The following is a 57,671-nucleotide window of genomic DNA, read 5'->3' as shown; positions in this document are numbered from 1 at the left end:
CCGGGTTCAACCGCTGGCTCGTGCCGCCGGCGGCCCTGGCGATCCACCTCTGCATCGGCATGGCCTACGGCTTCTCGGTGTTCTGGCTGCCGCTCTCGCGCGCCCTCGGCATCACCGCGTCGAAGGCCTGCCCGGACATGTCGCTGGCGACCGCGCTGGTGACCACCACCTGCGATTGGCGGGTGGCCGATCTCGGCTGGATGTACACCCTGTTCTTCGTCTTCCTCGGGGCCTCGGCCGCGGTGTTCGGCGGCTGGCTCGAGCGGGCGGGGCCGCGCAAGGCCGGCATCGCCGCGGCTTTGTGCTGGTGCGGCGGCATGGCGATCTCGGCGCTGGGCATCGTCACCCATCAGCTCTGGATGATGTGGCTCGGCTCGGGCGTGATCGGCGGCATCGGCCTCGGGCTCGGCTACATCTCGCCGGTCTCGACCTTGATCAAGTGGTTCCCGGACCGGCGCGGCATGGCCACCGGCATGGCGATCATGGGGTTCGGCGGCGGCGCGCTGATCGGCTCGCCGCTGGCGGCGATACTGATGGACGCGTTCAAGTCGCCGACCTCGGTCGGCGTGTGGCAGACCTTCCTGGTGATGGCCGCCGGCTACTTCGTGTTCATGATGGCCGGCGCGCTCGGCTACCGCGTGCCGCCGGCCGGCTGGAAGCCCGAGGGCTGGAGCCCGGCGCCGGCCAAGGCGGGGATGATCACCAACGGCCAGGTCCACCTCGACGACGCGCACAAGACCGCGCAGTTCTGGCTGATCTGGGCGGTGCTGTGCCTCAACGTCTCGGCCGGGATCGGCGTCATCGGCATCGCCTCGCCGATGCTGCAGGAGATCTTCGGCGGCCGCCTCGTCGGCGCGCCGGACGTGGGCTTTTCCGCCCTCGAGGCCGGCCAGAAGGCGCAGGTCGCCGCGATCGCGGCGGGCTTCGTCGGGCTGCTGTCGCTGTTCAACATCGGCGGCCGCTTCTTCTGGGCCTCGATGTCGGACAAGCTCGGGCGCAAGACCACCTACGCGATCTTCTTCGCGCTCGGCATCGCGCTCTATGCCGGCGCGCCGTCCTTCGCCGCCGCCGGCTCGCAGGCGCTGTTCGTGCTCGCATTCTGCGTCATCCTGTCGATGTACGGCGGCGGCTTCGCCACGGTGCCGGCCTATCTCGCCGACATCTTCGGCACGCAGTTCGTCGGCGCGATCCACGGGCGGCTGCTCACCGCGTGGTCGACGGCCGGCATCGTCGGGCCGGTGGTGGTCAACTACATCCGCCAGGCGCAGGTCGATGCCGGCGTCGCCGGCTCGCGCCTCTATGACGGCACCATGTACATCCTCGCCGGCATGCTGGCGCTCGGCTTCGTCGCCAACCTGCTGGTGCGCCCGCTCAAGGCCAAGTGGTTCATGTCGGACGCCGACGTGGCGGCGCTGAACAGCCGGGGCGCGGCGGGGACGATCCCCTCGGGCTCCTTCGGCATCGGCCGCGGCGGCTTCGGCCTGGCGGCGCTCGCCGCCTGGGCCGTCGTCGGCATCCCGATCGCCTGGGGCGTGTGGACGACGCTCGCCAAGGCGCTGATCCTGTTCCGCTGAGCGGGCGCGGCCGGCCGAATGGGTATAGCCTTCCCGGCACGCCGCCGGGGAGGGTGCCATGATCGACAAGCTCGACTTCCTGCTCGCGCTCTCGCGGGAGCAGCATTTCGGGCGCGCCGCCGAGACCTGCGGCGTCACCCAGCAGACCCTGTCGGCGGGGGTGAAGCAGCTCGAGAACCGCTTCGGGGTGCAGCTGGTGCGACGCGGCTCGCGCTTCCAGGGCTTCACTCCGGAGGGCGAGCGCGTGCTCGAATGGGGCCGGCGCATCGTCGCCGACAGCCGCGCCATGCACGAGGACGTGGCGGGCCTGCGCCGCGGCCTCACCGGGCACCTGCGCATCGCCGCGATCCCGACCGCGCTGCCGATGGTGGCCAACCTCACCACGCCCTACCGCGAGAAGCACCCCGACGTGCGGCTGACGGTGGAATCGACCACCTCGGCCGACATCTTCTCGTTGATCGAGAACCTGGAGGCCGATGCCGGCCTGACCTACCTCGACAACGAGCCGCTCGGCCGGGTGATCTCGGTGCCGCTCTACCGCGAGCGCTACCGGCTGCTGACCGCGGAAGGCGGCGCCTTCGACGCGCGCGCCTCGGTGACCTGGGCCGAGATCGGCCGCCTGCCGCTGTGCCTGCTCACGCCGAACATGCAGAACCGGCGCATCATCGACCAGCAGATCCGCGACGCGGGCGGCGAGCCCTCGGCCTCGCTCGAATCGAACTCGATGATCGTGCTGATGACCCATGTCCGCACGCTCAAGTGGGCGAGCGTGATGCCGGCGATCCTCGCCGACGCCCTCGGGCCGATGGTCGGCGTGCGCGCGATCCCGATCGTCGCGCCGGAGCTGGAGCACACGATCGGCCTGGTGGCGCCGCGGCGCGAGCCCTCCACCCCGATGATCACGGCGCTGGTCGCCATCGCGCGGACATTGGCGAAGACGCTCGACGCGCCGGACCTGTAGGAGCGCCGCACCGGCGTGCACGAAAAAGGCCGCCTCGGTCGGGGGCGGCCTCGTCGTCCGATCCGGGCTGCCGGACCGAAACGCTTACTTGATCTTCGACTCTTTGAAGTCGACGTGCTTGCGCACGACCGGGTCGTACTTGCGCTGCGTCAGCTTCTCGGTCTGCGTGCGGGAGTTCTTCTTGGTGACGTAGAAGTAGCCCGTGTCGGCGGTGGAGACGAGCTTGATCTTGACGGTGACGGCCTTGGCCATGGCGGGCGCTCCTGGGGCTTCGCGGCATTCCGCAAGCGCGAAACGCAAAAGGGCCGGGCGTGGCCGGCCGAATACCGGCGGGTGAATGCCCGATCGGGCCGGGGCCGTCAAGGTGGGGACCCGCTCGGGCGCCCCGCGGCCTGGGCCCTACAGCACCGTGCGCTCGCGCCGGCCGCGGCGCTCGGCGTGGAACGGGATCGGGCGGTAGGGCGCGAAGTCGACCGCGACCTGGGCTTCCAGCTCGTCGAGGATCATGCCGGTGATGGTCGGCAGGTCGAGCTTGCGCGCGGCGGCGAAGGTGAACCACGCGAGCTCGGTGAGTTCCGACGCCTCCGAGACCCGGCCCGGCTCCTCGGCGGCGATGGCACGGCGGTCGACCGTGAAGAAGCGGGTGTCGAAGCGGCGCACGCGCTTCGGCGGCGTGATCGCGCGGGCGACGAAGTGCAGCGCCTCGAGGTCCGGCAGCACGCCGTGGGCGGCGAAGGCCTCCCAGCCGGCCGGCACCTCCTCCGGCGGCCCGTATTCGCGGGTGCCGACGAGCAGGCCGGTCTCCTCGAAGGTCTCGCGGATGGCGGCGAGCGCCAGCGCGCGGCCGAGATGGTGGGGCGGGCGCACCACCTGCCGTGTCAGCGCGGCCTCGGCGTAGTCGGGCAGCGCGCCGGCCACCGGCATGCGCCTGTCGCTCGCCTCGATCCGCCCGCCGGGAAACACGAACTTGCCCGGCATGAAGGCGAGGCCGGCGTTGCGCCGCCCCATCAGCACCTTCGGCGCGCGGGTGCGGCGGTCGAGCACGATCAGCGTCGCGGCGTCGCGCGGGCGCAAGGCCGCGGACGGTTTCGGTTTAGGGCCGGAGGGGGGACGCGCCGTCGAGGCCGGGTCGGTCAAGGTGCGCGTCCTCCGGCCCCGCGTCGGGCTTAGCTCCCGGTAGCGTGGCGAAGCCGTGCATGCCAAGCGCGTATTGCAGCCCGACCACCGCGCCCTTCACCGGCTGGAGCAGCCCGAGCGCCAGCGCCAGCGTCACTACCGGCCAGACGCTGAGCGAGACCCAGAGCGGCACGTCGTAGTTCAGCTCCGATTCGAGGATCAGGTAGCCGATCACGTGGGCGACCACGAAGATCACCAGGTAGGGCGGCAGGTCGTCGGCGCGGTGATGGTGCAGCTCGAGCCCGCACGCGTCGCATTCGGGCCGGACCTTGAGGTAGCGCCCGAAGATTCGGCCCTCCCCGCAATGCGGGCAGCGGCCGACGAAGCCCCGCGCCATCGAGCGGACCAGGCCGGTACGGGTGGGGGGCTCGCGCATCATGCCGTCACCATACACCCTGCCGCCTCATCGGCGCGAGCCGCGGTGACGCGTGCCCGCGTTGCGGATGCCGGCGGGGCGGCCGCTCGGGGCGGCCTTGAAGGCGCGGCCGCCGGGCGCCTGGGTGCCGGAGGCCTTGGTTCCCGCCCGGGTGCGCCCTTCCGACAAAAGCTCGAAGCGCAGCGCGCCGGCGACGGGGGCGGCCTCGACAAGCTTCACCTCGACCTTGTCGCCCAGCCGGAAGGTCTCGCCGGTGCGCTCGCCGACCAGCGCGTGGCGGCCCTCCTCGTGGCGGAAGTAGTCGGCGCCCAGCGTCGAGATCGGCACGAAGCCGTCCGCGCCGGTATCGGCCAGCTTGATGAACAGCCCGGCCCGCGTCACGCCGGCGATCTGGCCGTGGAAGGTCGCGCCGACCCTGTCGGCGAGGTGGTGGGCGATCAGCCGGTCGATGGTCTCGCGCTCGGCCGCCATGGCCCGGCGCTCGGCCGCCGAGATCTGCTCACCGACCTGCGCGAGGTCGGCGGCCGTCACGTCCGGCGAGAGCCCGTCCGAGCCCATGCGCCCGGCAGCGATCAAGGCCCGGTGGACGATGAGGTCGGCGTAGCGCCGGATCGGCGAGGTGAAGTGGGCGTAGCGGCGCAGGTTCAGCCCGAAATGCCCGAGATTCTCCGAGCCGTAGACGGCCTGGGCCTGGCTGCGCAGCACCACCTCGTTGATGAACAGCGCGTGCTCGGTCTCGGCCACCGCCGCGAGGATGCGGTTGAACAGGGCCGGCCGGAGCGCGCCCTCCTTCGGCAGCTTGACGCCGCACGAGGCGAGCACCTCGCCGAGCGCGCGCATCTTCTCGATCGCCGGCTCGTCGTGCACCCGGTAGATCAGCGCCTGGCGCGCACCCTCGAGCGTCTCGGCCGCCGCGACGTTGGCCTGGATCATGAACTCCTCGATCAGCCGGTGCGCGTCGAGGCGCTCCGGCACGATCACCCGGTCGACCGCGCCGTCCGGGGTCAGCAGCACCTTGCGCTCCGGCAGGTCGAGCGCCAGCGGGCCGCGCCGGTCGCGCGCCTCGCGGAGCGCCGCGTAGGCGGCCCAGAGCGGGCGGAGCGCCGTGTCGAGCAGCGCATTCGCGGCGTCGTCGCCGTGCCCGTCGATGGCGGCCTGCGCCTGGGCGTAGGAGAGCTTGGCGCGCGAGCGCATCATCACCCGGTGGAACGTGTGCTTGCGCTTCGTCCCGTCGGCGGCGACCACCATCCGCACCGCCAGCGCCGGGCGGTCCTCGCCCTCGCGGAGCGAGCACAGGTCGTTGGAGATGCGCTCGGGCAGCATCGGCACGACCCGGTCGGGGAAGTAGACCGAGTTGCCGCGCTCCAGCGCCTCGCGGTCGAGGGCCGAGCCGGGGCGGACGTAGGCCGCGACGTCGGCGATCGCCACGGTGACGACGAAGCCGCCGGGGTTGCCGGCGTCGTCGTCGGCCTCCGCCATCACCGCGTCGTCGTGGTCCTTGGCGTCGGGCGGATCGATGGTCAGCAGCGGGCGGTCGCGCCAATCCTCGCGGCCCTTCATCGTGGCGGGCTTGGCCGCGTCGGCCTCGGCCAGCGTCGCCTCCGCGAACACGTGCGGGATGTGATGGAGGTGCAGCGCGATCAGGCTCACCGCCTTCTCGGAGCCGAGCGAGCCGAGGCGCTCGCGCACCCGGCCGCGCGGCAGCCCGAAGCGGGTCTCGCGCTCCAGCGTGACGCTGACGAGGTCGCCCTCGCGGGCCTCGCCCTCCTCGCCGGGCGGGATCAGGATCTCGCGGCCCTGCGAGCGCTTCTCCACCGGCACGATGCGGCCACCTTGGGCGCCCTCGCGGAACACGCCGATGATCTCGGCCTTGTTCTTGCCGATCACCTTGACGACGCGGCCGGTGTAGCGCCCGTCGGCGCCGTCGGGCTCGACCCTGAGCAGGGCGCGGTCGCCGATGCCGGCGGTCAGGCCCCGCGGCTTGCGGCCGCCGCGCGGCGCGTGGAGCACGATGGTCGGCGGCTTGCCCGTCCCGTCGCCCGTCCCATCGCCCTTGCCGGCATCCCACTCGGCGGGAAACGCCAGGAAGTCGCCGTTGCGGTCGCGCGAGCGGATGTCGGCCAGCACCACCGGCGGCAGGCGCCCGGCCTTCGACAGGCCGCCGCGCCCGCGGGCGATGTCGCCGTCCTCCTCGATCTCCTTGAGGATGCGCTTCAAGCCGATCTTGTCGGCGCCCTTGATGCCGAAGGCCTGCGCGATCTCGCGCTTGCCGACCGTGTCGGTCGCCTGCGCGATGAAGGCGACGATCTGCTCGCGCGAGGGGAGGGACGGCTCCCCCGCCTGGGTGTTGATGCGTTTGGCCAAAGGCTGTTCAGCTCGCTCGCGCCGCGCGCGGCGACGGTTCTGTTCGGGGATCGCGATCGAGGACCGCGCGTCTGTTCCCCAACATGGTGCTGCGCCCGATCCGGAGCAACATCGGCGCCGCCGGCCCTCGACAGGCGTCGGTCGCCGGTCTCCGCCCGGAGAGCATTTTCAAGCGGGGTGGATCCGGGCCCGCATGAAGACGATACGACCTCACGACAGGACAGAGCATCGTCCGCGATCCCTGGATCACGGACGATGCTCTAGCCGGTGGAGGCCGACTTGCGGATCGTCTCGACGGCGGCGTCCACGTCGAAGCCCGGCGCGATCAGGTCCTCGAGGGCGAACGGCGCGGCCCGCGGCAGGGTCAGGTTCACCTGGCCCTCGGCCGGCTGGAGCTCCGGCGCCTCGGCCGCCTTGATCGCCAGGGTCCAGGCGCCGTCGATGCGCAGCGATGCCGCCTCCGGCGGGTCGGCCGCCAGCGCCGCGAGCTTCTCCCGCGCCGCGTCGCGGCAGGCGAGGCTCGTCCGGTCGTCGGAGATCAGCGCCGCCTTGATCAGCTCGGCCAGGGCGTCCCGGACCCGTTCCACGCTCTCGTTCATGCCCAGCTCTCGTTGATGCCACGCCCGTCCTGCGACCCGCGGTCCCCGGCGCGTGGCAATCGCGGTGCCACTCGGCGCTCAGTACGGCGTGCCCTTCTGCCGCTGGGCCTTCAGCGCCTCGGCGTACCAGGCCAGCTCGTCGAGGAACTTGCTGGCGGCCTTGGTCAGCCACGGCTCGGCGGCCGTGCCCGCCTCGTCCAGCGCCTTGCCGACCCGCGGCACCGGCAGCAGCGAGGGGATGCTCGGCATGCCGAGCTCGGCCAGCATCGCCCGGAGCTGCATCGCCGCGCGCACGCCGCCGTACTGCCCGGCCGAGTAGCAGCAGATTGCCGAGGGCCGCCAGTAATACTCCTCCAGGAAGTGGTCGAGGGTGTTCGACAGGGCCGGCGGCACCGAATGGTTGTACTCGGCCGAGACCACGGCGAAGGCGTCGGCCCGGCGGTAGAGCGCCGCCAGCGCCTCGAGCTTCGGCGGCGCCTCGCCCTTCGGGTGCTCCTTGTACATCCGGTCGAGCAGCGGCAGCTGCAGCTCGGCGGGGTCGACCAGCGGCGCCTCCCAGCCGCGCCGCTCCAGCTCGGCGATCAGGAATCGCGCGACGCGAAGACCCTGCCGGTCGGAGCGGACGGAGCCGAGGATCACCGGGCAGACGAGGGCCATGGGACGGTCTCCTGCAGGGGGCCTGAACGACGCGCCGATCGCGCTGCCCGTCAGGATAGCACGCGCAGGCCGTGGGGCGTCGCGATCTCGGCGCGGTAGCCGAACGCCCCGGCCCGGACCGCCGGCGCGTCCGCGAGCCGAAGCGTCCGGTACAGGGCGGCGATCCGGTCGGGATCGGGGTGCGTGAGGGTGAGGCCGGCGAGCCGGCAGCCGAGATCGGGCATCGCGCCGGCCGGGTGCGGGCCTTCGCCCCACGTCATCGGGCAGGGTAGGGCGCCGTCCTCGGGCCAGGCGCCGTCGCGGCGGACGGCGAAGTGCCAGCGCAGGGCGCCGCGGCTGACAGCGAGCGCATCGCCGAACAGGCCGGGATGGCGCCCGAGCAGGCCGTCGAGGTCGCCGGTGCGGGCGACCCAGCCGCGCAGGCGCCGGCCGGCCTCCCAGTCGGCCCGCACGCGGGCGCCGTCGTCGAGGCCGAACCAGCGCGGGCGGCCGGGCGGCGCGGCCGCCGCGTCCACCGCGATCACCTCGAGGAAGGTCGCCGGGCCGAGGCGCAGCAGATGGTTGCGGGTCGCCAGCTCGCGGTGGCGCCCGCCCTCGGGCATGTCGACGCCGAGGCCGTCGCGGACATGAGCCACGCCCGCGGCGAGATCCGGTGCGACGATGACAAGGTGGTCGAGGGTGAGCATGGATCGATCCGCTGATTCGAACGATCAGGGTCCCAAAGCGACCGGCAACGCATTCCGAGGGGGCGTGATTGACCGTGACGACGATCGATCCCACCCCTGATCATAGAACCACAAACCGGGGGATTCCAAAGGGATCATCCCTTTGGCGGGGGCTCGGGGCCGAGCCCCGAGGATCATGCAGGGCCCTGGCCTGCACCCGCGAAAGATCTCGGGCCTTTCGAAACCCGGACGGGTCCGGGGAAGGATCCGTTCTTCACCGTCGGACGATCACCATGCTTCCATGGCACGCTTCAGGCCTCGGCGACCTGCCGTGACTTCTACCGCATCCCTGTCATCGACAGCCTTCGCCGGTTCCGAGCTGCCCTGCCGGCTTCCGAGGCGGGCGTTACAATCTGTCCCGCACCCGTTTGAGAAAACCTCTCAGCTCGGCGCCGTCGTGAAACACGATATCGGCGGACGAGGACCACCACAGTTTCCGCAAGTCTTCATCTGAAAATTCGTCTGCGGTGATCGAGCTGAGATATTCCCTCAGTCTTGCGGTTCTTCCGCATCCTTCAAAGGCGATAAGACGGTACGGATCATTTCCTCTTCGCTCGACGCGTCATCGAGAAGATCTTGATAGAATTGCAGGCTGAAATCACAAAATTCCGCAGATAGCTTCATTTCGGCTGCCTTCTGCAGGGGGAAATGCGGCCCGGATAAGAAATCCGCGCGGGGAAGTCGGGTCATGTCTCGACTCGACGCCGACACCACGTCTGTCGCGCATATAAATAACGCTGTCGTCCGTGTGATTTGCGAAGTGTATTGATGCTATCATCGAGATACGGCAACTCAGACCTTCTTCCAGTATGAACATGAAATCTGCAATAGAGGGCAGGTCATGCGGGATATGGAGATTTCATAGGAGGGATCGCGCATCGCAAGGATGAATTCGGGCCAGATATCAGAGCCGATCTCGTAATCTTTTCAGCAGCTCACGCAGCCCAGCGCTATCACGAAACACGGTGTCTGCGGACGACGACCACCAGATTTCTTGCAGATCCCTATCGTCTACATGATCCCGCGTTATCTCGTCGAGATACGAACGCAGGCGCGCGCGTTGTTGCGGATTCGAGAATGGAGACAAGACCGAATCGATTAATTTCGCTTCTGTTTCAACGTCGTCCAATATGCCCGAATAAAATTGAAGTGATAATTTTTCGAATTCCGGTGGCAGCTGCATGTCGATCCCCGTCACTCCGTGGATATGCGGCTCGGACGCAAGAGCCACGCGCCGAATTCAGGTCATGGATCAAGTAAAAACCAGCACTGCGATTATATTTGATATACAAGCTACCTTGATTGCAGCAGCTCGGCATCCGAGGCGTCGTCGCGCGTGATCCCGTCGAGGAAGTCCTGCAGGCGGATCCGCTCCTGGCCGGTGAACGGATCGAGCACGATGTCACAGACCTCGTCTTCCGGGTCGTGTCGAGGTCCTGGTAGAAATCCAGGCCGAGCCGATGGAATTCCGACGTGGGTTCGAGGCGCGGCTTCGCCATGGCGTCTTCCCTCTTCCCTCTGCGGCGTCCGGACCCGATCCCTCGGATTCTCTGGTCAGAGCCGGTCGCGGGCGCCGGCCAGGAAGGCGCGGAGATCCTGCACGGTGGGGAAGTAGATGTCGGCGTCCGTCTCATTCCACAGCCGTTCCAACGTCGCGTCGGACGCCTCGCGGACGGCCCGGTCGATGAACTGCCGCAGGCGGACGCGTTCCTCGCCACGAAAACGTCTGAGACCGAAATCGTACATCTCCTCGAGCGTCGGCGCGATGCGATCGATGTCCTGGATGTACCAGCGGGCAAAGGTCAGGAATTCCGGGGCGGCCTGCATGTCGATCTCAGTCGTTGCGCGGATAGGCGGTATGGATGCGGTACCCGCGGGGACTGCCCGGATCGTGAACGATGAACATTCCGACATCGTAGGTCGTGCGCAGATACGGCTCGAGCTGCCCCGCCGTGTAGGCTTCCGGCCCGGTTCTCTATCCGAAACGGGATGTCATGAAGGCATCGTCCCTTCTACCGGTTGCGACGTCATCGACCTCCGCAGCATTCTGCTCCAGTGTTCGATCGACAAAGTCGTTCGCAGTCTCCACCGGCTCGAAAGAGCCATCGCGCTTCAGGCCGTAACTGATGACCGGGAACGTCCTTCTGCTGGCCAGGACGCGACCCATCATCTCCGCATCCGTCTTGCCGACATGCTCGCGAAGCGTATGCCCGCCGCGCGCCTCTTCCTCGGAGAGCAAGACCCTGTACCGGCGGTCGGCATCGTCCGAGACGTGGAAGATCCGCGCATCGTCGGCGAAATCATGCCCGTCGCCCGTATCGCCATCCGTCCATTGGCCCCCGCTCGGGTTCCCGGCCGGCACGCGGGGTTGGTCGGCGTGATACGCACGCAGCGACAGGCGCAACCGCAGGAAGGCGACCTCCACGCGGTACGCGGCGATCAGCCATCTCGCCCGCAAAAGGCCCGTCGCGCCTGACGCCATGGACTGCACCCCTCGGATCTTCCTATATTCCTACACAGGAATATAGTCAGAAAAGCGAGGCTCTCCGCGGTTCTCAAACGCGAAGCGCCGGAGCCTCGAGGAGGCTCCGGCGCTTCGTCGTGGGCGATGGGAGCGGGCGTCGCGCCCGCCCCGGCCTCAGAGCGAGTAGTACATCGTGAACTCGACCGGGTGCGGGGTCATCTCGTAGCGCATGACCTCCTCCATCTTCAGGGCGATGAACGAGTCGATCTGGTCGTCGGTGAAGACGTCGCCGGCCTTGAGGAAGGCGCGGTCGCGGTCGAGGTTCTGCAGCGCCTCGCGCAACGAGCCGCAGACGGTGGGGATCTTCTTCAGCTCGCGCGGGGGCAGGTCGTAGAGATCCTTGTCCATGGCCGCGCCTGGATCGATCTTGTTGAGGATGCCGTCGAGCCCGGCCATCAGCAGCGCCGAGAAGGCGAGGTAGGGGTTGGCCATCGGATCGGGGAAGCGGACCTCGACGCGCTTGGCCTTCGGGCTCTTCGTCCACGGGATGCGGCAGGAGGCCGAGCGGTTGCGCGCCGAGTAGGCGAGCAGCACGGGGGCCTCGTAGCCCGGCACCAGGCGCTTGTAGGAGTTGGTCGACGGGTTGGTGAAGGCGTTCAGCGCCTTGGCGTGCTTGATGATGCCGCCGATGTACCACAGGCATTCCTGGGAGAGGCCGGCGTACTTGTCGCCGGCGAAGATCGGCTTGCCGTCCTTCCAGATCGACTGGTGCACGTGCATGCCCGAGCCGTTGTCGCCGAAGACCGGCTTCGGCATGAAGGTCGCGGTCTTGCCGAAGCTCTGCGCCACGTTGTGGATGCAGTACTTGTAGATCTGCATATGGTCGGCGAGCAGCGTCAGCGTGTCGAACTTCATGCCGAGCTCGTGCTGGGCGCTGGCGACCTCGTGGTGGTGCTTCTCCACCTTCACGCCCATGCCCTGCATCGCGGCCAGCATCTCGCCGCGCATGTCCTGGGCCGAATCCTGCGGCGGCACCGGGAAGTAGCCGCCCTTGGTGGCGACGCGGTGGCCGAGGTTGCCGCCCTCGTAGTCCGTGAAGCCGTTGGTGGGCAGCTCGGTCGAATCGAGCTGGAAGCCGGTGTGGTACGGGTCGGCGCCGAACTTCACGTCGTCGAACACGAAGAACTCGGCCTCCGGGCCGACGTAGATCGTGTCGCCGATGCCGGTGGACTTGAGATAGGCCTCGGCGAGCTTGGCGGTGCCGCGCGGGTCGCGCGGGTAGGGCGCGCCGGTCGAGGGCTCGAGCACGTCGCAGACGATGACCATGGTGGCCGCCGAGAAGAACGGGTCCATCGTGGCGGTCGCCGGGTCCGGCATCAGCAGCATGTCGGATTCGTTGATCGCCTTCCAGCCGGCGATCGACGAGCCGTCGAACATCGTGCCTTCCTCGAAGATCTCGTCGTCCACCAGGCTGACGTCGAAGGTGACGTGCTGCCACTTGCCGCGCGGGTCCGTGAACCGGAAGTCGACATACTTGACGTCGTTGTCCCGGATGGTCTTGAGCACCTCGGCCGCTGTCGTCATCGTGGACGTCCTCCTGACATTCGTGGGCCGCCGCACCGTGCCGTGCGCCGGACGTGGGCTCCATACAGCCCGCGACGCCGTCGTGCCAACCGAAGGGGCCGGGAAATCGTCGTCGCGCGCCGGCGCGCGCGGCCTCGGACGACGGGCGGTGCCGCCGCATCGCCCGCGCCCGAACCGAGCGGGGCGGCCCTCTCTGAGCCCGACGCTCACGCGGAGTTGACTGCCTCGGCCGCGCGGGGACGGGAACCGCCGGCGGGACGGCGTTTCGCTGGCACGGTCCCTGCTAGCGGGGTCTCGGTCGTCGGAAGCCCCGGAGCGGCTGCCGTTCCCGCTGGCTTTTCATCGTTAACGGACGAGAGACTCGGAATGACGAAATACAAACTCGAGTATTTGTGGCTCGACGGGTACACGCCGGTCCCGAATCTTCGCGGCAAGACCCAGATCAAGGACTTCGACGGCTTCCCGACCCTCGAGCAGCTCCCGCTCTGGGGCTTCGACGGCTCATCGACCCTGCAGGCCGAGGGCGGCTCGTCCGACTGCATGCTCAAGCCCGTGCGCCACTTCCCCGATTCCACGCGCAAGAACGGCGTGCTGGTGATGTGCGAAGTGATGATGCCGGACGGCAAGACCCCGCACCCGTCGAACAAGCGCGCCACCATCCACGACGACCCGGGCGCCTGGTTCGGCTTCGAGCAGGAATACTTCTTCTACAAGGACGGCCGCCCGCTCGGCTTCCCGTCGACCGGCTACCCCGCGCCGCAGGGCCCGTACTATTGCGGCGCCGGCTACTCGAACGTCGGCCCGATCGCGCGCCAGATCGTCGAGGAGCACCTCGACCTCTGCCTCGACGCCGGCATCAACCACGAGGGCATCAACGCCGAGGTGGCCAAGGGCCAGTGGGAGTTCCAGATCTTCGGCAAGGGCTCCAAGAAGGCCGCCGACGAGATGTGGGTCGCGCGCTACCTGCTGCAGCGCCTGTGCGAGAAGTACGGCATCGACGTCGAGTACCACTGCAAGCCGCTCGGCGACACCGACTGGAACGGCTCGGGCATGCACGCCAACTTCTCGACCACCTACCTCCGCGAGACCGGCGGCAAGGAATACTTCGAGAAGTTGATGGCGGCGTTCAAGGAGAACCTCGACGACCACATCGCCGTCTACGGCCCCGACAACCACATGCGGCTTACCGGCAAGCACGAGACCGCGGCGATCAACCAGTTCTCCTACGGCGTGGCCGACCGCGGCGCCTCGATCCGCGTGCCGCACTCCTTCGTCAACAACGACTACAAGGGCTACCTGGAAGACCGCCGTCCCAACAGCCAGGGGGACCCCTACCAGATCGCCTCGCAGATCCTGAAGACGGTCGAGTCGGTTCCGACCCACTGAGGTCCGGGATTTCGGCCTTACGCGGCGGCGCGGGTCTTCGGATCCGCGCCGTCTTTCGTTCCCCGGGCGCGTGCCGGTCGGAACGCGGCCCCCCCTCTCCCGGAGGGGAGAGGAGGCCCTTCGGCGCTTCGCGGAGAGCTCACGCGCCGAAGATCGACCAGCCCATGCGCTTGGTCAGGCTTTCCAGCGCGATCCGGCCGAGATGCGAGTTGCCGGATTCGTCGAGGCCGGGCGACCAGACCGCGATCGAGGCCCGGCCCGGGGCGATCGCCAGGATGCCGCCGCCGACGCCGCTCTTGCCCGGCAGGCCGACCCGGTAGGCGAACTCGCCCGAGCCGTCGTAGTGGCCGCAGGTCAGCATCACCGCGTTGATGCGGCGCGCGCGCTCGGGCGGGATCACCGACAGGCCGGTGGCGGGGTTCCGGCCGGAATGGGCCAGGAAGCGCCCCGCCGTGGCGAGCTGCCGGCACGACATGCTGATCGCGCAATGGTGGAAGTAGACGCCGAGCGTGTAGTCGACCGGGTTCTCGACCACGCCAAAGGACTTCATGTAGTTGGCCAGCGCCACGTTGCGGAAGCCGGTGCGCTTCTCGGACGCCGCCACCGCCTCGTCGATGGCGATGGTCGGGTCGTTGGCGAGCGCCTGCATGAAGCGCAGGATCTCGCCCAGCGCCTCGCGCGGCTGGTGGCCGGACAGGATCACGTCGGTCACCGCGATCGCGCCGGCATTGATGAAGGGGTTGCGCGGAACGCCCTGCTCGCGCTCCAGCTGCACGATCGAGTTGAACGGGCTGCCCGAGGGCTCGCGCCCGACGCGCTTCCACAGGGCGTCGCCGACCATGCCGAGCGCGAGCGTCAGGGTGAAGACCTTCGACACGCTCTGGATCGAGAACGGGGTCTCGCTGTCGCCGGCCGCGGCGATGGTGCCGTCGGCATCGATCACGACGAGGCCGAAGGCCTGCGGGTCGACGCGGGCGAGCTCGGGGATGTAGCGCGCGACCGTGCCCCGGTCGGAGCGCTGCCGCATCTCGTAGGCGATCTCCTCGACCACGCTGCGCAGGTGCGGAGCGAGGCTCACGCGCCGCCTCCCGGCGCGGGGCTCAGATCGCGTCCGGCCCGGTCTCGCCGGTGCGGATGCGGATCGCCTCCTCGATGGTCGAGACGAAGATCTTGCCGTCGCCGATGCGGCCGGTCTGGGCCGACTTGCGGATCGCCTCGACGGCGCCCTCGACTAGCGCGTCCGAGAGCACGATCTCGAGCTTCACCTTGGGCAGGAAGTCGACGACGTATTCCGCGCCGCGATACAGCTCGGTGTGGCCCTTCTGGCGGCCGAAGCCCTTGGCCTCGATCACGGTGATGCCCTGGAGGCCGACCTCCTGGAGCGCCTCCTTCACCTCGTCGAGCTTGAAGGGCTTGATGATCGCTTCGATCTTCTTCATGCCGGACGGCCCAACCTGCGCTCTATGATGCCGAATTTCTATCACTCCGCCGGTCCGGCCGCCACGCCGTTTTCAACCCGCCCCCGGGGAAACTGCCCATTCTGGTTGCATGAAATGCAAATCGTTTAGGCAATTTCGCCGTGAGGGCCGATTGTTTGGGCATCGGCTGGACCGTGCACGGGCAGTGCGGCTTCGAACGAGACGGAAGTGACGTGATGGACGGCTCACGCCTGATGACGGTCGACGCGATGAGGACCGTCGATGCGACGGCGATCGCCGGGGGCACGCCGGGCATCGCCCTGATGCGGGCGGCCGGCGCCGCGGTGGCGGAGCGAGCGCGGGCGCACCTGACCCCGGGCGGCCGGGTGCTCGTCCTGTGCGGCCCCGGCAACAACGGCGGCGACGGGTTCGTCGCGGCCCGCCTGCTCGCCGAGGCCGGGCACGGCGTCGATCTCGCCCTGCTCGGCCCCCGCGACGCCCTCTCGGGCGATGCGGCCGAGGCCGCGGCGGCGTGGAGCGGGACGGTGCTGGGCCTGGCGGAGGCCGAGCCGTCGCGCGCCGACCTCGTCGTCGATGCGCTGTTCGGCGCCGGCCTGTCGCGCGACCTCGAAGGGCCGGCCCGCCATGCGCTCGAGCGGGTCGCGGCGTCCGGGCGCCCGGTGCTGGCGGTCGACGTGCCGAGCGGGGTCGACGGCGATACCGGCGCCGTCCGCGGCTTCGCGGTCCGGGCGGTCGAGACCGTCACGTTCGTCGCGGAGAAGCCCGGCCACCGGCTCCAGCCCGGCCGCGGCCTGTGCGGCCGGCTGCACGTCGCCGGGATCGGCACCGGCCCGGCGGCGTTCGCGGCCGGGCTCGCGGTCGGCGCGCCGGCGTTCCGCAACGGACCGGAGGTCTGGGGCGCGCGCCTGCCGCGGCTCGCCGATGCGAGCCACAAGTACACCCGCGGCCACGCCCTCGTGCTGTCGGGGCCGGCCACCCGCACCGGCGCGGCGCGGCTGGCCGCCCGCGGCGCGCTGCGGATCGGGGCCGGGCTCGTCACGGTGGCCTCGCCCGAGCGGGCGCTGGCGGAGAACGCCGCCCACCTCACCGCGATCATGCTGCGGCCGTGCGACTCCGCCGACGACCTCGACGACCTGCTCACCGACGAGCGCATCAACGCGATCCTGGCGGGTCCCGGCCTCGGCGTCGGCGAGGCGACGCGCGACCTCGTCGCGGTGGCGGCCGCCGCCGGGCGCGGCCTCGTGCTCGACGCCGATGCGCTGACGAGCTTTTCCAAGCAGGCGGCCCTGCTCGCCGCCCACCTCGCCGACGGCGACGCGAAGGCGGTGCTGACCCCGCATGCGGGCGAGTTCGCGAAACTGTTCGCGGGCACCGACGCCGTCGCGGAGGTCGGCAAGCTCGAGCAGGCCCGCCGCGCCGCCGCACGGGTCGGCGCCGTGGTGGTGCTCAAGGGCCCCGACACGGTGGTGGCCGCCCCCGACGGCCGTGCCGCGATCAACGACCACGCCACGCCGTGGCTCGGCACCGCCGGCTCGGGCGACGTGCTCGCCGGCCTGGTCGCGGGGCTCCTGGCCCAGGGCATGCCGCCGTTCGAGGCGGCCTGCGCCGCGGCCTGGCTCCACGGCGATGCCGGCCTGCGCCACGGCCCGGGGCTGATCGCCGAGGATATTCCGGAGTTGATGCCGGCGGTGCTGGCGGGGGTTCTGGAAGAGCTTGGAGGGTGACGACGGCCTTTTCCCTCCCCCGCAAAGGGGGGGAGGGAAGAAGCGGGCTGCGTCACGTCACCTCGAAGCAGGTCCACAGCCCGGTGTCGAACCGCTCCAGCACCGTCGCGCTGATCAGCCAGCGGCCGGGATTGTCGGCCTGGAAGGCGATGCGGGCGGTGCGGCCTTCGAGGAGCTGGAAGGTGTCGAGCCAGTAGGGCTCCCAGCCGTCGTCGAGGGGGTGGAGCAGGCGGAAGACGTGGCCGTGCAGGTGCAGCGCCTGCGGGAACGCGGTCTCGTTGCGCAAGGCCAGCACCACCACCTGGCCGCGCTTCACCGTGAAGATCGGCGCGAGGCCCGCGGTCGCGCTGGTGCCGTTGACCGACCAGATCCGGTTGGCGTCCCCGGAATAGGCCGGCTCCGCCTCGGGCTTGTCCTTCGAGAGGCTGGCGCCGCCGGTGATCACCACGTCGCGGCGCAGCGCGTTCTGCAGCTTGACCTCGCGCGGCAGCAGCGGGTTCTCGCCGATCGGCCCGATCGGCGGCCGCTTCTCGGTGACGGCCGAGCCCTTGGTGACGACGGTGGCGAGCTGCAGGCCCTGGCCGACCAGCGCGGTGATCGCCCCCTTCGCGTCGGCCTCCGCCGGCAGGTCGATCAGCAGGTCGTAGCGGGTGCCGGGCGGGAACGGCAGCGTCGCGCGCAGCGGCTCGAACGTGTCGGTCGGCTGGCCGTCGACCGCCGCGACGTAGACCTTCAGGCCCTCGAAGCGGATGCGGGTCGCCCGGGCGTTGCAGGCGTTGCCGAGCCGCACCCGGATCCGGCTGCCCGGCCTCGCCTCGAAGGTGGCCGGCACGTTGGCGCCGTTGATGGTCACGAGGTTGCCGAGCCGCCCGTTGCTCGCCGCGAACGCGGTCTGGCCGAAGGGCAGCAGCGCGCCGTCGTCCTGCAGGCGCCAGTCCTGCATCAGCAGCGACACGTCGGCCTCGACCGCGGGGGGCGCCTTCTCCTCGACGATCAGGAAGCCGGCGAGGCCCCGGCCGGACGGCTCGCTCGATCCGCCGACCACGAGCGGACGGACCAGGAAGGTGCCGGCGTCGGGCGGCACGAAATCGTAGGTGAAGTCGGCGCCGGGCGCGACCGGCGCCTGCGTCACGCCGCCGACGCCGTCCATGGCGTTCTTGTTGCGCACCCCGTGCCAGTGCAGCGAGAGCGGCTTGTCGGTCCTGTTCTCGACCCGCACGCGCACGGCCTCGCCGAGCTTCACCCGGAACGTCGGAGGCGCCGAGGTCCCGTCGAACGACCATACGGCGGTCTCGGGGGCGGGCTCGGGCCGGAAGCGCGTCTTGGACGGCGCCGCCTTCGCGGCGCGCGGCTCCGGCAGCGGCGCGGTCGGCGCCCCCGGCGCAGGCGCCGCGGGCTTGCCCTGGGCCCGGCCGGCCCGCGGGAGCAGGAGGAACGCGGCGCTTCCCAGGAAGAGCGCCCGACGCGACGCGCCGTGTCGAGATTCGGTCGGCGGCGCGGATCGGGCTGTCGGCATGGAACCTCGGAGCGGCGGGGCGCGCGCGCGGAATCCGGGGCGGATTCCGGGGCCGCCGCTTGTAGCCGCCGCCCCCGCGCGGCGCCACCGTTTCGGACCCGCAAGTTTTTTGCTGCGGCCTGTGCCTCGCATGCTATAGACCCGCCCTCCGGCGGCCGGACACGCGCCGGGCATCGGCGCTCGCGGGCGTGGCGGAACTGGTAGACGCGCTGGATTTAGGTTCCAGTGTCGCAAGACGTGGGGGTTCGAGCCCCTCCGCCCGCACCAGCTCCGCCGTCGGAAACGGAAACGGCCGATCCCTGTGCGGACGCGGGCGGCCGGCTCCGCCCAGCGGATGCCGTTCGCCTCGCGCGGTCCCGCTTCCCCGTACCGAACCCGCGACTCCGCCAGGCCTCAGCAAGGGCCGCACCCGGATGCTCGCGCATACGATCACACGGACTTTGAGAGCGACGACGATGCAGGTGACCGAGACACACTCCGAGGGGCTGAAGCGCACGTTTCAGGTGTCCCTCGCCGCGAGCGAGCTCGAGGATCGCCTGAACACCGAGCTGTCGGGCATGAAGGACAAGGTCCAGCTCAAGGGCTTCCGGCCGGGCAAGGTGCCGGTGGCGCACCTGCGCAAGGTCTACGGCCGCTCGGTGATGGCCGACGTGGTGCAGAACGCCGTCAACGAGGCGAACCAGAAGATCGTCGCCGACAACGGCCTCAAGCTCGCCCTCGAGCCGCAGATCGAGTTCCCCTCCGACCAGTCGGTGGTCGAGAAGGCGCTCGACGCCAAGGCCGACCTCTCGTTCAAGGTCGCCCTCGAGGTGCTGCCGAGCTTCGAGCTCGCCGACCTCTCCGACGTCAGCCTGACCAAGCTGGTCGCCACCCCCTCGGACACCGAAGTGAACGAGGCGCTGGAGCGCATGGCCGGCCAGAGCCGCCCGTTCACCGAGCGCGACGCCGGCGCGGCCGCCGAGACCGGCGACCGCCTCACCATCGACTTCGTCGGCCGCATCGACGGCACCGAGTTCGAGGGCGGCAAGGGCGAGGGCATCGATCTCGAGCTCGGCTCGAACTCCTTCATCCCCGGCTTCGAGGAGGCGCTGGTCGGCGCCAAGGTCGGCGAGCAGCGCCTCGTCAAGGCGACCTTCCCGGAGGCCTACGGCGCCGAGCAACTCGCCGGCAAGGACGCCGAGTTCGACGTGACCGTCACCAAGATCCAGGCGCCGGGCGAGGCCAAGATCGACGACGACTTCGCCAAGGGCATGGGCCTCGACTCCCTCGACGCGCTCAAGGAGGCGGTGGCCAAGGCGATCGGTACCGACTTCGAGGCGGCCTCGCGCCGCAAGCTCAAGAAGGAGCTCCTCGACGCGCTCGACGGCCGCTACGCCTTCGACCTGCCGCCCTCGCTCGTCGCGCAGGAATTCGCCAGCGTCTGGGCCCAGGTCGAGCAGGACCTGAAGGCCCGCGGCAAGACCTTCGAGGACGAGGACACCACCGAGGAGAAGGCCACCGCCGAGTACCGCAAGATCGCCGAGCGTCGCGTGCGCCTCGGCTTGGTGCTTGCGCAGGTCGGCGAGAGCGCCGATATCAAGGTCTCCGACGAAGAGGTGAACCAGGCCCTCATCGCCCGGGTCCGGCAGTTCCCGGGCCAGGAGCAGCAGGTCTGGGATTTCTACCGGAAGAATGCGCAGGCGCTCGCCGAGCTTCGGGCGCCGCTGTTCGAGGAGAAGGTCGTCGACCACGTCCTCGGCCAGGTCAAGCTGGTGGAGGAGCCCGTCTCGAAGGAGACGCTCTTCGCCGACGAGGAAGCCGACGACGCCGGCGACGGGAAGGCCGACGCCAAGTCGGCCGACTCGACGTCCGCCGAGGCGGCGCCGGCTGAATCGAAGGCCGACTGAGCCCGCGCTCGTCTCGAGGCGGCGGGCATATGGTTAGGCGGCGTTAAGGAATGCCGTCGTTCGCTGACGCGCCCGGCCTCTCCGTGATTCGCGGAGGGCCGGGCCCCTTGGAGCCCAAAAGGCCATGATGAGAGATCCGGTCGACTATTATAACAGCGCGCTCGTGCCCATGGTGGTCGAGCAGTCGAGCCGCGGCGAGCGGGCGTTCGACATCTACTCGCGACTGCTGCGCGAGCGGATCATCTTCCTCACCGGACCGGTCGAGGATTACGGCGCGTCGCTGATCGTCGCGCAGCTGCTGTTCCTCGAGGCTGAGAACCCGAAGAAGGAGATCTCCTTCTACATCAACTCGCCCGGCGGCGTGGTGACCTCGGGCCTGTCGATCTACGACACGATGCAGTTCATCCGTTGCCCGGTGACGACGCTCTGCGTCGGCCAGGCCGCCTCGATGGGCTCGCTGCTCCTCACCGCCGGCGAGCCGGGCCACCGCTTCGCCCTGCCCAACGCCCGCATCATGGTCCACCAGCCGTCCGGCGGGTTCCAGGGCCAGGCCACCGACATCCTGATCCACGCCCGCGAGATCGAGGCGCTGAAGAAGCGCCTCAACGAGATCTACGTGAAGCACACCGGGCGCGACTACGACTCGATCGTCCAGGCGCTGGAGCGCGACAACTTCATGACCGCCGATGCGGCCAAGGAGTTCGGCCTGATCGACGAGGTCATCCAGAAGCGGCCCGAGCCGGCCGCCGCCTGAGGAGGCCGCATGCCCTCGCCCGGCGGCCGCGGCGTCGCCGGGGGAGGGGTGTGGCGATCGCGGCCTTGATCCCGCCGCGGCCGCGTGTTTGCATCGGGGTTCGCGGCGACCGGTTCGCGAGGGACCCCAGGCAAAGACGCGCAGGTGACTTTTTCTTTAAGCGGATTCCCTTACTTGTAAACGATGCGCGTGTGCCCCCGGCTGGCAGCGCACGCACGAATCGGAGACCGATATGAGCAAGACTGGCGGCACCGACTCCAAGAGCACGCTGTACTGCTCGTTTTGCGGCAAGAGCCAGCACGAGGTCCGCAAGCTGATCGCGGGCCCGACGGTGTTCATCTGCGACGAGTGCGTCGAGCTGTGCATGGACATCATCCGCGAGGAGTCGAAATCCTCCCTGGTGAAGAGCCGCGACGGCGTGCCCACGCCGAAGGAGATCCGGCGCGTCCTCGACGACTACGTCATCGGCCAGGACTTCGCGAAGAAGGTCCTCTCGGTCGCGGTGCACAACCACTACAAGCGCCTCGCCCACGCGACCAAGCACAACGACGTCGAGCTGGCCAAGTCCAACATCATGCTGATCGGGCCGACGGGCTCGGGCAAGACGCTGCTCGCGCAGACGCTAGCCCGCATCCTCGACGTGCCGTTCACCATGGCGGACGCGACCACGCTGACCGAGGCGGGCTACGTCGGCGAGGACGTCGAGAACATCATCCTCAAGCTGCTCCAGGCCTCGGACTACAACGTCGAGCGGGCGCAGCGCGGCATCGTCTACATCGACGAGATCGACAAGATCTCGCGCAAGTCCGACAACCCCTCGATCACCCGCGACGTCTCGGGCGAGGGCGTGCAGCAGGCGCTCCTGAAGATCATGGAAGGCACCGTCGCCTCCGTGCCTCCGCAGGGCGGCCGCAAGCACCCGCAGCAGGAGTTTCTGCAGGTCGACACGACCAACATCCTGTTCATCTGCGGCGGCGCCTTCGCCGGGCTCGAGCGGATCATCTCGGCGCGCGGCAAGGGCACCTCGATCGGCTTCGGCGCGACCGTGCAGGCCCCCGACGACCGGCGCACCGGCGAGGTGTTCCGCTCGGTCGAGCCCGAGGACCTGCTGAAGTTCGGCCTCATCCCCGAGTTCGTCGGCCGCCTTCCCGTGCTGGCGACGCTCGAGGACCTCGACGAGGACGCCCTCAAGAAGATCCTCCAGGAGCCGAAGAACGCCCTGGTGAAGCAGTACCAGCGGCTGTTCGAGATGGAGAACGTCGACCTGACGTTTCAGGACGAGGCGCTGTCGCTCGTCGCCCGCAAGGCGATCGAGCGCAAGACCGGCGCCCGCGGCCTGCGCTCCATCCTGGAGACGATCCTCCTCGACACGATGTACGACCTGCCGGGCCTCGACTCGGTGGAGCAGGTCGTGATCGGCCCCGAGGTGGTCGAGGGCAAGTCGCGCCCGCTCTTCATCCACGGCGACCGCAACAAGGAAGCGCCGGCCAGCGTCAGCGCCTGACGTGCGCCGGCGCACATGCGCTAAATCCTTGATGGAGCGGGCCGATCACGGATCGGCCCGCGACAGGTGGGCACCTTGAAACGGGGCTCCTGGAAAACCACCTGAGGCTCAGCGCAGTGGCCGCTGCCTCCCTTGAGGGGCGGTGCCGCGCCACCAGCCGCAAAGTCTCCAGCAGACCTATCCCGACCCTCGCGGCCCGGTCGGCCCCTGGCAGGAAGCTTGCTCCGAATCGGAGGAGCGACCGCCCGGCGTCCCTCATGAGGAAGTCAACGATGACCCAATCGAAATCCCGCCAGCCGGTCGTTCCGGGCTCGACCGGCTCCTACGCCGTCCTGCCGTTGCGCGACATCGTCGTCTTCCCGCACATGATCGTGCCCTTGTTCGTGGGTCGCGAGAAGTCCATCCGCGCGCTCGAGGAGGCGGTCAAGACCGACCGCCACATCCTGCTCGCCACCCAGATCAACGCCGGCGACGACGACCCGGCCACCGACGCGATCTACACGATCGGGACGCTCGCCTCCGTGCTGCAGCTCCTGAAGCTGCCCGACGGCACCGTGAAGGTGCTGGTCGAGGGCGGCGGCCGTGCCAAGATCACCGGCTTCACCCGCTCGGACGAGTACTACGAGGCCGAGGCCGAGGCCCTGGTCGACGAGCTCGGCGACAAGGTCGAGGCCGAGGCGCTCGCGCGCTCGGTGCTCTCGGAGTTCGAGAACTACGTCAAGCTCAACAAGAAGATCTCGCCCGAGGTCGTCTCCGCGGTCACGCAGATCGAGGAGCCCTCGAAGCTCGCCGACACGATCGGCTCGCACCTCCTCGTCAAGATCGCCGACAAGCAGGCGATCCTGGAGACGCCGACGGTGGCCGCGCGCCTGGAGCGCGTGCTGTCGCTGATGGAGAGCGAGATCTCCGTGCTGCAGGTGGAGAAGCGCATCCGTACCCGCGTCAAGCGGCAGATGGAGAAGACCCAGCGCGAGTACTACCTCAACGAGCAGATGAAGGCGATCCAGAAGGAACTCGGCGACGAGGACGGCCGCGACGAGCTGGCCGAGCTCGAGGACAAGATCGAGAAGACCAAGTTCACCAAGGAAGCCCGCGAGAAGGCGTCGGCCGAGCTGAAGAAGCTGCGCCAGATGTCGCCGATGTCGGCCGAGGCGACGGTGGTGCGCAACTACCTCGACTGGATGCTCGGCATCCCGTGGAACAAGCGCTCGAAGATCAAGAAGGATCTCCTCGGCGCCCAGGTCCTGCTCGACGGCGACCATTTCGGTCTGGAGAAGGTCAAGGAGCGGATCGTCGAGTACCTCGCCGTGCAGCAGCGGGCCAACAAGCTCACTGGGCCGATCCTCTGCCTCGTCGGGCCCCCCGGCGTCGGCAAGACCTCGCTCGGCAAGTCGATCGCCAAGGCGACGGGTCGCGAGTTCGTGCGGATGTCGCTCGGCGGCGTGCGTGACGAGGCCGAGATCCGCGGCCACCGCCGGACCTACATCGGCTCGATGCCCGGCAAGATCGTCCAGTCGATGCGCAAGGCCAAGACCTCGAACCCGCTCATCCTGCTGGACGAGATCGACAAGATGGGCATGGATTTCCGCGGTGACCCCTCTGCCGCCCTGCTGGAGGTTCTCGACCCCGAGCAGAACGCGACCTTCAACGACCATTACCTCGAGGTCGACTACGACCTGTCGAACGTGATGTTCGTGACGACCGCCAACACCCTCAACATCCCTGGGCCCCTGATGGACCGCATGGAGGTGATCCGCATCGCCGGGTACACCGAGGAGGAGAAGGTCGAGATCGCGCGCAAGCACCTGATCCAGAACGCGCTGAAGAAGCACGGCCTGGACAGCAAGGAATGGTCGATCGACGACGAGGCCCTGCTGATGCTCGTCCGCCGCTACACGCGGGAGGCGGGCGTGCGCAACCTCGAGCGCGAGCTGTCGAACCTGATCCGCAAGGCGGTGAAGGAGATCCTCATCACCAAGGTGAAGAGCGTCGAGATCGACGTCGAGCGCCTGCAGGTCTTCCTCGGCCCGCCGAAGTTCCGCTACGGCGAGATCGATGCCGACGACCAGGTCGGCGTGGTCACCGGGTTGGCCTGGACCGAGGTCGGCGGCGAGTTGCTGACGATCGAGGGCGTCATGATGCCGGGCAAGGGCAAGATGACGGTCACGGGCAACCTGAAGGACGTGATGAAGGAGTCGATCTCGGCGGCGGCGAGCTACGTCCGCTCGCGGGCGCTCGACTTCGGCATCGAGCCGCCGCTGTTCGAGCGCCGGGACATCCACGTCCACGTGCCGGAGGGGGCGACCCCGAAGGACGGGCCCTCGGCCGGCATTGCCATGGCGACCGCCATCGTCTCGACCTTCACCGGCATCCCGGTGCGCCGCGACATCGCCATGACCGGCGAGGTCACGCTCCGCGGGCGGGTGCTGCCGATCGGCGGCTTGAAGGAAAAGCTGCTCGCTGCGCTCCGCGGCGGCATCAAGACGGTGCTGATCCCCGAGGAGAACGCCAAGGACATCGCTGAGGTGCCCGACAGCGTGAAGAACGGGATGGAGATCATCCCCGTCGCGATGATGGATCAGGTCCTCAAGCACGCCCTGGTGCGCCAGCCCGAGGCGATCGCCTGGGAGGAAGTGATCCCGGTCAAGAAGACGGCCGAGGACGGCGCCGCCTTCGTCGCCCACTGACCGCCCGAGCATGAACGACGAGGCCCCGGAGCACCGCTCCGGGGCCTTTCGCTTGCATGGTCCCCCGCGAAAGGCCGCCCATGCGCATCCTGGTGATCAATCCCAACACCACCGAGGCCGTGACCGAGCGCGTCGCCGCGCATGTCCGCCGGATCGCGGGGGCCGCCGCCACGATCGTGCTGGCGACCGGCCGCTTCGGGGCCCGCTACATCGCCAGCCGGAGCGCCGCGGCGATCGCCGGCCACGCCGCGCTCGACGCCTTCGCCGAGCACGGGGCCGGATGCGATGCGGTCTACCTCGCCTGCTTCGGCGATCCCGGCCTGCTGGCGCTGCGCGAGATCGCCCCCGTCCCGGTCGTCGGCATGGCCGAGGCCGCCTGCCGCGAGGCGGCCTCGGCCGGGCGCTTCGCCATCGTCACCGGGGGGACGGCGTGGCGGCCGATGCTGAGCGAGTTCGTCGCGCTCCTCGGCCTCTCGGACCGGCTCGCCGGCCTCCGCACGACGAACGCCACCGGCGGCGAGATCCACCGCGACCCGGACGCGGCCCTGGCCGACCTGATCGCCGCCTGCCGCGCCTGCGCCGACGAGGACGGGGCCGACACGGTGATCCTCGGCGGCGCCGGCTTGGCGGGCCTCGCCGAGCGCATCCAGCCCGCGGTTCCGGTACCCGTCCTGTGCTCGGTGGAGGCCGGCACCCGCGCGGTCCTCGCCGCCGCGGCCCGACCCGGCCCCACGCCGCCCGACCGCCCGGCGATCGACAGCGCCGGCCTGTCCCCGGCCCTGGCGCAACTCCTGGCCGGCGCGTAGGGGGGCGCCGCGCGCCTCGGCCTTGCCTCGGTGCCGCGGCATGCCGTACCACGCGGGCGCGGGCGGTTAGCTCAGTTGGTAGAGCGTCTCCTTTACACGGAGAGGGTCGGGGGTTCGAGTCCCTCACCGCCCACCATTGTTTACAACGCGTTACGGCGAGCAATTGGGGTTTTGGGCAGTGCTTCCCCCAATAACTCCCCAACAACAGTGAAATTAGTTCTAGACGTTTCTGCCGCCGCTCTGTTCCTTCCAGGGATGATCGGTGCGCTGTGCCCAGCAGGCCACCCGCATCCGGCCGATGCGGAACGTGTTCGGGTCCGACGCTAAACGGACGGGATGTGCGGTCTCGACAACCGCATCCGGCGAGCTATCGTGCCGGAGTGCGTACGATCTCCCTGACTCTCGCCGTGCTCCTTCTGGGAAGTGCCGCCCATGCCGAGCCGGCGTCGACGCTCAAGGGTCTTTGGCGGGTGATGTAAGCCTGCCCGGAGCAACGGCGATCCGGCCGAGTCCTAGGATCGGAAGTCGCCGTCCTCTTCAGCATCAAGCGGGATTTGAGCCTTCAAAGGGTTCCTTGAATGTCGCATGCGCATCTGATCGGAGACGATGCCGATCGGAGGGCCTTTCTGTATCGGACCCTCGGGGCGATCGCGCGCTGTTTCCTGTTGAGCCTCACAGACGGCCTCGACGGCGCAATCTCCGGCTGGCCTCGCCGGTTGCGCGTCGTTAATCGGGCTCGGGAGCGTGGCGCGTAGAGATGGCGAGCGCGTCTGGTTGGCGCCCGGGCTCGGGCGCATGCCGTTACGTCACGCGGCGGCGGATGTTATCGGACGAGGCGAGCCGGCTGGCACTCGAGCGGGAACAAGCGTCACCTATTCGGGGGGCAAGGCCTCCGCCACCGGGCCTTCGGGGAACGGTGTCGGCAAGTTGAGCTTGCAGCGCTGGCCGCCTGGAAGACGGTTTCCCGGATTGGGCAGTTCCAGGCGGATACCGAAGGTACCGCTGGCCGCATCGAAGACGTGATCAACGACGGTCACCCGCGCCTCGTAGCTTCCCCCGAGGGGCTTCTCGAGATGTACAATTCCCACCGACCCAATGCGCAGCTCGTTCCAGCGTTCGACGCCGACATACGCCTCGACGTAGAGCGGATCGAGCTGCACGAGGGTGTAGATTCCGCTGTCCTGGCGCACGAACTCGCCTGCCGACATCAAGCGCTCGGTAACAAGGCCGCTGATCGGGCTCCGGATGATGCGCAGATCGAGCTGCGCCTGCGCCCGCTTCAGCTCGATCTCGGCGAGGTTGTGCTTGAGTGTTTCGGTCTGCAGGTCGCGCTTGCCGATCTCAAAGTCGGCCTCGACCTGATCGAGCTTCTCCTGGGTGACGATGCCCTTGCCGAGCTGGCTCTGACGCTCGTTGCGGCGGCGGTACATGTCGACCCGTGTGCGCTGGGCCTCGACGTTGGCCGAGGATTCCGCCTGCGCCTTGGACAAGGCGACGTTGGCCTCCTCGACGCTAGTGTCGAGCCGGGCGACGACCTGCCCCTCCGCGACCGTGTCGCCGCGATTGACTAGGACGTCCTTGAGGATGCCCAGGGTGGCGCTGCCGATCTTCAGCTTCTGGGCGGGCTCGATGACACAATCCACGGTGACGCCCCCCGCCCCGGCCGCGGTCGCCGAGAGGAGCGCCGCGACGGCTGCGAGGCCTGTCCGCAGGACCCCGGACCGTGTCCGGGACTTGATCGAGGGTATCATCGCGTCCTCACTCAGAATGGCCGGCGAAGGCCAGGATGCGGTCCTGCATCTGATCGGACCGCAGGAGATCGGCACGCATGCGGGCGTGCAGCCGTTCGGCCCGCGCCTGCGCGTGGCGCAGGAGCAGGCGGCCGAAAGTTTGGGCATGGCGGCCGAACAGCGGCATCATCCGCCGCGCCATGCCGCGTGAGAGCAGGCCCCCGTCGAGAAGCGGGTCGTCGAGCGAGAGGATCGCCTGGAAGCAGCCCGGCTCGCCCTGGCGTCCGCTTCGGCCCGCGAGTTGGTCGTCGATCCGTCGGGCGTCGTGGCGCTCCACCATGATTACGTGCAGGCCGCCCACGTCCGCGACGCCCGCTCCAAGCTTGATGTCGGTTCCGCGCCCGGCCATGTTCGTCGCCACCGTGATCCGCCCCCGCAAGCCCGCTTCCGAGACGATCCGGGCTTCTTCGCCGTCCTGTGCCGCGCTCAGCACCGTGTGGGTGAGCCCGGCCTCCGCGAGGTGCCGGCTCGCCACCGCCGAGGCCACGACCGAGCGCGTCCCGACGAGGACGGGGCAACCCTTCTCGTGGAGCGTGCGTATCCGCTCGACGGCGCGGCGCCACTTGGTTTCCTGGTCCGGCAGCACGGCATCTGCCAGGGACAGCCGCCGAAGCGACCGATGCGTGGGGATTCGGGCGACGGCGAGGCCGTAGACGGACCAAAATTCGGCGGCGACGCCGCGGGTCGTTCCCGTCATGCCTGCGAGCCGGCGGTAGCGGCGGAAGAAGCGTTGGTAGGTAATGCGCGCGATCGTCGTGCGCGCGCCCGACAGACTACAGTCTTCTTTGTACTCGATCATCTGATGCAGGCCGTCGCTCCAGGCCCGATCCGGCATGACGCGACCGGTGTAGTGGTCGATAATCTGGACCTTACCGTCGCGGACGAGGTAGTGCTCGTCGCGCAGGAACAGGTGCCGCGCGCTCAATGCTTGACGCACCAGTTCCTCGCAGGTGATCGGGTTGCGGAACGCGCCGCCGCCCGGCTCCGCCAGGACCTCGGCGGCTGCGGCCTTCACCGCTACGACGCCGGCGGCGGTCAGCAGGATGCGCCGTTCCGTGATGTCGATCACAAAATCCCGGCTCTCGACAAGTTTGGCTGCCAGGGCAAGCGCGAGGGCGATCGTCTCCGGACGGAACTGCGATTCGGCCTGACCCGAAATGATCAGCGGCGTGCGGGCCTCGTCAATGAGCACGCTGTCGGCTTCGTCGACGATTGCGAAATCCAGCCCGCGCAGGCGCAGCGTCATCAAGCGGGAGCGGGCCGCATGCAGGCTTTCGAGCTTCAATCGCAGGTTGGTAGCGCGTTGTCCCAGCGCGATCCGGTCCCGCAGATAGTCGAAAGCGAGATCTTTGTTGGTGCAGTAAGTGATGTCGCAGGCATAGGCTGCCGCCCGCTCCGGCTGCTCCTGACCGCTCTTGACCACCCCCACGGTCAGGCCGAGCGCGGCGTAGAGTGGACGCATCATCCCGGCGTCACGCTCGGCGAGGTAGTCATTCACCGTCACCACGTGCACGGCCAGTCCGCCCAGCGCCGCCGTGCCCGCCGCGAGCGTCGCCGTAAGCGTCTTGCCCTCCCCGGTGGCCATCTCGGCGATGCGCCCGTCGATGAGGGCCGCCGCACCCATGAGCTGGACGCTATAGTGGCGCTGCCCCGTCACCCGCCCCGACATCTCACGGATCAGAGCGAAGGCCTCGGCCAGGACCGCGCCCTCGAAGCGCCCGGTCACGCGCAAGGCCGCTGCCACGGCTGCGACCCGCACGTCCAGGGCTGTGCGGTCGAGGCCGGCGAGGCTCGGCGCAAGCGCCTCGGCCTCGGCTGCGACCCGCGCATAGCGCCGCCCCTGCACGCGGGTCAGGTGGGCGCGCACGCGCCCCTGGAGGCGTGCGGCGATGCGCTCCAGGCGTCCGTCCGGTCGGATCGCGCGCTCGGGGTAGAGGATCGGCCGCGCGAGCGCGCCGGCGGGCGGGCGGGCGGCCTCAGACACGGAACTGGCTCAGGAAGGTCTGACGCACGCTCCGCAGGACGCGCCAGGCGATCGGCTCCGAACCGAGATCGAAGCGGACGTAGACTCGCTCGCCGAGGGCGTTGAACGGGATGCCCCCGGGGATGCGGACGTCGAACACGAACAGGCTCTGCAGGGCCTGCGGCTTCTGCGGGTTCCCGTTGTCGACGGCGATCGTTCCCCCGCCTTGGGTGGTCAGCGCGAGGCTCGGCACCTCCTGCTGCGCGCTCGGCACCTCGCGCAGGATCTCGGCGACGTGCACGATGGCGGGGGCCTCGGCGAAGCGCGCGGCAACGGCGACGGTGCGGCTGCGGACGAGGTCGACCTCCGATTGCGGCACCACCACGCGGATCACGGGATCGTCGGCGCCAAGGACGTAGCCGACCTTCTCGCCCCGCTTCAGGAATCGGCCCGGCAGGTCGACGGCGCCCGGCACGATGAACCGACCGGCTTGCTCCGCCCGTAGGACGAGGTCGGCCTTGCGCTGACGGAAGACGCCAAGGGTCGTCTCGCTGCTGCGGATCTGTTCTAGCAGGATCTGGGCCTGCGTGCGGTCGCTCACCCGAACCGCGTCGTAGCGCAGCCGCGTCTCGGTGAGCTGGGCCTCCAGCACTGCGACCCGCGCGTCGAGGGTCGGGTCCTCCATGGCGAGCAGCAGGTCGCCCGCTGACGCGTCGTTGTCCGGCGCGGCGACGAAGCGAGTTATCACGCCGTCGGTCTTGGCGCGGAGCTGAGCGTGATCGGGCACCCAGACGACGCCTTCATCAACCGTGGCGTAGGGCAGCGGCAGCGCGAACACCACCGCGAGGCAGGCCGCCGCCGCCGCTGCGCTGACGCGCACGGCGCGGGCGCGGTGGTTGTGGAGCTGCGGACTCGACGCGAGGTAGGCGACGCCCCTGGCCAGGGGCACCACCACGATGCTGGACACCGACCAGATCGCGACAAGGACGCCGAAGACGAAGAACTGCGTCGCCACCACGGCGGCGATCGCGAGCGAGACGGCGGTCCGGTAGAGGAAGGAGCCGATCGCGTAGAACAGCAGCCACGGCGCCTCGCCGGCCCCGGTCACCGGGCTATCCGCGGCGGTGACGCCGAACACGTGGCGCTGGATGAGATAGAAAACGTAGCGGTTGGCGCGGGAGGCGAGATTGGGGATCTCTAGGAGGTCCGCCAGGATGTAGTAGCCGTCGAAGCGCAGCAGTGGGTTGCCGTTGAAGAGCAGCGTCGAGACGCTGGCGATCACCATCACGTTGAAGGCTGCCGCCCGCACGAGCCCCGGTTCCGCTTGGACCCAGACGATGGCGGCGGCCGATGCGAGGGCGAGCTCGACGATGATGCCAGCACTGGAGACCACGATCCGGCGCCACTTGCTCGAGAAGGAGGCCGCGCCGGACGCATCGACGTAGGGTGCCGGTATGAACACGATCAGCATCATCCCGAACTCGTGGACCTCGCAGCCCCAGGCCTTGGCGGCACAGGCATGCCCGAGCTCGTGCAGGCCCTTGATGATCGGGTAGAGGCAGAACACCAGCGAGACGTTTTGCGCCGTGAGAAGCTGTGTCGAGACGTCGCCGGTGAGCTCGGCCCAGTTCAGCGCTGTGATCACGACACCCGCCGCGACAAGGGCAAGCCACGCCGCGAGGCCGACCCCCGAGAACAGGGGACGGAACAGGGGTGCGAGTCGGTCGAGGGCGGCGTCCGGGTCGAACAGCGGCATCCGCAAGGCGAGGGGGTTGCGCACATGCGCCAGGATCGTCCGGCGATCGGCGGTCGCCGAGCGCTCGGCGAGCTCGTCAAAGTCGGGGGGGAGCGACCCCTGCAGCAGGTCGGAGCCGTGAAGCTGCGCGAGGAGCCGGATGGTCTCGTCCTGGGTTGGCGGCTCGATGCTCTTGCGGCGCCCGAGGAGGTCCCAAATCTCCTGCAGGCTCCGCCGCCCGTCCATCAGGCAGATCATCAGGTTGGCCGCCGGCGAAAGCCGGTGGAAGCGGCCGCTCTGGTGGTCCTGCAGCACGTACCAGACCTCGCCGCGAAAGCGCTGGCGGTGGATCTGCGCGTGTCCGCGCAGGCGCGGCCTCAGATTCGCGACGCGATACCAGGACGAGCTGAACAGCGAATGCGCCACGCCTCAACCCCTCACGGTTGCCAGTGCCAGACGAGGATGCGCGCCCAGTCGAGGATCGGACGCGCGTAGGTCGCGGCGTAGAGGCGGTTGTCGATGTCGATCTTGGCCAAGCCCTCCATGCCCGGCCGCAGGCGGGTCGATCGCGCCCGGATGTGCCCCTCGACGCGGAACATGTTCCGCCCGCTCTTGATCTCGGCCACGGGGGTGATCTTGTCGATTGTCAGCGGGTAGGGCTCGTTGGGCAGGGACGAGGCCAGCATCTGGCCGGTCTGGCCGACCTTGACGTCGGCGATCAGGCGTTCGTCGACGAAGATCACCACCCGGTAATCGTCGAGCGGGGCGATCTCGTAGAGCACCTGTCCGCGGCTGACGGAGCCGCCGATCTGCTGGCTGAGGTCGCCCGAGACCACGAGGCCGTCGAAGGGCGCGAAGAGCTTGGTGCGAGAGAGCTGTTCGTCGATCAGCTTGATCTGCGCCTCGGCCTGGTCGATCTGGCTCTTGACCACATTGATGGTCGCGGGCTGCCGGCCGGCCAGCGCCTTGTCGTATTCATAGACGCGCTGCTGCCGCTCCGTGACCCATCGCAGCCGCTCGAGGGCGAGGTCGCGGTCCTCCATCGCCGCAAGCAGCGCCCCGCGCCGGACCGTGTCGCCCGCCCGCGCCGGCGCCTCCTTCAGGAAGCCGTCGAAGGAGACCACGACGGCCCGGCGCACCAAGCCTTCGATCCGCGCCTCGGCCGTCACGCGGTACGGGCCCGTCGCGATCGAGAGGATTGCGGCGGCGGCCAGCGCGAGGCCGAGCCAGAGCTTCAGCCCGAGATGGCCGTGGCCGACGAGCTTCCCGAAGCCGCCCGCGACGGCTTCGAACACTTTGGTGCCGATGAAGCGATCGTTCTGGCGCTTCTCGTCGAGGACGGGCGCGATCGCCGCGCAGGTGGCGGCCACGAGTTCCACCGTCTCGGGCGTGAAGGGAGCGTCGCTTGGCCGCTCGATCGTGATCGCACCGACGAACCGATCCACCACGAGAAGCGGCACCGTCAGCACCTGGCCGCCGTGCTGGAGCCGGGCTAGCTCGGCGTGGGCGGTCGTGGCGAAGGCATCGCCCGGGGGGGAGGGAAACAGGATGGTCGTACGCTGGTCGAGCGCCTCGTCCATGCAGGCGGAGAGCTTCCGCACAAGGTTCATCTGCTGCCCGAACTGGGCGGAATGGGAGATTGCCACCACCCGCACGCTCCCGCGCCGGGTGAAGCCGATGCCGGCGCGAAGGCCGCCGAAGGCGATCGCCAGGTCCGTCACCGCGGCCATGCAGGCGGCCTTGAAGCGCGCCTGTTCGAGCACGGAGGCGAGCAGGTCGAACGCCGCCCGCGAACGCGCGAGGAGCCGGCTTTCGCTAGCGCCGCGCTCCTCGCGGGCGCGGTCGGTGAGCCAGGGGGCACCCCACTGCACCTGCCGGATCGCCGCCCGCAATTCGTCGCGGTCGGTTGTGGTGAGCGCGAGGCACGCCACCGCGAAGGGCGCTCCGTCCATCGCGATCGGGACGGCGATGCGGCTGTCCGCGCCCGGCCCGACATGGTCGTTCTCCTGAACGACGGGCCGGCCTTCGCGCAAGGCACGCTCGGCTGCATCGCGCAGCGGGTCCGTCGCGCCGCGATCGCCCCCCTCAGGCCATGCCGCGAGCAGAGTTAGGCCGCCGGTCGATTCGGTGACGAGAACGAGACCACGGCTCGCCGCGGGGAGCATCCGGCCCTGGAAGGCGAGCCAGGACCGCGCCGTCTCCACCAGCGTGCGCGCGCCCTGGAGCTGCTGCCACAGGGCCGATTCGAGCAACGCCAGACGTTTGGCCGCGCCCTGCGTCGGGGCTGGTGGGCGCGGGTGGTCGCCGAGATCGCCGGAGGCTCTGTTGCTCAACCCCGCCTCTGTCATGGAACCCTGGACCTCGGATCGAGCGAGCGAATCAGCTCTCGACGTCGAGGGCGCCGTGGCGTCCCTCGAACTCGCGGAGGACCCCCCCAAGCACCGACCACAACCGCTTGGCGGCGAGCGGCGTCAGGATGATGCGGTTGGAGAGATCGACAGCGACGCCGGACGTGTCCGTGACGTTCCAGGTGCGGTTCGTGCCGAAGAACAAATCGATCTGCTCACGCGTGCCCTGAACGTTGACCACATTCGCGAAATGGGTCGCCATCTCGCGCTCGATCCACTCGATCGACTTGGCATCCGGCAAACGTTCTGAGTCGGTGTGGCTTCCGCTACTCATTGTTCAACCCTGATACACTTCACGTTTCGGAGGCATGGGGATGTCGGCGAAAATAAGATCAAGCTCTCGTCGCAAGGCGTCTCGGCATGTCCGGCAGACCATCTCCACGGACTTTCTTAGCCGAAGGTGGTAGCGACGCAAGGCACAACATTGCAAGTCCTGAGTGCTTCCCCTAACGTTTTACGGCGCCGCTGAGTATGTCTTCGCCTCCGCCGATACGTTGCAGCCTTCAGATCCGTCTCGGCTTGCCGCCGTCGTCCATCGCCGCATGACAGATGATCCGACCAACGATCCCGACGGCGCCGGCCTCGTCGCCGTGGACCGCTTCATGCGCCGCGATCTCGAGGCCTGCGCGTTGCGGTTCGCGCTCGAGGCGGGACTGATCGATCGCCTCGCCGCAGGCGTGGGCACCCCTGCGGATGCCGGGCTCTCAGCGAAGGGGTCCGAGCTGCTGTTCGCGCTGCTGCGCGCGGGCGGGGTCGTCGGGGAGGGGCTGGCCCTGACGCCGTCCTTCCGCGCGATCCTGCCGCTGCGGGACCTGCTCTCGGCCAAGCTCGCCTTCTGCGCCGCGGTCGCCGACGATTTGCGCGCGTCGTTCCCGGCCTTCGTCACGGATCTTCCGGCCTTTATGGCGCGCTCGCGGACGTTCGGGCTGTTCCGCTACGACCGAGCGCTGGTCGCGACCCCGGAGAACCTCGCCGCAACGCGGGACTGGGTCGGCTACACCACGGCGCTGACGCGCTACGAGGCAGCTCCCTGCCTCGAGCGGGTCGACCTCGCCGGTCACCGCCGGATGCTCGACCTCGGCGGCAACAGCGGCGAGTTCGCGGCCCGCGCTTGCCGGCGGGCGCCGGACCTGCGTGCGACGGTCGTAGATCTGCCGGTGGTCTGCGCGCTCGGGCGCGAGCACCTCGCCGGGCGACCGGAAGGCGCACGGGTGCGCTTCGTGCCCTGCGACATGCGCCGCGACCGCCTGCCCAACGGGCACGATCTCGCGACGTTCAAGTCCGTGCTTCACGACTGGCCGGATGCCGAGGCGCGCAGCCTCCTCGCCGCCGCCGTCGCCGCGCTCGTCCCAGGGGGGCGGCTCGTGATCTTCGAGCGCGCGCCGATGCCGCTCGATGGCCCGCTCGACTACGCTGCGACCGGCAATCTCGTGTTCCTACACTTCTTCCGCGACGCGGCGCTGTACGTCGAGACGATGGCGGCGCACGGTCTGACCGACATCGCCGTCGAGACGGTGAAGCTCGACATGCCGTTCCACCTGATCTCGGGACGCAAGCGATGAGGTTCGAACCGCCCCGGATCGTCGCCGTCTCAGGACCTCCCGGAAGCGGCAAGTCGACCCTCGCCCGCGCGCTCGCCCAACGTCTCGGCGGCGCGCCGGTCGTCAGCTACGATGATCACGAGCGCATCACCGCGAGCCCCCCCGGAGAGATCAAGGCCTGGCTCGGCCGTGGGGCTCCGATCTCCGAGATCCCGGTTCCGGGATTGCGCGAGGAACTCCTGCGCCGCCGCTCGCAGGCGTCGGCGCAAACCCCGTTCGTGGTGCTCGACACGCTGGTCGGACGGGCGCATCCGGCGACCGAGGGTCTCGTTGACCTGATGGTCTGGATCGCTCTGCCGCTCGACCTCGCGCTCGCACGCAAGGTCCGTCGCGTCGTCGCCGCCGTGCGCACTGCGCCGGGGCGGCGCGATTTCGAGCGGCTCGCAGATTGGCTCGATACGTATCTCGGGCACTACACAGATTTCGTGCACGACGCCTACCTGCAGCAGGAGGAGCGGATCGCACCGGAGGCCGACCTGTCGGTCGATGGATTGACCGCGGCGCCCATTCTGGCCGATCTCGTCGCGTCGGAAATCCGCCGCCGCTTTCCGCAGGAACGACCGAACCGATGACTCAGACGCCGCGCAGGAACCTCGTGATCGTCGGAGGCGGCACGGCTGGATGGATGGCGGCCTCCTACCTCAACCGCTTCCTCGTTCGGAAGGGCTGGCAGATCACGCTGGTCGAGTCTCCCGACATCGGCACGATCGGCGTCGGCGAGGCCACGATCCCGTCGCTGGTACGCTTCCTCCGCGCGATGGACTTCGACGAAGACGTGTTCATGCGGCGCTGCGCCGCTACCTACAAGCTCGGCATCGCCTTCACCGACTGGTTCGGCCACGGGCACCGCTATTTCCATCCGTTCGGCATCTGCGGAAGCATCAACGGCCTCGACCTGTTCCACTTCTGGATGAAGCATCGGATCGAAGGGCAGGCGACCGAAGCCTACACCGACTACTCGCTCCAATCGCTGCTGGCCGACGAGGCCAAGGGGCCGCGCCAGCACGGCGCCGATTCGCCGATCATGCGCACCGGCACCTATGCCTTCCACCTCGACGCGGGCGCCTTCGCGCAGTTCCTCAAGGAGGTGGCCACCGCCGAGGGTGTGCGTCACCTGTTCGGCGAGGTCCGGGCGGTTCGGCGCGATCCCTGGGGCGACATCGCCGCGATCGACATCGGCGGCGGCCGGGAACTGGCGGGCGACCTGTTCATCGATTGCACGGGCTTCCGCGGCCTGCTGATCGAGGAGACCCTGGGCGACCCCTGGATCGATTGGGGGCGGTATCTCCTGTGCGACCGCGCCGTGGTGATGCCGCTGCCGCGGGAGGACGACCCGCTGCCCTACACGCGCTCCACCGCCCTCGACGCCGGCTGGATGTGGCAGATCCCACTCTCCACGCGCACCGGCAACGGCTACGTCTATTCGAGCCAGCATGCGAGCCCCGACCAAGCCGCGCAGGCGCTGATCGACCGCGCCGACCTCAGGCGCGCCCGCTCCGCCGACCCGCGTCACCTCAAAATGCGGATCGGCCGGCGAGGCAACGGCTGGGTCCGCAACTGCGTCGCGGTCGGCCTCGCCTCCGGGTTCGTCGAGCCCCTGGAATCGACCGGCATCCACCTGATCCAGCGCGCGCTGGAACTCCTCGTGGACAATTTCCCCGCGGGCGATCGCGACGACCTCCTGCGAGCCGCCTACAACCGGCGGATGCAGGCGCTGTACGAAGAGGTGCGCGACTTCATCGTGCTGCACTACGTCCTGACCGACCGCGTCGAGCCGTTCTGGCGGGACGCCCGGAGCGTCGCCATCCCGGATACGCTTCAGGACAGCCTCGACGCCTACGAGATGGACGGGCGGATGCACCTGACCCACAGCGACATCTTCTCCGAGACGAACCATCACTTCATCCTCGCCGGCAACGGACGGCTGCCGCGCCGGCCGACCGCGCGGGTGGACTTCACGCCGCTGCAGCCGATCGTTCCTGTCCTGCGGCAGATCCGCGAACAGAACCGCGCGATGGCGGCGTCCCTGCCGTCGCACCGCGCCCTGATCGCGGCGATCAACGCCAACCCGTGACGCCCCCGCGCCAGGCCGAGGCCCGGCACCTGCTGGAGGTCGTCCGGACCTTGGCCGTGCCGATCCGGACGGAACGCTCCATCAAGTTGACGCCGGGCGCGCTCCTGGCCGACCGTTTCCTAGTGAGCCTGTCCGTGCCGGACCTGGGGCACGGGACCAGCCTCGAACAGGCGGCCGTAGCTTTGAGGCTCGCGCCGGCCGGTTGGATGGCGCTCGCCGACCGCATGCCTGATGCGGATGCCGTCCATCTCGGCTACGAGCGCGGCCGCGAGGGCTGCGTCTACAAGCTCTACCTCGAATTCTCCGGGGCGGCTCGCCGCGCCTTCAATGGAACCTGTGAGCCGGTCCTCGTCCATCGCGCCGTGAAGTGGGACCCTGCCAACCCGCCGACGTTCAGCATCGCGGATTACCGCTGGCCGGGCGCCCGCTCTGCCCCCGCGATCGCAGCGCGGATCGCCGGGATGTTCCCCGACGCCCCCGGCGGACCGGCCGCCACCCTCGGCCGCGGCATCCTCGGCGACCTCGCGGGCTTACCGGCGCCGATGCTGCTCGAAGTGGGCGAGGCCGGCAACCCACGCCGCTCGTTCGATCTCAACCTCTACGAGAGCGGCCTGACCGTCGGGTCCTGCGCGGCCCGGCTCGCCGAGGCCGCCGCGGCACTGGCCGTGGCCCGCGAGGCCAGCGCGGCGTTTCCGAGCCTCGCCTTGGCAAAGCTCGGCCACATCGCCGGGGGCATCGGACGGGACGGACGCGACTTCGTGACCGTCTATTACGGAGGTACGCCGTGACCGGCGAGGCGGCCGATCTCGAATTCGCCGCGCCCGGCGACCCCGCGCGCGACTACTGCTTGTGGGACTATCGGCCGCCGGCTCCCGCCGCGGGCAAGCTGCGTTCGGCCAGCCTGCTGTGGCACGCCTTCCGCACCGCCGGCGCCGATCCCCGGCTCGCGGCGATGAGCCGGACATTGCGGACTGGCCTCGGGCCGTTCAGGACCGTGTGGGGGGTCAAGCGGATCGGCGACGCCTTCAGTTGGGAATACTACTTCTACGACTATGCCCGCCTCGCACGCCAGGTCTCGGTGGCGCGCGTGCTAGCGATCCTGGCACCCCATGCGCGGTCCCCGCTCACGGACCCAAGCCTGCGCCCCTACTTCATGTTCTCCCTCGACCTCGACGACGCGCTCGCCTGCGGCGCGCGTGCGATCGATGCGCTGAACCTCTACGTCGGCAATCCGGGCAGCACGGTCTCGTCGGGCATCGCCTATACGATGACCGCCGATGCCATGCGGCTCGACAACTTCTACTTCTTCTTCGACGCGGCCCGCGAACGGCAGGCGATCTGCGCGAAGGTCGCCACCTCCGCCCATCTCGACCTTCCGAGCCTTGATCTGGACGAGATCCTGTGGCCGTCACTGGCGCGCTGCGGGACGATCGTCGTCGCGAACAAGACCCTCAACGACGGGGTCTATTTTTCCCGCATCAGCATCGGGCAGTTCATCGCCTTCCTCGAACGGCTCGACTATCCCGAAGCGACCCGCCGCTTCGTGACGGACAACCGCGCCCGGCTCGATCATCTTCTGTTCGATGTCGGGATCGACTATGCTGTGATTGACGGCAGAATTTGCGTGGTGAAGAGCGCATATTACGGCATCTTGTAGCCGAAGTCTGAGAAGCGGTCTGCATGGCACTCTACGAGAACGGCGCCTACGTCTCGGTCACGATGGAGTTCAGATGTAATCTGCGCTGCGTCCACTGCATGATCGAGAAGACGATGGACCGGCTGATGCCGGAATCCCGGGACCGCTTCGACGCGCTGCTCGACCTGAACGCCCGGACGCGCAAGTGGCGCGGGCTGATCCTGACCGGCTCCGAGATCACCCTCCTGCGCGATCTCACGATCCTCGCCCGCCGTGCCCGCGCCTCCGGGTTCCGCCACGTCCGGATCCAGAGCCACGGGATGGGGCTGTCGCAGCCGGACTTCACGGCGGCCTTGGTGCGGTCGGGCATCGACGAGTACTTCATCAGCGTCGCCGGCGCGGACGCGGCGACGCACGACGCGATCACGACGGTGCCGGGCTCCTTCGCGCGCACGCTGCGCGGCTTGGAAATCCTCGACGGGACCGCCGGGGTGTCGATCATCACCAACACCGTCGTGACGACGCGCAGCTTCCGCCAGCTTCCCGAGGTGGTGGCACGCCTTGCCCATCTCCGCCGCCTGACGCAGATGGAGTTCTGGGTCTACTTCCCGATGCGCGAGAGCGACGACAAGAACCTCGTCGCCTCGAACCGGGAGATCCTCCCCTACCTGCGCCGGGCGATTGCCGATGCCCGCGCCCTCGGCCGCGCGGTGGAAGTCAAGAACTTTCCCGAGTGCCTGCTCGGCAGCGACGGCCCGACCTTGGCCAACGGGCAGCCCGAGCTGCATACGGACCCCGCCTTCTGGGCCGAGTTCGCGCGCAACGGCTTCCATCAATGCGTCTACCGCGACCGCTGTGCGGCACGAGAATGCCTCGGCCTCAACACGGCCTACATCCAGAAGTACGGCTTCGAGGACGACGTGCTGCGGCCGATCGCACCGCGATCTTCGACGCCGCAGGCAGGTTCGGCGACAGTGGCCTGAGCTCGTCCCCGACGATCACCGGGGGCCGGCGGCGTCTCGAGGCGGTCGGCGTCCGGCGCGCGTTCCTCAGCGCTGATAAAATTGTCTCACCGTCGCATTCCCACGCCATTTCAAGACCTGCGGCCGATCCTGCTTGTCGCACCCATTGACGCAACGGCCGGCATTTGACTAGTACAATGGAACGGGTGGGCTTCTTCAATGACGGCGGTCGCCTGCGCCAAACATCGCGTCGGAATCGACCCGCCTCTGCAGGCTTTGTCTATTTCCGTACACTCTTAATCGATGTTTCGGTGCGGGTACGTTGTTCACCCCAAAAAAGACATCGATTTGGCCGCATATCCGACGGCGTGTGGGGGAAGAGTTTGGTATGGCTAAACAGTTGTTGATCTACGAGCGTGCGACGGCCTTATCGCGCCAGCGTCACGCCGATTGGTCGGTGAAGCTGAATGGCAAGTACAACTTCGCCCGCGATGTGAACTCCGTTCCGCTTATGGTCGCGGAATTCCCGTTCGCCGCCTCCGAGTATGCGATCGTGTTCGGCGGACAGGGGGACGAGATCATCCCCGTCGCCCTGCTCGGCGTCCGTGACAACGAGAACCTTCAGGTCGCCGAAGACGGCGGCTGGACGGGAAAGTACGTTCCAGCCTTCCTGCGCCGCTACCCGTTCGTGTTCTCGAGCAACGATGCCGGGGACAACTTCACTCTGTGCATCGACGAGCACTTCGACGGCTTCAACGCCGAAGGCCGCGGCGAGCGCCTCTTCGACAGCGACGGGCATCAGACGCAGTACCTGCGGAGCGTGCTCGGCTTCCTCCAGGCCTATCAGGTGCAGTTCCAGCACACCAAAGCCTTCACGAAGCGCCTGGAGGAATTCGGCCTGCTCGAATCAATGCAGGCGGAGCTGACCCTCCGGTCGGGGCAGAAGACAACTCTGACGGGCTTTATGACCGTCAACCGCGAGCGATTGAAGGCCCTGTCGGCTGACAAGCTCGCGCTTCTAATGCACGCCGACGAGCTCGAGCTGATCTACCTGCATCTGCAGTCGCTGCAGAACTTCGCGCCGACCGCCGAGCGAGTCGGCAGCGCGCCGACCGCCCCTCCGCCATCGAACGACATGCCGTCAGACCTTGCGCCGGAGCCGGGTGACGAGACTGCGGGAGACGTGCCGATCCATTAAGGCGCGTCTGCGACGAACACGGCACGGGACGATCGACACCGCGCGCGGCTCGAAAAGAGCCCGTCGGTCAGGGGGTTTGGGCATGGCTTTCCCGTTCAGCGCGAAGGGCATCTGGGGTGCGCCGGTCAGCCGGAGGCACCTTCGGATCCTGAGCGGGCGTACCCTGTCCAAACTCCTGCGCCGATACCGGATGGGTGGCGGTCCGTGGGCCCCGCTGCGTGACCGCCTCGTGTTCGACGCGCTCGAGCCGCGGCTCCTCCTGAACGCGGACATCGTCTCCGTCGATCTGTCGCACGGCGACGCGCATGCCGGCGACCACCAACTGCTGGTCCGCCTTGTCCAGGAGATCGAGACCGTCAACCAGCAGGCGGTCGCCGTCCAGCAGGTGCAGGTCGTCGATCAGAGCAACAACAAGGTCCTTGCCTTCGGCGACCTGACGGAGATCTCCGGCGTCGCCATCGCAGGCGGCACGGGAGCGGACACGCTTCACATCGACGTGGCGTCCTTCGCTGCGGCGAGCCTGCCCAAGATCAGCTTCGACGGCGGGGGCGGAAACGACCGCCTCGTCATGGACAACGGCGCGTCCGCGCAGTGGCGCCTCGACGGGCGCGACGCGGGCTCCGTCCGGACGGGCGGCGGGGAGATCGCCTTCACCAACGTCGCCAACCTCCAGGGGGCCGCCGACAACGTCGACACGCTGACGGTCACGGGCCACGGCAGCCTGACCGGGCTCTACGACGGCGGCAGGGGCGGCGACGACGCGCTCGCCTTCGACGCCGACGTCGAGGGCGCGGCGGTCTACCGCCCCACCGGCGCAGATTCGGGGACGCTCGCCGTCGGCGACGGGAGCGTCCGATTCGCGGGTCTCGAGCCGGTCTATCTGGCCAGCAACACCGCTCTCGCGATCGACCTCAGCGGCGTGTCGGGCGATTCGGATGCGACGCTCCGGGCATCCGATGACAGCTCCTACGCCTACATGGTCGCGCCGACCGTGGGCTCGGCGTCGAGTTTCGAGAAGATCTACTTTAACGCGCCCTCCGCCTCGCTCACGATCAGCTTGGGAGCTGGGAACGACAGCTTCCATATCGCGTCGCTGCCCCCGACGGCGAGCTTCACGGTCGATGGCGGCGCCGGAAACGACGCGCTCCTGTTCGATCAGCCGACGACCGCGGTCTCCGGCGGCGTCGCCCTGACTTTCCTGGGCGGCGCCGGCAACGATTCTGTGTCGTTCAACAGCGACATCGCGGCGACGGGCGATTTCGGCCTCACCTTTTCCGGCGGCGCCGGCACCAACTCGCTGAGGTTCGCCGCCGGCAAGACCGTCTCGGCGACGGGCGCACTCACTATCTCCGCGACGGCGATCGACTCGTCCGTCGTCGGCGGTTCCGGCATCGCTGTTCTCGGCGACCGGGCCGCCTCGCTCGGCGTCGACGTCGCGAGCGGCGCGATCCTGCGCGGCGCCTCCGTCACCCTCGACGTCCGGGCGACCGCGCTCGCCGACGCCACCAACCTCGTCAACAAGGGCACGGTCGCCGCGACGTCGGTCGCCTCGGCGACGATCACGCTCGCGGGGACGATCGACGCGACCGACACCGTCAGCGTCTCGACGCGGGTGGACAACCGCGTCCTCGTCACCGCGACGGACTCGACGCAGCTCAACGGCGTGACGCCGAACCTCACCGACACCTCGACCATCGCCGTCACCGCGACCGGTCACATCAACGGCGGGGACATCGCGCTGTCCGCCGAAACCCGCGCCGTCGTGGACATCAAGGCGGTCGGGCTCGTCCTGCCCGGCCTCCAGACCTTCACAGACACCGGCGGCGCCATCGCCGACAAGATGGCGGCGATCGCCAAAGGCGAGGAGAGCTTCTCGACCATTCTCGACCCGCTGGTCCTGGCCTTCCAGGGCCTCGTCAAGAGCGCGGCTGTCACGGTCTCGAACACGACCTCGGTCAGGGTCGATGCGGCCGCCCGGATCGTCCAGACCGGCGCCGGCGGCGTCGCGATCGATGCCGAGGACGACACCAGCGCCACGGCCTCGCTCATCGCCAAAGACGGCAAGACGCCGATCCTTGGCGCGGTCGTCAAGGATGCGACCGGGCAGCCCCTTCCAAACCCGCCCCTGGTTGGCGACCTCCTCAACCTGTTCGCGCTGAGCGCGAAGAACACCGTCACGCGCACGACGACGGTCGTCCTGGGCAATGCTTCGGCACCGGCCGTGATGGGTTCGACCGCCGCGACGGTCCAGGCGGCCGGCGACGTCTCGCTCACCGCTGCGGCTACGGGCCTCATCACCGGCAAGACCGCGGCCGCCACCAAGGAGGCAGACGGTATCACGGCCGGCGACGGTGAGACCGACGGCTCGGAGCCGGTCGGCCTGAAGGCTGGTGCGGTCACGAACAGGGTCAGCGACACCACAACGATCGACCTGACTAATGTGGTGATCTCGGGCAAGAGCCTGACGGCCGCAGCGACGAACGCCACCGAGATCGGCGCAACTGCGATCCAGTCGCTGAACTACGTCGGCGGCGACACGCGCGCGACGCTGACCGGTGCGCGCGTCAGCGCCACGGTGGGCGGGGTGTCCTTCACGGCGAGCGACACGACGACGGTGACGGCGGCGGCCGTACCAACTGGTGTGGCCACCAGCGGCGACGTCACCGAGGAGACGCCGGAACCGCTGGCGACCACGGGTGTCGATCCCGACGCCGAGACGGCTTCGGCCGGCGAAGGCGCCAAGCCGCCGAGCATCGGCGTCGCCCGCGGCGTGGGGATCAACAGCGTCAACCGCTCCGTTTCCGCGACCGTCGCCAATTCGACCATCGATGCGACGGACGGGGCGATCGTAGTCTCGGCCGAGAACGCGATGACGCTGAGGGCGCAGGCCGAGGCCTCCGCGGTCGCGGGTTCCGTCGCCGCCGCCGGGTCGATCGCCGCCAACATCGTGCTCGGCACCACTACGGCGTCGCTCTCCGCGACGGATGCGACGACCCACGGAATCGCCGGCGACGTGCAGGTCACGGCTGTCAACGATGGCGTCGTAGATGCACGCACCAGCACGGTCGTGGAGTCGGGCTCCGACAAGGGCGGCACGGCGATCGGCGGCGCGGTGGCGATCAACATCGTCGGCTACGACCTCACCCGCACCTCGGGCGCCGACATCGCGACGACGCTCATCAAGACGACCCTCGACGCGATCATCGGCACGAGCATCCTCGGCTCCGCCACGGTGGACGCCGTGGCGGCGACGGTCACGGGCGGCAGCGTCACGGCGGGCGGCGGCCTGTCGGTGAGCGCGCGCAGCACCGGCCAGGTCAACGCCACGGTGAGCAACGCGACCAAGGTCGCCGCCCCCGAGGTCACGGAGGACGAGGGCGAGGGCGACGGCGCCGCCGAGACCGGCACGCCGAGCGCGAAGAAGGAGCCGGTCCGCAGTGCGTCCTCGCGCAGCATCGGCGGCCTGATCGCCAACAACGCCGTCAGCCGCTCGGCCAAGGCCACCGTCACGGACACGCCGGTGAGCGTCGCCGGCGCGATGATCGTGCAGGCGAGCGATGCGAGCGAGATCGCGGCCAACGTTAAGCTCGTCGCATCGAGCGTGGCCGCGTCCGACGGCGGCCTCGATACCGGCGCCGAGGCGGCGGCCGCGGACTACAAGGCGAGCGCGGGGCCGATCGCGATCGTGCCGGGCAAGACGGTGCTGCTCGACCTCAAGCCGACCTATGCCAGCGACACCGACGGCCCCAAGGTTCTGAAGGCCAACGACCTCGTGCTGGTCGGGCAGGCGCACGACCAGACCAAGGGCTCTGCCGGCACGCTCTACCGCTTCACGGGCACGCCGTCGGCGACGGCGGTGAACCTCGCCACGGCCGACTACACCGGCACGGGCTGGGCAGCCGTCGGCGAGGCGGGCACGACCTACACCTATGAGGGGACGACACGCTACACCGCGCAGAGCAAGCTCGACCTAGCGCACATTGTCTACGCCGACCCGGCGCAATGGGAGGCGGTGGTGCCGGATACCGGCATCGCGGCGAAATACGCGTCGAGCGCGGGGGCGACGGCGATCGTGCTCGGCGACCGGGTGCGGCTCGACATCGCGCCGAAGTTCTTCTCCGACGCGGCGGGATCGAAGCCCGTGGCAACGGGAGACGTCGTCCTCGTTGGCGACAAGCACGACACGGCGCTCGGCAGCGCCGGCACCTACTACAAGTATCTCGGCTCGGCCGCCACGATCGATCTCGGAAAGGCCGATTACACGGTCGCGGCCAAGTGGCAGGCGGTCGGCGAGAAGGACGCGGTCTACGCCTATATGGGCGTCGACCGCACGCTCACCCTCTCGGCCCAAGACTACGCCGACCTCGACCTGTGGCGGAAAATCGGCGCCAACGAACCCGACCCGGCGGCGGTGGCGGCCAGTGCCGCCGCGAACGCGACCCCGCAGAAGTCCGGCAGCGGCGCGACCGCGGCCGGCGGCATCGTCGTGCGCAATGAGATCCTCGGCGGCGCGACCGCGACGATCACCGGCGGCTCGGTCGAGGCTGGCAGCGTCCTCGTCAAGGCCGAACGCACGGCGACGATCACGGCCGAGACCGATGCGACGGTCGAGGCGATCGCCACCGTCGCCGAGCAGCAGAAGGCCGCCGACGATTCCGCGACCGCCTCGAACGGCGGCACGGCCGCGACCGCGCCCGACGTCACCACGGCGGCCAAACCCGGCCGCACCTCGTCCTTCGACAGCCCGTCGTCCAGCCCGAACTCCTCCGCGCTTGCGCTGAACGGCGTCATCGCGACGAACACGGTGCTCTCGACCGCGATCGCAGGGATCACCTCGACCCCGGTGACCACCACGGCGGTGACGGATGGTGCCGACGGGAGCGTCGGCGTCTCGGCGCTCGCAGGTGGGCGGATCGAGGCCAAGACCGCGGCCACTCTGACCGCTTCGGCGCAGGGCATCAGCGCCAACGCGGCCGCGCCGGCCAACGGAAGTGCCGGGGCGACGACCTCGGCCAAAGCCGGCGGTCTCCAACTCGCCGTCAACCTGATCGGCTATGCGCGCACCAACCCGCTCTTCGCGACCCTCGACGCGGTGGTTGGCACCAACCTGGGCTCGGCCTCCCCCGTCCAGGCGAGCGCGACGATCACCGGCAGCAAGATTACGGCCGATGGCGCCGTCTCTGTCACGGCCGAGTCGAGCGCCGAGATCAAGGCGGAGGTCGGCAACGCCGTCACCGCGTCGGCCGAAGGGGCGAGCACGTCGGCGCTCGCCGTCTCCGGCGTCGTAGCGCTGAACCGCATCAGCGGTGCCGCCACGGCCACGATCGATTCGGGCCTCCTCAGCGCGAGCAATGCCTCCGTGACCGGCGCCTCCGTCATGGTCTCCGCGAGCGACAAGGCCGGGATCGACGCCACGACGACAGTGGGCGCGACGGCCAACGTCACGAAGACCGTGGGCGACGCCGAAGAGGGCGCCGACGCGGGCAGCGCGGCCGAGGAGGCGCTGGCACGCTACACCTACACCACCGCGTCCGGCTCCCGGACCCTGAAGTTCGGCGACACGATCCGCCTCAGCGACACCTGGGGCGATGCGCCAGCGGGCAAGGGCGTCCCGGGAGACGTCTACCGGTACATGGGCGCGGACACGACCTCGGCGACGAACCTCGGCGACAGGACCCGCGACTTCACCGACTTCGCGCTGTGGAAGCACCTCGACGTCTCGAACGTCCTGCCGACTGAGACGAGCGCCGCGCAGACGGCCAAGGTTGCCAAGTCCGACGCGAAGGCGATCGGCGGCATCTTCGCACGCAACGAGGTCATCGGGTCGGCCATCGCCGCGATCCTCGAAACCGACGTCGTCGCCACCGCCGGCGACGTCTCGGTCACGGCGGCCTCCGACGCGACGATCACGGCGCAGGACGAAAGCACCATCGAGGCCGCCGAGGGCTTCGGCGGCGTCATCGTGACCAACACGGTGCTCGACGGCGCCAAGGCCTCAATTACCGGCGGCAGCGTCACAACCACCGGACCCACCGCGACGACGGGCGGGGACGTCACGGTCTCGGCCACCAACACCGCCGCGATCGACGCCTCCGCGACCGGCTCGGTCGCAGGCGAGACGACCGCGGTCGGCGTCGTGCTGGCTTTCAACGCGGTCGGCTACCAGCCGCAGAACGTGCTGTTCAACCTCGTCGACACGATCGTCGGTGACCCGCTGATCGCCACCGCCACAAACAGCGAGCAGCCGGCCGACGCGACCGCCTTCATCACCGGCACGACCGTCAGCGCGCAGGGTACGGTCGCCGTCGCCGCCGACAACACCGCGACGATCAACGCGGTCGTCGGCAACGAGGTCTCGCAGCAGACGCCCGAGGATTATGAAGCGACCGCCGAGACCGGCGCGCGCGGGCTCTCGGCCGCCGCATTGCTCGCGACGAACAAGGTCAGCGGACGGGCGCAGGCCTATATCGGCGCCGCGCCGGGCGCCGCCGCCGGGACGCCGGGCGCCGCGGCCAGCGTCACCTCGACGACCGGCGATGTCAGGATCGAGGCACACAACGCCTCCTCGGTCACGGCCGAGAGCACCGTCATCAGCTCGTCCGCGGTCGATGCGGTGATCACCGCCCTGTTCCGCGAGGCCGAGACCAAGGCGCTCAACGATTACGCCTTCACCTCGAAATCCGGCTCCCAGGTCGTCAACCAGGGCGACCGGGTGCGGCTTGCCGCCGACTACCCGGCGGCCAAGGGCGCGCCCGGCAAGATCTACGTCTATGTCGGCGGGGCGACGTCCGCGACCGCGCTCGACCTCGGCACGGCCAACTACACCGACACGACCAAGTGGTTCGCCGCGGTCGAGGGGACCGTGACGACGGAGAAGCCGACGGCCGCGGGGGCGACGCTCGGCACCACGACGAACGACACCGACCCGACCAAGACGGTGGTGACGACCGTCACCGCGACCGAGACGATCACGACGACGAAGGACAAGGCCCGCTACACCACGAACAGCGGATACCAGTTCATGCGGGTCGGCGACCGGGTTCTGGTGAAGCCCGGCTACGATCCCCTGAAGGGCGATGCCGGCACGATCTACATCTATCGCGGCGCCGACAACCAGAAGGTCTTTCCGAACCAAGCCAACTACTTCAGCGCCGATTGGGTGCCGGCGACCGTCAAGTCCGAGCTGCCGCAGATCGACAAAGTCGCGGCGCCGAGGCCGGTCAGCAGCGCTGCCACGCCCGCCGGAAGCCCAACGGAGGCCGACGGCACGACCCCGACCGCCACCGGCCCGGCGACTCCGATCCCCACCGCGGCGCCGTCCTCGAAGGCGTTCGGCGGCATGATCGTGATGAACGACGTGCGCGGCGGCGCGCTTGCCCAGGCGATCGAAGCCACCATCACCGCCAAGGGCAACCTCGCCGTCATCGCGACCGACGCGAGCAGCATCTCGGCCGATGCGACGAGCACCGTCTCGGCCTCGGGCGGCGAGAGCTTCCAGTCGAAATCGACGCCGGCGGCGGGCCAGCCCGCCCGCAATTCGACGCTGATCGCCGCCAACGGCATCGCGGCGACGAACGTCGTGCGCGACGGGGGCGCGACCGCCACCATCACCCGCAGCGTGGTGGCGACGACGGACGGAGACGTCTCGGTCAGCGCCGACGACAAGGCCGGGATCGACGCGCGGCTCCACGCCTCCTCGCTCACCTCGGGCGGGGCCGGCAGCGGGCTCGCGGTCGGCGTCACGCTCGCCTTCAATGCGGTCGGCTACGAGTCGGAAAACATCCTCTTCAACAGCCTTGACGCGCTGATCGGCTCGCCCGAGCTCGCCAACGCGTTCGGGAGCGCTGCCGCGCAATCCGGCGCGACCGCGAGCATCGTGCAATCCCGCGTCTCGGCCGGGGGCGACCTCTCCGTCGAGGCGACGTCGGCGGCGCAGATCAACGCCACCGTCAGCAATGCGGCGCTCACCGGCACGGATTCCCTGAAGGGCTCGGCCGGCCAGGGTTTCGGCGTCGTGCTGGCCTCGAACAAGGTCAAGGGCGCGGCGTTCGCCACGATCGACAACACTGGCATCGCGCTCGACGGCACCGACATCGTCACCGTCGGCGGCGCGGCCGGCGTCAAGGCGACGGATGCCGTCGGCATCTTCGCCAACACGCAGATCGTCACGAGTTCGACCGTCGTGAAGACGGACGGCGGCCAAGCGACTATCCAGGACAAGATCAACAAGTTCCTGCCCTCCGACTACTCCACCGATCCCAACGAGCCGCAATCGGCCACCGTACTCAGCAACCTCGTTAAGAACCGCAACGACCTCCTGCCCGACCAGGTCAAGGCGCTCGGCGACAAGTTCAACGCCGCCAAGGACCAAGTGCTGGAGCAGGTTTCCCGCGCCAAGAGCCTCGCCGACGAGGCGCTGGCCAAGTTCAAGGACGCCGAGGAACAGGCCCAGAAGGCTGTCGCCGAGTTGCTCGGCAAGGCGGTGGCCGCGGCCGTCAAGTCGATCGAGGGCTCGGTCACCGACCTCACGAAGAAGGCCGGGCTCGAGAACATCAGCGCGCTGCTGCTCGACGATCTTGCCAAGGCCGAGGGCCAGGATTCCTCGTCCGACGCGCTTACGAACCTCGCCAACGCCGCCATCGCCCAGGCCGTCGCGCTCCTCGACGACACCACGCTCGCCACCAGCCTGACCGCGACGATCGACGCGGCGAAGGCGACCTATGCCAAGGCCAACGCCCGGATCGCGGCGCTGCAGGCCAGCGCCGCCGACCTCCAGAAGACGGCGCTCGACAAGGTCGCCGAGATCAAGGCGAACGCCGACGCGGTGCTGGGCACCTTCGGTCTCAGCCTGTCCGACCTCGGCCTCGACCTCGGTGTGAGCGAGGCCGGCGAGCCGAGCGAACCCCAGACCGCCAACCTCCAGGACGTGACCTTCGGCCAACGGGTGCGGATCGCGGCGGACTACGCCAAGCCGACCTTCAAGAGCACCGACGCGACCCGCGTCACCGTCAACACCGGCGACAAGATCCAGACCGCCGACGGCAGCATCTATACCTATACCGGCACGACGGCGATCCCGACGGTGCTCCCGAACGCCCTCACGGTCGATCTCGCGCACGGCTGGGTCAAGATCGCCGACAGCGCGACGACCTACAAAGCGAACGCCGTCTACGTGTTCATGGGCGACAGCGCCGCCGGGCTGCAGCGCGACCTCGCGGCGCAGGACTACACGAACCAGAAATACTGGAAGCGCACGCTCGATTCCTCCTTCGTGCCCGACGACTACGCCCTTCCCGGCGGCGCCACGGCTGCGCCCGGCACCGGCACGTCCGCCACGTCGAGCGACCCGACCGTCGCCCCGGTGGGCGACCCCTCGGCCGCCAACCCAACGGCGACGACGAAGCCGAAGGGCGACTCGGCGCTCGCGATCGGCGGCGTGGTCGTGCTGAACAGCGCCGTCGGCGGCGCCACGGCGAGCGTCAACCACGCCCGGATCACCACCACGGACGGCATGGTGCGGGTCGCCGCCACCGAGACCGCGACGATCGAGGCCACGACCGACAGCGTCGCGACGGTGAAGTCCGCGAGCTCCTACAAGCGCACCGACAACCTCACCGACCTCCAGGGGGCCGGCAAGACCACGAGCCTCGCCCTCGGGGGCGTCATAGCGACGAACGCCGTCCTCGCCAACGCCAGCGCCACCGTGACCGACAGCACCCTCACGGGCGCGGCCGGCGTCGCCGTCACGGCGGTCAACACCGCGATGATCGACGCGACCACGAAGAGCGCGAGTTCGAGCGACGGCACCGCGGTGGCGTTGACGCTCGCCTTCAACACGATCGGCTGGCGTGAGCAGAACATCCTGTTCCGCACCGTCGATCTCATCGCCGGCGATCCGATCGCCGGCGCGCTGCACCTCGACGACACGCCCTCGGGGGCCGTGGCGACCGTCACCCGGTCCGGCCTGTCCACGGGGACCGGCGGGGCGGTCACCGTCTCGGCCGTCTCGGCCGCGACGATCACCGCGACGCTGACGAACAAGGCGAGCGCCGCCAACGCCGTGCTCAAGGACGCGAGCGCGCTCGCGCTCGGGCTCGCCCTGTCGAGCAACCTCGTCAACGGCACCGCCACGGCGGGCATCGACAACACCGGTGCGCCTGCGGGCACGACGATTACCACCGGCGGCTCGCTCACCGTCAGCGCGACCGGCGCGGGCACGATCCACGCGGCGAACGCGTTGTCCGCCCTCGCCAGCCTGACCAAGCCGAGCCTGCTCCAGGATTTCGGCGAGACGATCCTGAACGACTACACCTTCACGCGGGCCTCGGGCAGCCAGCGCGTGAGCTTCGGCGACATCCTGCGCGACGACGACGGCAAGCTCTACGTCTACGTCAGCACCGCCTCCGCCACGATCGACCTGACGAGCCTCGCCGACTTCTCCGGCGCGTCCTGGCTCAAGGACGACGCCGCCTCCTACCTGAAGTACCTCCCGCCCGGCGTGCTGAACCTCGGTGCCGAGAGCGACGTCGCCTCGAGCGCGGCTCTCGGAGGCACGGGATCGGGCGGCGCCCAAGGGGCGAAGCCCTCCGCCACCGCGGTCAGCGCCGTGATCGTGCGCAACGACGTGCGCAGCACGGCCACGGCGACCATCAACGCGGCCACCCTCACCGTCACCGGCGACGTGACGGTCTCGGCCGAGCAATCGGCCACCATCGACGCGACGATCACCAGCAAGGTCGAGTCGAAGCTCAAGCCCGGCGACGACACCAAGGCCTCGACCGCGGTCGGCGGCATCATCGCCCAGAACGTCGTCCTCGCGAGCGCTAACGCGAGCATCGCCGACAGCAGCGTCACGACCCACGCAGGGGGGGATGCCACCGGCGCCGTGTCCGTCACGGCGAGCAACACGGCCACGATCACCGCCAGGATCGACGCGACGGTCGAGTCGAGCGGCACCTCGGTCGGCGTCGTGCTGGCCTTCAACACGATCGGCGTCGCCGGGTCGACCGCCCTGTTCCAGACGGTGGACACGCTCCTGGGCACCGACATCGCGGGGACGATCGACGGCGCGGCGCCCGCGACCGTGCACGCCACGGTGACCGGATCGACGATCGACGCCGCCGACGCCATCACGATCGGCGCCCTGTCGAACGCGACGATCGCCGCGGACGTGGCGAACAGCGTCAGCTCGGTCGGGCGCGACGTCCGGAGCGTCGGCGCGGTGATCGCGCTGAACACGATCAAGGACGACATCCGGGCCTATGCGAGCACCGCATCGTCGCTGACGGCCGGGGGCAGCATCACGATCCGCGCGGATTCGGCGTCGAAGATCGACGCCGTCGTCGCCGCTCCGGTCGTGGCCGTCGCCTACAACATCCCGTCCAGCCCGCCGCCCAGCAGCCAGCCGGGCAACACCACCTCGGTCTCGGTCGGGCTCAGCGTCGCGCGCAACGCGATCTACGACGTCGCCCTCACGGCCTACGCCGAGGACCTGACGGCACTGACCGCGACCGCCGGCAACGTCACGGTCCATGCCGGCAACACCGCCGACATCACCGCCGACGTCAGCGCGACGGCGATCGCGGCGGTGGTCAGCAACGACACGAACGGCAAGGCGCTCGGCTTCGCGGCCGGCGGCGCGCTCGGGTTCAACACGATTCTCGGCGGCATCGACGCGCACATCCGGAACGTCGCCCTCGTCACCGCCGGCGGCACGGCTGCGCCGGCGACGGGGTCGGCAGGGCAGGGCGCGATCCTCGTCGAGGCGCTGAACAACGCCAGGATCGACTCCACGGTCGAGGCGGCCGCGGCCTCCGTCGTCATCGGCAAGGCCGGGAGCACGGCGGTCGCGATCGGCGTCTCGCTCGCCTTCAACATGATCGGCTTCAACGGCGCGTCGATCCCGACCGCCAACGGCGTCGGCACCGGCGCCGCGAGCGGTCTCCTCGTCAAGGCGTCGGTGACGAACGCGCGGCTGAGCGCGGGGCGCAAGGTCTCGGTCACGGCGCAGTCCGACGCCGACATCGACACCCAGATCAACGCGGTCGCGGTCGGGATCGGCGCGACGCTTGGCAGCTCGGGCACGGCGAACGGGTTCGCGGCTGCCGGCCTCTACGCCGGCAACACCATCGTCACCAGCGCGAGCGCGCTGATCGGCGGCAGCACGTCGGCCAACGACAGCGTCACCGCCGGCGCCGACGGCGTCCTGGTCTCGGCCGCCAACAGCTCGCGCATCCACGCCAACGCCGTTTCGGCCGCGGTGAGCGCGAACCTCTCGTCCAGCGGCTCCGCCGCCTCCGTCGCGATCGGCCTCTCGGTGGCCAACAACGACCTTCGCGGCGACGTCGCCGCGGCGATCGCCGGCGTATCCCTCGTCAAGGCGGCCGGCCCCGTCACGGTGTCGGCCACCCGCAGCGCGACGATCGAGGCGCAGACCTTCGCGGCCTCGATCGCCGCCGGCGTGAGCTCCAAGGGCTCCGGCGTCGGGGTCAGCGGCGGCGGAGCGCTCGCCTTCAACAGCGTCGCCGGTTCGACCTCGGCGACGATCACCGATTCGGCCGTCGGCACCGTGGCGGACGAGGTCGGGGCGCTCTCGGTGACCGCGAGCGACATCTCCGGCATCCACGCGCTCGTCGGCGCGCTCTCCTTCGCCGTCGGAGCCACTCCGCAGGGGTCGAGCGCCGGCGTCACGGTCGGCATCTCGACGGCCAAGAACAGCATCGGCAGCGGCGACCAGGTGCTGGCGCAGCTCTCGAACACCTCCGTGAAGGGCTCGGGCGCGGCGACGGTCTCCGCGACCTCGGCGGCGACCGTCGATGCCACCGTCGTCACCGGCAGCATCGGCTTCTCCGGCGGCCAGAACGCCGTGGCCGTCACCCTCGCGGGCGTCGTCGCCCTCAACACGATCGACGTCGCCACGCGGGCGCTCATCACGGGCGACGGCGCCGACGGCATCGCCGTGCGGAGCCTGACGCTGGCCGCCGAGAACCGCAGCATCATCAACGCGATCGCCGGCTCGGCCGCCTTCGGGGGTGCGCTCGGGAGCTCGGGCACCGGCACCGCCGTGACGCTGTCGGCGGCGGTCGCGGTCAACACGATCGCCGGCGAGGTCAAGGCCGCGGTCGCCAGCGCCGGCGACGGACTCTCGACCACCACCGGCGAGATCGAGATCACCGCCAAGAACGACGCCCAGATCCACGCGATCGCCGCTTCGGCCGCCGTCACGGTGGCCGCCGGCAGCTCGAACGGGATCGCCATCAGCGGCGGCGGCGCCAGCGCTGTCAACCGTGTCCGGGTCGGCGTCAGCGCGCTGGTGGAGGCGAGCGTCCTGTCGAGCGGCGGCGCGCTTTCGCTGCTCGCCCAGGACGAAGCCACCATCACGGCCGACGTCGTCTCCGTCTCGGCCTCGGTCGGCATCGGCGGCAGCAACGCCGCCGCGGTGGCCCTCGGCGTCTCCATCGCGCTGAACGAGATCGGCACCTGGAACGCCTACGACAGCGGCGCCAACACCGTCTCGACGACGCCGAGCCTCGGCGCGGCCTCCGGCGTCACCGCCGCGCTGCGCAACAGTCAATCGTCCGCGGCCGGCGCCCTCTCCGTCACGGCCTTCTCGCACAACACCATCACCGCGACCGTGGCCTCGATCGCGGCTGCCGTCGCCGGTGCCGGCAGCAACGCGGTGGGCGTGGCCGCCGCCGGGGTCTACGCGCAGAACGTGATCGGCGTGGCGACGAGCGCGACGATCTCGGGTGACCTCGCGGCGGGCACCGGAGCCAGCGTCGTCGGCGCCGGCATCGCCGTGTCGGCGCGCGACATCTCCATCATCAAGGCCAATGCCGGCGCGGCGGCGGTCTCGGGCTCGGTCGGCGGCAACGCCGGCGTCGCGGTCTCGATCGGCCTCGCCATCGCGCTGAACCGGATCGCCGACGACGTCGCGGCCACCGTGACGGGCGTCACCCGTCCGGTGCGGACGACGGGCGGCGACCTCGGCGTCACGGCCACCGCCGGCGGCACGATCTCGACGATCGCCGCGGCGGCCGCCGTCGCGCTCGGCGGCAGCGGATCCGCGGGCGTCGCGGTCAGCGGCGGCGGGGCGAACGCGTTCAACCAGATCATCACCAACACGCACGCCACCATCGTGAACAGCACCCTCGACGCTATCGAGGGCGCGATCCGCGTGACGGCGCTCGGCGAGGCGGCGATCGACGCGGAGATCGCCGCGGTCGCGGTGTCGGTCGGCGTCGGCGGCTCGGGCGGGGTCGGCGTCGCCGTCGGCGTCGCCGCAGCCGAGAACAGCATCGGCAATTGGACGGCGAGCGGTTCCGGCGCGAACCGGGTCGATACGCTCACCGCCAACGGCGGCACGACGGTAGAGGCCTTCCTCCAGGACACCGCAGTCACCAAGGCGACCGGGGCGCTGACGGTCACCGCGACGGCGCACAACACCATCAACGCCGTGATCGTCGCCGGAGCGGCCGCGATCGGCGGCGGCGGTTCGGCGGGCGTCGGCGTCAGCGCGGGCGGGGCCGGCGTCGACAATCGGATCGCCGTGGCGACGCGCGCCTACATCCAGGGCGACGGTACCGGCATCACCGCCGGCAGCGTCGGCGTGTCCGCCTCCGACACCTCGGTCATCAAGGCGATCGCCGGCGCCGCCTCCATCGCGGGGGCGGCCGGTGGCAGCGCCGGCGTCGCGGTGGCGGTGGGCTTCACCCTGGCCCTCAACACCATCGCCGACAGCGTCGCGGCCTTCGTCGACGCGGCGGACACGAAGCTCAAGACCACGTCCGGCGGCGTGAGCGTCTCGGCCGCGAACGCGGCGACGATCGAGGCGACCGCGGCGGCGGCCTCGCTCGCGGTGGCGGGCGGCGGATCGGGCGGCGTCGCGGTCAGCGGCGGCGGCGCGCTCGGCCTCAACGCGATCACCACGAGCACCAACGCCTACATCCAGAACAGCACGATCGACAGCCACGACGGCGTGGGCGTGTCGGCGACCAGCACGTCCGCCATCCTGGCGCGGATCGATGCCGCGGCGGCCTCGGCGGGGGCCGGCGGCGCGGCCGGCGTCGGCGTCGCCATTGGCATCGCCGGCGCGGAGAACCGCATCGGCACCTGGACGACGAGCGGCAGCGGCCAGAGCCGTGCGGACACCCTCGGCGCCGGGACGCAGGTGCAGGCCTCCATCACGAGGTCGGCGGTCACGGCGGTGAACGCGGTCTCGGTGACCGCCCTGTCGAACCAGACGATCAGCGCCCAGGTCGCCGCGGCCGCCGTGGCGATCTCCGGCGGAGGCTCGGCCGGCGTCAGCGTGCCGGTCGCCGGCGTCGTCGTGGCCAACGCCATCGGCGTGACCACGCGCGCCGTCATCGACGACGACGGAGCCGGCATCAGCGCCGGCAGCGTCTTGGTCTCGGCCAACGACACCTCGGCGATCAAGGCGGCGGCGGCCGCCGCCTCCGTCGGCGGGGCCGGCGGCGGGGCGGCGGGCGTGGCCGTCGCGGTCGGGTTCTCGCTGGCCCTCAACACCATCGCCAACACGGTCACGGCGTCGATCACCAAAGCTGACAACCTGAGCACGACCAAGTCCGGCGGCGTTTCGGTGAGCGCCGGCAGCGGCGGCAGCATCTATGCGGTCTCGGCCGCGGCCTCCCTGTCGATCGCGGGCGGCGGTGCGGCCGGCGTCTCGGTGGCGGGCGGCGGCGCGGGCGCGCTCAACGTCATCGCGACCACGACCAACGCCTTCATCCAGGACAGCGCGCTCAGGAGCACGGGCTCGGGCGGCGTCAGCGTGACGGCGTCCAGCACCACGGGCATCACGGCGCTGGTCGATGCGGCGGCGGCCGCGGCGGGCGGCGGCGGGGCGGCGGGGGGCGGCGGCGCGGTCGGGGTCGCCGGCGCCTCGAACCGGATCGGGAAGGCCGGTTTCCTGGCGCAAGGCCCGGCCTACCTGCAGGACACCTCCGTCTCGGCGGGGGGGGCGCGCCGTTTCCCGGCCCCCCCGCACGCATCAACCAGGGCCGTGATTCCCGCGGTTGTGGACGCCCTCACGCCGGCGCCGCCCCGGCCCGTTCTCCTGAGCTGCGTGGTCTGTCTTAAGGACTTGGTCGGTGGCGCGATGGCGTT

The 57,671-nt window shown here is 69.7% G+C and carries 37 protein-coding genes and 2 tRNA genes (1 of these 39 running past the window's edge); 19 read left to right on the top strand and 20 right to left on the bottom strand.

Going from position 1 to position 57,671, the window contains the following annotated elements:
• Together MKK55_RS05490 and MKK55_RS05485 are read left to right on the top strand one after the other, a co-directional pair.
• Positions 1-1,574 carry the 3' portion of an OFA family MFS transporter gene (locus MKK55_RS05490; protein WP_243933660.1) on the top strand. It extends 82 nt beyond the left edge of the window, so only the last 1,574 of its 1,656 coding nucleotides appear in the window; its start codon lies beyond the left edge, outside the window; the stop codon is at positions 1,572-1,574.
• Positions 1,575-1,632: 58 nt separating this feature from the next.
• Complete coding sequence (locus MKK55_RS05485) at positions 1,633-2,535, top strand: LysR family transcriptional regulator (protein WP_147726817.1); 903 nt, start codon at positions 1,633-1,635, stop codon at positions 2,533-2,535.
• A gap of 84 nt (positions 2,536-2,619) precedes the next feature.
• On the opposite strand, the gene rpmG is transcribed toward MKK55_RS05485, so the two are convergent.
• The 12 genes from rpmG to glnA all read right to left on the bottom strand — a co-directional run bounded on the left by rpmG (position 2,620) and on the right by glnA (position 12,480).
• Positions 2,620-2,787, bottom strand: coding sequence for a 50S ribosomal protein L33 (gene rpmG / locus MKK55_RS05480; protein ID WP_147726819.1), 168 nt, complete (start codon positions 2,785-2,787; stop codon positions 2,620-2,622).
• 147 nt (positions 2,788-2,934) lie between these two features.
• A complete protein-coding gene (locus tag MKK55_RS05475; RefSeq protein ID WP_147842849.1) occupies positions 2,935-3,672 on the bottom strand; it encodes an NUDIX domain-containing protein in 738 nt (245 codons plus the stop codon).
• Positions 3,629-4,087 (bottom strand): DUF983 domain-containing protein, encoded by a 459-nt coding sequence (locus MKK55_RS05470; protein ID WP_243933658.1) that lies wholly within the window; start codon positions 4,085-4,087, stop codon positions 3,629-3,631. Before MKK55_RS05470 ends, MKK55_RS05475 begins: the two co-directional genes overlap by 44 nt.
• Positions 4,088-4,114: 27 nt before the next feature.
• Positions 4,115-6,451, bottom strand: coding sequence for a ribonuclease R (gene rnr / locus MKK55_RS05465; protein WP_243933657.1), 2,337 nt, complete (start codon positions 6,449-6,451; stop codon positions 4,115-4,117).
• 260 nt (positions 6,452-6,711) lie between these two features.
• A complete protein-coding gene (locus tag MKK55_RS05460) occupies positions 6,712-7,050 on the bottom strand; it encodes a hypothetical protein (protein WP_147728935.1) in 339 nt (112 codons plus the stop codon).
• Between the two features lie 78 nt (positions 7,051-7,128).
• Positions 7,129-7,707, bottom strand: coding sequence for an NADPH-dependent FMN reductase (locus tag MKK55_RS05455; protein ID WP_243933656.1), 579 nt, complete (start codon positions 7,705-7,707; stop codon positions 7,129-7,131).
• A gap of 50 nt (positions 7,708-7,757) precedes the next feature.
• Positions 7,758-8,393: a VOC family protein gene (locus MKK55_RS05450; protein WP_243933654.1), complete on the bottom strand. Its 636-nt coding sequence runs from the start codon at positions 8,391-8,393 to the stop codon at positions 7,758-7,760.
• 528 nt (positions 8,394-8,921) lie between these two features.
• Positions 8,922-9,122: a hypothetical protein gene (locus MKK55_RS05445; protein WP_243933652.1), complete on the bottom strand. Its 201-nt coding sequence runs from the start codon at positions 9,120-9,122 to the stop codon at positions 8,922-8,924.
• Between the two features lie 214 nt (positions 9,123-9,336).
• A complete protein-coding gene (locus tag MKK55_RS05440) occupies positions 9,337-9,663 on the bottom strand; it encodes a hypothetical protein (protein ID WP_243933651.1) in 327 nt (108 codons plus the stop codon).
• 323 nt (positions 9,664-9,986) lie between these two features.
• A complete protein-coding gene (locus MKK55_RS05435) occupies positions 9,987-10,259 on the bottom strand; it encodes a hypothetical protein (protein ID WP_147727914.1) in 273 nt (90 codons plus the stop codon).
• 148 nt (positions 10,260-10,407) lie between these two features.
• On the bottom strand, positions 10,408-10,914 hold the full coding sequence (locus MKK55_RS05430) for an RNase A-like domain-containing protein (RefSeq protein WP_243933649.1): 507 nt from the start codon (positions 10,912-10,914) through the stop codon (positions 10,408-10,410).
• 156 nt (positions 10,915-11,070) lie between these two features.
• Entirely contained in the window at positions 11,071-12,480 is a 1,410-nt protein-coding gene (gene glnA / locus MKK55_RS05425) for a type I glutamate--ammonia ligase (protein ID WP_147727913.1), read from the bottom strand.
• 366 nt (positions 12,481-12,846) lie between these two features.
• Between glnA and MKK55_RS05420 the strand changes: the two genes are divergently transcribed.
• On the top strand, positions 12,847-13,866 hold the full coding sequence (locus MKK55_RS05420) for a glutamine synthetase beta-grasp domain-containing protein (protein ID WP_147727912.1): 1,020 nt from the start codon (positions 12,847-12,849) through the stop codon (positions 13,864-13,866).
• 139 nt (positions 13,867-14,005) lie between these two features.
• Here the strand turns inward: MKK55_RS05420 and MKK55_RS05415 are convergent, their stop codons facing one another.
• Positions 14,006-14,944, bottom strand: coding sequence for a glutaminase (locus MKK55_RS05415; RefSeq protein WP_147727911.1), 939 nt, complete (start codon positions 14,942-14,944; stop codon positions 14,006-14,008).
• Between the two features lie 22 nt (positions 14,945-14,966).
• Positions 14,967-15,305 (bottom strand): P-II family nitrogen regulator, encoded by a 339-nt coding sequence (locus MKK55_RS05410; RefSeq protein WP_147727910.1) that lies wholly within the window; start codon positions 15,303-15,305, stop codon positions 14,967-14,969.
• Positions 15,306-15,520: 215 nt separating this feature from the next.
• Between MKK55_RS05410 and MKK55_RS05405 the strand changes: the two genes are divergently transcribed.
• Positions 15,521-17,029 carry an NAD(P)H-hydrate dehydratase gene (locus tag MKK55_RS05405; protein ID WP_243933647.1) on the top strand — a complete coding sequence of 503 codons (1,509 nt, stop codon included), beginning with the start codon at positions 15,521-15,523 and terminating at the stop codon, positions 17,027-17,029.
• 52 nt (positions 17,030-17,081) lie between these two features.
• On the opposite strand, the gene MKK55_RS05400 is transcribed toward MKK55_RS05405, so the two are convergent.
• Complete coding sequence (locus tag MKK55_RS05400; RefSeq protein ID WP_243933645.1) at positions 17,082-18,545, bottom strand: multicopper oxidase family protein; 1,464 nt, start codon at positions 18,543-18,545, stop codon at positions 17,082-17,084.
• A 182-nt stretch (positions 18,546-18,727) separates the two neighbouring features.
• On the opposite strand from MKK55_RS05400, the gene MKK55_RS05395 reads away from it, so the two are divergent.
• The 7 genes from MKK55_RS05395 (at position 18,728) to MKK55_RS05365 (ending at position 26,318) form a co-directional block, all read left to right on the top strand.
• Positions 18,728-18,812, top strand: a tRNA-Leu gene (locus MKK55_RS05395).
• Between the two features lie 188 nt (positions 18,813-19,000).
• Entirely contained in the window at positions 19,001-20,431 is a 1,431-nt protein-coding gene (gene tig, locus MKK55_RS05390; protein WP_147727614.1) for a trigger factor, read from the top strand.
• 127 nt (positions 20,432-20,558) lie between these two features.
• On the top strand, positions 20,559-21,185 hold the full coding sequence (locus MKK55_RS05385) for an ATP-dependent Clp protease proteolytic subunit (RefSeq protein ID WP_147843596.1): 627 nt from the start codon (positions 20,559-20,561) through the stop codon (positions 21,183-21,185).
• A gap of 232 nt (positions 21,186-21,417) precedes the next feature.
• Positions 21,418-22,689 (top strand): ATP-dependent Clp protease ATP-binding subunit ClpX, encoded by a 1,272-nt coding sequence (gene clpX / locus MKK55_RS05380; protein WP_147727615.1) that lies wholly within the window; start codon positions 21,418-21,420, stop codon positions 22,687-22,689.
• 272 nt (positions 22,690-22,961) lie between these two features.
• Positions 22,962-25,376, top strand: coding sequence for an endopeptidase La (lon, locus tag MKK55_RS05375; protein WP_147727616.1), 2,415 nt, complete (start codon positions 22,962-22,964; stop codon positions 25,374-25,376).
• Positions 25,377-25,456: 80 nt separating this feature from the next.
• Entirely contained in the window at positions 25,457-26,182 is a 726-nt protein-coding gene (locus MKK55_RS05370) for an aspartate/glutamate racemase family protein (RefSeq protein WP_243933643.1), read from the top strand.
• Between the two features lie 60 nt (positions 26,183-26,242).
• Positions 26,243-26,318 (top strand) — tRNA-Val (locus tag MKK55_RS05365).
• Positions 26,319-27,054: 736 nt separating this feature from the next.
• On the opposite strand, the gene MKK55_RS05360 is transcribed toward MKK55_RS05365, so the two are convergent.
• From MKK55_RS05360 to MKK55_RS05340, 5 genes are read right to left on the bottom strand one after another with little or no spacing between them, the layout of a single operon-like run.
• The gene (locus MKK55_RS05360; RefSeq protein ID WP_243933642.1) at positions 27,055-27,933 is read right to left on the bottom strand and encodes an efflux RND transporter periplasmic adaptor subunit; all 879 of its coding nucleotides are present in this window, start codon (positions 27,931-27,933) and stop codon (positions 27,055-27,057) included.
• Between the two features lie 7 nt (positions 27,934-27,940).
• Complete coding sequence (locus tag MKK55_RS05355) at positions 27,941-29,956, bottom strand: prepilin peptidase (protein ID WP_243933640.1); 2,016 nt, start codon at positions 29,954-29,956, stop codon at positions 27,941-27,943.
• Positions 29,949-32,096: a site-2 protease family protein gene (locus tag MKK55_RS05350; RefSeq protein WP_243933638.1), complete on the bottom strand. Its 2,148-nt coding sequence runs from the start codon at positions 32,094-32,096 to the stop codon at positions 29,949-29,951. Before MKK55_RS05350 ends, MKK55_RS05355 begins: the two co-directional genes overlap by 8 nt.
• Before the next feature lie 11 nt (positions 32,097-32,107).
• Positions 32,108-34,003 (bottom strand): HlyD family efflux transporter periplasmic adaptor subunit, encoded by a 1,896-nt coding sequence (locus MKK55_RS05345; protein ID WP_243933636.1) that lies wholly within the window; start codon positions 34,001-34,003, stop codon positions 32,108-32,110.
• Between the two features lie 46 nt (positions 34,004-34,049).
• Positions 34,050-34,319, bottom strand: coding sequence for a DUF3467 domain-containing protein (locus MKK55_RS05340; protein WP_243933634.1), 270 nt, complete (start codon positions 34,317-34,319; stop codon positions 34,050-34,052).
• Between the two features lie 301 nt (positions 34,320-34,620).
• On the opposite strand from MKK55_RS05340, the gene MKK55_RS05335 reads away from it, so the two are divergent.
• The 8 genes from MKK55_RS05335 to MKK55_RS05300 all read left to right on the top strand — a co-directional run.
• Positions 34,621-35,640 carry a methyltransferase gene (locus MKK55_RS05335; RefSeq protein WP_243933632.1) on the top strand — a complete coding sequence of 340 codons (1,020 nt, stop codon included), beginning with the start codon at positions 34,621-34,623 and terminating at the stop codon, positions 35,638-35,640.
• Positions 35,637-36,251: an AAA family ATPase gene (locus tag MKK55_RS05330; protein ID WP_243933630.1), complete on the top strand. Its 615-nt coding sequence runs from the start codon at positions 35,637-35,639 to the stop codon at positions 36,249-36,251. The genes MKK55_RS05335 and MKK55_RS05330 overlap by 4 nt, the downstream gene beginning before the upstream one ends.
• Positions 36,248-37,753, top strand: a complete 1,506-nt coding sequence (locus MKK55_RS05325; protein WP_243933628.1) for a tryptophan halogenase family protein — start codon at positions 36,248-36,250, stop codon at positions 37,751-37,753. Before MKK55_RS05330 ends, MKK55_RS05325 begins: the two co-directional genes overlap by 4 nt.
• Positions 37,750-38,541, top strand: a complete 792-nt coding sequence (locus tag MKK55_RS05320) for a hypothetical protein (RefSeq protein WP_243933626.1) — start codon at positions 37,750-37,752, stop codon at positions 38,539-38,541. The genes MKK55_RS05325 and MKK55_RS05320 overlap by 4 nt, the downstream gene beginning before the upstream one ends.
• Positions 38,538-39,410 (top strand): hypothetical protein, encoded by an 873-nt coding sequence (locus MKK55_RS05315; protein ID WP_243933623.1) that lies wholly within the window; start codon positions 38,538-38,540, stop codon positions 39,408-39,410. Before MKK55_RS05320 ends, MKK55_RS05315 begins: the two co-directional genes overlap by 4 nt.
• A 23-nt stretch (positions 39,411-39,433) precedes the next feature.
• Complete coding sequence (locus tag MKK55_RS05310; RefSeq protein WP_243933621.1) at positions 39,434-40,372, top strand: radical SAM protein; 939 nt, start codon at positions 39,434-39,436, stop codon at positions 40,370-40,372.
• A 367-nt stretch (positions 40,373-40,739) separates the two neighbouring features.
• On the top strand, positions 40,740-41,549 hold the full coding sequence (locus MKK55_RS05305) for a SapC family protein (protein WP_243933619.1): 810 nt from the start codon (positions 40,740-40,742) through the stop codon (positions 41,547-41,549).
• Positions 41,550-41,739: 190 nt separating this feature from the next.
• Positions 41,740-57,671: LEPR-XLL domain-containing protein (locus tag MKK55_RS05300; protein ID WP_243933618.1), on the top strand; the 15,932-nt coding region annotated here is incomplete at its 3' end.

Origin of the sequence: Methylobacterium sp. J-059, from assembly GCF_022829485.1 — a bacterium.
Taxonomy (GTDB): domain Bacteria; phylum Pseudomonadota; class Alphaproteobacteria; order Rhizobiales; family Beijerinckiaceae; genus Methylobacterium.
Note: the sequence above shows the minus strand (reverse complement) of the source record. Positions and strands in the feature narration are given on the sequence as shown.

Excerpts from the sequence above, each read along its gene's own strand:
- MKK55_RS05435 (WP_147727914.1), bottom strand. The coding sequence starts at position 10,259 with ATGCAGGCCGCCCCGGAATTCCTGACCTTTGCCCGCTGGTACATCCAG.
- MKK55_RS05450 (WP_243933654.1), bottom strand. The coding sequence starts at position 8,393 with ATGCTCACCCTCGACCACCTTGTCATCGTCGCACCGGATCTCGCCGCG.
- MKK55_RS05430 (WP_243933649.1), bottom strand. The coding sequence starts at position 10,914 with ATGGCGTCAGGCGCGACGGGCCTTTTGCGGGCGAGATGGCTGATCGCC.
- MKK55_RS05325 (WP_243933628.1), top strand. The coding sequence starts at position 36,248 with ATGACTCAGACGCCGCGCAGGAACCTCGTGATCGTCGGAGGCGGCACG.
- glnA (WP_147727913.1), bottom strand. The coding sequence starts at position 12,480 with ATGACGACAGCGGCCGAGGTGCTCAAGACCATCCGGGACAACGACGTC.
- lon (WP_147727616.1), top strand. The coding sequence starts at position 22,962 with ATGACCCAATCGAAATCCCGCCAGCCGGTCGTTCCGGGCTCGACCGGC.
- MKK55_RS05445 (WP_243933652.1), bottom strand. The coding sequence starts at position 9,122 with ATGACCCGACTTCCCCGCGCGGATTTCTTATCCGGGCCGCATTTCCCC.
- MKK55_RS05385 (WP_147843596.1), top strand. The coding sequence starts at position 20,559 with ATGAGAGATCCGGTCGACTATTATAACAGCGCGCTCGTGCCCATGGTG.
- MKK55_RS05470 (WP_243933658.1), bottom strand. The coding sequence starts at position 4,087 with ATGCGCGAGCCCCCCACCCGTACCGGCCTGGTCCGCTCGATGGCGCGG.
- MKK55_RS05485 (WP_147726817.1), top strand. The coding sequence starts at position 1,633 with ATGATCGACAAGCTCGACTTCCTGCTCGCGCTCTCGCGGGAGCAGCAT.
- rpmG (WP_147726819.1), bottom strand. The coding sequence starts at position 2,787 with ATGGCCAAGGCCGTCACCGTCAAGATCAAGCTCGTCTCCACCGCCGAC.
- MKK55_RS05310 (WP_243933621.1), top strand. The coding sequence starts at position 39,434 with ATGGCACTCTACGAGAACGGCGCCTACGTCTCGGTCACGATGGAGTTC.
- MKK55_RS05405 (WP_243933647.1), top strand. The coding sequence starts at position 15,521 with ATGGACGGCTCACGCCTGATGACGGTCGACGCGATGAGGACCGTCGAT.
- MKK55_RS05410 (WP_147727910.1), bottom strand. The coding sequence starts at position 15,305 with ATGAAGAAGATCGAAGCGATCATCAAGCCCTTCAAGCTCGACGAGGTG.
- MKK55_RS05330 (WP_243933630.1), top strand. The coding sequence starts at position 35,637 with ATGAGGTTCGAACCGCCCCGGATCGTCGCCGTCTCAGGACCTCCCGGA.
- clpX (WP_147727615.1), top strand. The coding sequence starts at position 21,418 with ATGAGCAAGACTGGCGGCACCGACTCCAAGAGCACGCTGTACTGCTCG.
- MKK55_RS05400 (WP_243933645.1), bottom strand. The coding sequence starts at position 18,545 with ATGCCGACAGCCCGATCCGCGCCGCCGACCGAATCTCGACACGGCGCG.
- tig (WP_147727614.1), top strand. The coding sequence starts at position 19,001 with ATGCAGGTGACCGAGACACACTCCGAGGGGCTGAAGCGCACGTTTCAG.
- MKK55_RS05370 (WP_243933643.1), top strand. The coding sequence starts at position 25,457 with ATGCGCATCCTGGTGATCAATCCCAACACCACCGAGGCCGTGACCGAG.
- MKK55_RS05460 (WP_147728935.1), bottom strand. The coding sequence starts at position 7,050 with ATGAACGAGAGCGTGGAACGGGTCCGGGACGCCCTGGCCGAGCTGATC.
- MKK55_RS05335 (WP_243933632.1), top strand. The coding sequence starts at position 34,621 with ATGACAGATGATCCGACCAACGATCCCGACGGCGCCGGCCTCGTCGCC.
- MKK55_RS05420 (WP_147727912.1), top strand. The coding sequence starts at position 12,847 with ATGACGAAATACAAACTCGAGTATTTGTGGCTCGACGGGTACACGCCG.
- MKK55_RS05305 (WP_243933619.1), top strand. The coding sequence starts at position 40,740 with ATGGCTAAACAGTTGTTGATCTACGAGCGTGCGACGGCCTTATCGCGC.
- MKK55_RS05455 (WP_243933656.1), bottom strand. The coding sequence starts at position 7,707 with ATGGCCCTCGTCTGCCCGGTGATCCTCGGCTCCGTCCGCTCCGACCGG.
- MKK55_RS05360 (WP_243933642.1), bottom strand. The coding sequence starts at position 27,933 with ATGATACCCTCGATCAAGTCCCGGACACGGTCCGGGGTCCTGCGGACA.